This window comes from Staphylococcus sp. HMSC36A10, from assembly GCF_001838845.1.
Taxonomy (GTDB): Bacteria; Bacillota; Bacilli; order Staphylococcales; family Staphylococcaceae; genus Staphylococcus; species Staphylococcus aureus.
The window spans coordinates 34,618-92,288 of the sequence record NZ_KV839130.1 but is presented as its reverse complement, the minus strand read 5'-3'; the positions used below and the strand labels follow the sequence as shown (position 1 = coordinate 92,288).

The window sequence follows — 57,671 nt, the reverse complement described above, 5'->3', positions numbered from 1 at the left end:
TCTCATTTAATTTACTTTGAATCCATTTTTTTATTTCTTCTTCAGACATTTGCTCTATTTTTTTAAGCCTTGCATGCTTTTTTAGAGTTTTAGTTAACTTTTTTCTTTCATCAAGTTTATTTTGATATATCTCAAAGACAATCAAATTTTCGCCATCATATTTTTCAATAAATTCTATTAATTGATTTACATTATGAGCCATATCTTTTGGCGCTTTTTCACCTGTAAATATATATGCATTTTTAACCAAAATTGCTTTTTTATCTGAAAAGAAAGGCAATGTTAATGTTTCTTCAACAATTGGTGCAATCTCTGTTTCGTATAAATTATATTTCACAAAGTTAAAGTCATCTCTATCACTTTTCAAAAATTGTGATATAATTTCTGCACTTTGTTTTTCAACCAATTCAGGCACATCTCCATAAATAGCTACAATATTGTCGCTCATTCATTACACCCTTTCATTCGTTTGACACATCAATAGATTATATCATGTTTCTGTATCTATAAACCACTTGCATTTCCATAAGAGTTTGAATCAACTTTTAAATTATCATCTAAGTCAATTGTAACTTGACCGTTTTGTTGACTATTGTAAATGCGACTGCGAATCCTTTGCAATCGTTTAACAACTTCTATATTAGGAAGATGATACATATTGTTCTTCCCAGAAGAAATCAAACTTATTTTAGGCTTAATCATCTCTATAAATTCTTTAGAACTACTTGTCTTGCTCCCATGATGACCTACTTTTAAAATATCAATCTCCGGCAAGTTATATTTTTTTAGTAGTAAAGATTCATTATTTTTACTAGCATCGCCCATTAATAAAACTTTTTTATTTTGATATGTAATCATAGTAATAATCGAATACTCATTTTTATCTCGGCTATTTGGAATAAAACTATCAAAAAATAGAAAACTACTATCTCCAAGTTTAAAACTACTAACTTGTCTTACATCTATAAGTTTAATGTTGTACTTATGGCTTAATTTCGATAATAACATCAATGTATTACTACTATATCCCTTATTGTATATCTCTATATGTTTAATTTTAATATGACTAATAATATATTCCACTTCACCAATATGGTCATTGTGTGGATGTGTTAAAATTAGATACTCTAATTCATTTATCCCTCTTTCATTTAGCGTTGGTAAAATATGATATTTAGAAATTGAATAACTAGGTTGTTTAGTATCATCAATCACTTTCCCACCTGTATCAATCAAGACATTTTGGTTCTTACCACCTTCATATAAAATACTGTCTCCCTGCCCCACATTTAACATTGTAATTTTGTGATGTGAATTTGTTGGAAACGTTATTAATAATGTCAGAATAATTATAGTCCAAACCGTAACCAATATATATTTACGTTTAGCCAATAACCAAAATATGTAATAAACAGAAATTATAAATATTATAAATATCCAATCATTAAACTTGGTAACAGAAAAATGTGATTGCTTGATTCTTGTGAATAGGTCTAGTAACCAGTCATGAAAATTAAAACTTAGGTCAACCAAGTAATTTAGCGGCGTTAATCCCACAATAAAATGACTTGTAATAAAGAATAAAATAGATAGCGGAAACAATATAATCGAATAGTACGGTACAAAAATCAAATTAGATAAAAATCCCACCCATTGAAGTTGATGAAAGTTTGGAATGGCAACGATAAATGAAGCTAATTGTGCAATAAACGTAATTATGAATAATGATTGTAACTTTGACAATTGCTGTAAAAAAGGAAAAAGTAGCATAATAAAAAATGAAATGATGAATGAAAATTGAAATCCAATATCATAAACAACTAGTGGATTTAAAATAAACATAATTATAAATGCAAATGCTAATAGCTGAATACCCTTTATTTTAATTTGCTTAGTAATAAGCAGTACAAGAGTTGTCATTATTATAGCTCTTACAGCACTAGGTGCATAATTTGTGTATTGAGCAAATAAAGCTAATACAATGATTGTAATTCTTTTAATGACAAATAAAGGTAAATTTAATCGTTTTAAAGGTTTGTAAATTAAGAATACAATTGCAGCTATATGCGAGCCACTAACTGCCAGCAAATGATATATACCTATCTCTTTAACACGTTCCTTAAATTGCTCATTAATTTCTTTTACGTCACCAGTAATCAATGCCATAATACGATCCGGAAACTTAATACCCGAATCATAAATTCGATTCATTATAAACTGTTTATGTTTCTCAATTAAATTAGACCGGTTCGATTCTAGGCAGCTTTGTACAACTATACTTTGTAATTTAAGAGTTACAAACTTATTGTCATTAACTTTGAATTGTCCTTTAACAATACAATTACGACTTTCAATTTTCTTTAAATCAAAATTCTTTTTATTTGTTAAAAAGAAAGGATATATTTCATTTTTTAAACTCAACCTACCTTTATATGTGTCACTACCTTGACGTTGAATTTGGATTACTTGAGCACGCTCATTAAACTGAGAATTACGTTCAATATAATTGATATAATTAAATATTGCTTGTTGTGAATAATGTAAATACCATGAGGAGAAAATGATTAAAAAGAGAGAAATAGGGGCATAAACGATTTTATTTTTACGATAAGTAATATACAAAAGTAAAATGAAAAGAAATGTAGAGAGCACTTTGCTAGAATTCCAAAGCACTCCTACAATCATTGATAACGCGACATACAGCAAAACATTAACCTTTAGTCAGATATTTAGCAACATATTCTGGTGAAAATGGAATTTTTTTAAATTCAATACCAGATTGTTTGAGTAATTTAGTTGCATATTCATGGTTATGATAATCTTCTGCATAGTAGATACGCTTTATACCTGCTTGAATAATTGACTTTGTACAATTTAGGCATGGAAAATGAGTAACATAGATTGTTGCACCTTCAGTAGATACACCTTGTTTTGCACATTGTAATAAAGCATTCATTTCTGCATGTATCGTTCTGATACAATGTCCATCTTCAATTAAACATCCTTCATCTATACAATGCACCTCGCCAGCTACAGAGCCATTATAACCACCAGCAATAATACGATTATCCTTAACAATCGTTGCACCTACAGATAATCTTTGACAAGTTGAACGTAATGCTAGCAAATGACTTTGTGCCATAAAATATTCTTCCCATTTGATTCTTTCCAAGATGTTCACCTTCCATACTTAAAATTTAGTAACATTTTCTATTAATATAAGATTAATCACAAAAAATAAAATTTGCAATTAAAATAATCCATTATATCGTGAAATAAGATTTCAGTTTATCAAAAGTTTTACTTCCAAAACCTTTTACTTTTTTCAAATCGTCAATTTCTTGAAATGCACCTTGTTGGTTGCGATATTCAACAATTGCATTAGCTTTAGCTTGCCCTACTCCAGGAACAGACATCAATTCTGATACAGATGCGGTATTTAAATTTACTTTAGTATTATTTGTGTTCCCATTTTTTACATGCACACTGTTTACTCCAATTTGTGGTTCAACATTCTTTTGTCCTTTATGAGGTATGAAAATCATTTTTTGATCTGTTAATTTTTCAGACAAATTAATTTGACTTACATCTGCATCCTCCAATAATTGTGCTTTATCAAGTAAATCAACTACTCTATCCTTAGATGTCATTTTATAAACATTAGGATGTTTAACAGCACCTTTTACATCGACATATACAGGACCCTTATTTTTGGAATTATCTCCATCTTTGACCTGGACATCTTCTACTTTGGACAAACTACTATTTTCACTAGTGCTTTGTTTCAGAGCATTATCTTTATTTTCAAAATTTCTTGAAGTATAATCATCTTGTCTCCAGAATATAAAACCAATTAATACCATAATTAAAACAACAGCACTTATAATATATAACTTCCATTGAGTTAAAAAATCTTTATAGCGTAATAAAAATTGATACAATAAAACCACTCCTCAACTTTATACACGTCTGAGCGAGTGGTTTTACTTTTATTTTTTCGCAATGAAAAACAATCTTTCTGCATCTTCATTATGTTCATCTATATTAAAATCAGTAAATGTTTCAACATGTTTAAAACCAACTTGAGCTAACCAAGACAAATATGTCTTTTCATCAAATGTTCTCTGAAAATGAGACTCATCAAATCTTGAATATGTTTCATCTTCATGTCGAATGAAAAATGTCATATCATGATAAACACTTAAAGGTAAATCTCCTTGCACAGCATCCCATGCTAAAAAAATGTCCCCTTTATCATCAATATAACTTTGATTATTAAACAAAGTCATCATTTTATAAACAGTATGTACATCAAAAATAAATACACCTGAATCAGTCAGATGATGATAAACATTGATGAATGTTTCAATCACTGCAGTTTCATCTTGCAAATAATTTAGAGAGTCACAAAAAATAGTGATGATATCAAATTGTTGTTGCAAATCAAAAGATGTCATATCTCCTTCAAGCCAATTTACATTTGCTGATTTTTGAGCTGCAACAGTCAACATATCAACACTTAAATCCATACCAGTAACATTACCTAAAGCTTCTAATTGAACTGTTAAACTACCAGTACCGCATCCAATATCTAAAATATTTGATTCATCTTTGCAGTGATTTTTTACAATTTCAAACCATTTTTCATATGGTTGATCTTGAGTCAATTGATCGTACACTAGGCTCATTTCTGCATATTGCGACATAATTAATACGCAACCTGACTATATGATTCTAATGGTGCATCTTGATATAACTTTTCAATATTATAATAATTTCTTTCGTCTTTATGGAAAACATGTACCACAACATCAGCTAAGTCAATTAATATCCAACGCGCTTCATTGTATCCTTCCATACGTTTTACTTCTATATTTTGTTCATTGGCTACTTCTTTCACCGCTCTAGCAATCGCTTGAACTTGTCGTTCATTATTTCCGTGCGTTACAACAAAATAATCTGTCATATCGCTGATACCTTTCATTTCTAAAGAAATCGTATCTTCGCCTTTTTTATTGTCAATTGCATCCACAGCAATTGCTAATAATTCTTGTGAATTCATTTAATCATCCTTTATTCTTTCGTCACTATAGTTATAATAATTTAAACAGTCAATCGTCTTATTATATACCGTAATATCTTTCTGTATTAAAAATAGTACTGTGCGTTTAGAAATTTCATAAATTGTCTTATCTAAACTACCTTGATTGTATGCCATATCTCGAATATCATCAACTCCTGGGATTGTTCTTCCAGGTTCGATGTAATCTGCAATAAAAATCAGTTTTTCAGTTTTTGTCATTTGTTGACGTCCAGTAGTATGGTATTTGATAGCCATTAATACTTCCTCATCATTGATACCATATTCATGTTCCATGATTGCTGCACACACAGGGCCATGCAATATTTCACTACCATAACTCAGTAGATCATTACCTAATTCGTATTGTCGAACAATTTGATACATTTTACCTAAATCATCATATTTACAGAAATCATGTAATACACCTGCTAATTCTACTTTACTAGTGTCTCCATCATAAATTTCTGCCAATTTAATAGCTGTTTCTGCAACTCTTAAAGAATGATTATAACGTTTCTCTGGCAGTTTCTCTTTTGCAAGCCGTTTTGCTTTTTCAATGTTCATATAATCCTTCCCCCTTAATATAGTTTTCAACGGATTTAGGAACAAGAACTTGGATAGATTTCCCTTCACTAACTCTTTGTCGAATCATTGTCGAACTTATATCTACCCTAGGTATCTGAATTGCAATCATAGCATTTTCAACATTTTGACTATTTTTGTCTCGATTTACAACTACAAAAGTAACCATTTCTTTTAAGTATTCAATTTGATACCATTTCTCTAGTTGGTTATACTGATCCGTCCCAATAACAAAGTACAACTCACTGTCTTTGTGTTGCTCCTTGAATGCCTTGATCGTGTCATAGGTATAACTCTGACCACCACGTTTAATTTCATCGTCGCAAATATCTCCAAAACCAAGCTCGTCGATAATCATCTGTATCATTGTTAATCTGTGCTGAACATCTATAAAATTATTGTGCTTTTTCAATGGAGACATAAAACTAGGTAAAAAATAAAATTCATCTGGCTGTAATTCATGAAATACTTCGCTAGCTACTATCATATGTGCAGTATGGATAGGGTTAAACTGACCGCCGTAAAGTACTATCTTTTTCATTATTATGGCAATTCAATTTCTTTATTTTCTTTAGATTCTCTATAAATCACTATCATAGATCCAATCACTTGCACTAATTCACTACGCGTAGCTTCGCTTAATGTTTCAGCTAATTCTTTTTTATCATCAAAGTTATTTTGTAGTACATGTACTTTAATCAATTCTCTGTTTTCTAACGTATCATCTATTTGTTTAATCATATTTTCGTTGATACCGCCTTTTCCAATTTGAAAAATCGGATCAATATTGTGTGCTAAACTTCTTAAGTATCTTTTTTGTTTGCCAGTAAGCATATGTTATTCTCCTTTTAATTGTTGTAAAACTGCTGTTTTCATAGAATTAATATCAGCATCTTTATTAGTCCAAATTTTAAAGCTTTCCGCACCTTGGTAAACAAACATATCTAAGCCATTATAAATATGGTTTCCCTTGCGCTCTGCTTCCTCTAAAATAGGTGTTTTATACGGTATATAAACAATATCACTCATTAAAGTATTGGGAGAAAGATGCTTTAAATTAATAATACTTTCGTTATTTCCAGCCATACCCGCTGGTGTTGTATTAATAACGATATCGAATTCAGCTAAATACTTTTCAGCATCTGCTAATGAAATTTGGTTTATATTTAAATTCCAAGATTCAAAACGAGCCATCGTTCTATTCGCAACAGTTAATTTGGGCTTTACAAATTTTGCTAATTCATAAGCAATACCTTTACTTGCACCACCTGCGCCCAAAATTAAAATGTATGCATTTTCTAAATCTGGATAAACGCTGTGCAATCCTTTAACATAACCAATACCATCTGTATTATACCCTATCCACTTGTCATCTTTTATCAAAACAGTGTTAACTGCACCTGCATTAATCGCTTGTTCATCAACATGATCTAAATACGGTATGATACGTTCTTTATGAGGAATTGTGATATTAAAGCCATCTAATTCTTTTTTCGAAATAATTTCTTTAATTAAATGAAAATCTTCAATTGGAATATTTAAAGCTTCATAAGTATCATCTAATCCTAAAGAATTAAAATTTGCTCTATGCATAACGGGCGACAAGGAATGTGAAATAGGATTTCCGATAACTGCAAATTTCATTTTTTAAATCACCTTATAAAATAGAATTTCTTAATACAACATCAACATTTTTAGGAACACGAACGATTACTTTAGCTCCTGGTCCTATAGTTATAAAGCCTAGACCAGAGATCATAACATCGCGTTTCTCTTTGCCTGTTTCAAGTCTAACAGCCTTTACCTCATTAAGATCAAAATTTTGTGGATTTCCAGGTGGCGTTAATAAATCGCCAAGTTGATTACGCCATAAATCATTGGCCTTCTCCGTTTTAGTACGATGTATATTCAAGTCATTAGAAAAGAAACAAACTAACGGACGTTTACCACCTGATACATAATCTATGCGCGCTAGACCGCCGAAGAATAATGTTTGCGCCTCATTTAATTGATATACGCGTTGTTTTATTTCTTTCTTAGGCATAATAATTTTCAATTCTTTTTCACTAACTAAATGCGTCATTTGGTGATCTTGAATAATACCTGGTGTATCATACATAAATGATGTTTCATCTAAAGGAATATCTATCATATCTAAAGTTGTTCCAGGGAATCTTGAAGTTGTTACTACATCTTTTTCACCAACACTAGCTTCAATCAGTTTATTAATCAATGTAGATTTCCCAACATTCGTTGTCCCTACAATATACACATCTTCATTTTCTCGAATATTCGCAATTGATGATAATAAGTCGTCTATGCCCCAGCCTTTTTCAGCTGAAATTAATACGACATCGTCAGCTTCCAAACCATATTTTCTTGCTGTTCGTTTTAACCATTCTTTAACTCGACGTTTATTAATTTGTTTCGGCAATAAATCCAATTTATTTGCTGCTAAAATGATTTTTTTGTTTCCGACAATACGTTTAACTGCATTAATAAATGATCCTTCAAAGTCAAATACATCCACGACATTGACGACAATACCCTTTTTATCCGCAAGTCCTGATAATAATTTTAAAAAGTCTTCACTTTCTAATCCTACATCTTGAACTTCGTTATAATTTTTCAAGCGGAAACAACGTCTGCAAATCACGTCATCACGAAACATATTATGCTCTGGTACAAAACCAGGTTTATTTTTATCTTCAGATTGAAGTGGCGCACCACAACCGATACATTTTAAAATGTCAGACAATCAATTTTCCTCCCATGTGATATAACCTTTTTTACTGAAATGACGTAATAATCGTCTTTCAATTAATCTATTAAACTTAGTAATAAAGCCATCAGTTCGTTTAACTGGAACAACCATAATTGTATATAGACCTCGACGATTACCACCAAATACATCAGTAAGCATTTGGTCACCTATAACAACAGTTTGATCTGGTCTGATATTCATCTTAGTTATTGCTTTATCAAACGCTTTCCCCATTGGCTTTCTCGCTTTAAAAATAAAATCGATGTCTAAATGCTGACTAAAACTAGCAACACGAGACTCATTATTATTAGACACGATTGTAATAGTGATTCCTTTTTCATTAGCTTCCTTAAACCATGCTTTAACACGTTCTGTAGGTTCTTTAACATCCCAACCTACTAGCGTATTATCTAAATCTGTAATAATACCTTTAACGCCTTTGTCCACTAACTTGTCTAAATCAATTTGAAATATTGATTGAACATATGAATTCGGCATAAAAAACTTGCGAACTAAACCCATTTAACTCACCTTTACCTTTTTATAATTGAGACACTAATGCTTCAACAGTTTGACTTGATGATACAGCTGCTTTTTCTAAAAATGCTTCGAAGCTCATTTCCGCTTCTCCATTTGCTAAGTCTGAAACTGCACGAACTACAACAAATGGTACATTAAATTGATAACATGTTTGTGCAATTGCAGTTGCTTCCATTTCAACCGCCATCGCATTTGGAAATGCTTTTTTAATTTTTTGACGTTGTTCAACACTACCGATAAAGCTATCACCACTTACAATTAAGCCTACTTTAGCTGTTAATTGTTGTTGTTGTACAACTTGAGATACTTTTTCTATTAAAGGTTTACTTGATTGAAATGCTACCGGCATCTGTGGTATTTGTCCATATTCATAACCAAATGCTGTTGCATCCGCATCATGATATTTTACATCATCACTTATAAGAACGTCACCTACATTTAAACTTTCATCTAAAGCTCCAGCAGAACCTGTATTAATAATGACGTCCGGTTTAAACTTATTAATTAATAATGTCGTAGAAATTGCAGCATTAACTTTTCCAATGCCGCTTTGGGTAATCACTACTTCTCTATCTTTTAAAATGCCAGTATAAAATTTAACATGTGCAACTGAAATTTCGCTTAATTGTGTTAATTTATTTTTTAATATTGTTACTTCTTCTTCCATGGCACCAATTATACCAATCATCCTTTGATTCACCTCTTTTAAAAAATCCTAGCATTTGTTATTTTATCACATTTTAATCACTACAACGACAAGTATCATGATTTTCATTACTGTATAAAACTTTTGCTTTATTTTTATAAAAAGCTCTTTCAATAACTTGGTATCATAAATAATTATTTTTGAACTCATAACAGTGAATTCGATGCTTCTAATTTGTCTATTTTTCAAAAACTAATCATATCAATTACATCAACCAATCGTGTCAAGAAACTTTATTAAATAACAGGAAAATGATATGTTTAAAATAATAATGATGAAATAAGAGGATTTTACAATGGCTGAAAATAATCAAAATAGTCTCGTAACAAAGATAGCTACATACGGCAGTTTTATTGCAATTGCGTCGTTTGTCATTTTATTTATAAGTATATTTTTAAAGTTTTCATTTAATATCGAGTTTACAGCAACAATTATGAACATATGTCGCTACACTCTAATTCTAGGATTTATACTTATGTCCTTACCTGATGTTGTTGATAAAAACATCAAGAAAATTATATTCGATGCATTTATTATCATCGTCTTTATCTTCTTTTTACTATAGTAGTTTTATTTTGTAATTACACAGTTAATCATATTTGTTTCGTATCGAATTCCTGTGTGTATTAAAGATAATTCTAATAGAAAACAGCAGTAAGACTTTTCTAAGTGTTATCATCCTTACTGCTGTTTTTATTTGTAACAGTATAATGACAGGTACTTTATATTTCACTGTCAAAGATTATTAATGATTAACTTAATTAAATTATGATTTGAATAAATAGATATCTAAATGCAATTTGTCACTATTGATAGTTTTATTATCAGCATACATTTTTAATACCTCATAACCATACTCACCATTTAAATTATAAAAATTATATTCTATATTTTGTTCATCATCATTATGATATTTAACATACCCTTTAACAATGTCGCCACCTTGTTCGTACAACTTATACTTCTCATTCAAATAATTTCTTAATTGAACATCTAATTCTTGAATGGTAACAATTTTCTTTTTCGTTTTTACTGCTGTTAATTCTATTTCTGCTTGATGTCCGTCAATCCATAAATTACAAGGTATATTCTTATAATCATCGTACTTATTATTGTCACTTAAAGTAACACCACCATAACTACATTGCGTTTTATTGGTTGCTCCCCCATGACATCCATATCCATAATTTCCAGCAAATATATCGATATCCTTATTTATAAATTTCTTTGAAAGTGCCTCATTTTCGAATTCAACTTTAAAATCTTTTTTCCAATCATCATTTACGAACATGTCATGAAATAACAAATCATGCTTCAACAGTCTATCGTTTGTGTTTTTATTTTCAAGCTGAGTTGGATTGATGAATGACATCTTAGCATTACTTAGACGCTTTGAATCAAACTTACTTTTATGATGTAAGTCTGAATATTCGATTGCACTTGCTGAATTTGTCAAAATTTCTTCTAACAATAATATTAAAATAAATCCTGTTAAATATTTAACTTCAAACTCCCCAAAACAATTATTAATTTACATTTGAGAGCGAGACATAAATGATAAACAGGCTGGGAAATAAATCAATGTTCTATGCTCTACGAAGTTATATTGGCAGTAGTTGACTGAACGAAAATGCGCTTGTAACAAGTTTTTTTCAATTCAAGTCAGGGGCCCCAACATAGAAGCTGGCGGAAAGTCAGCTTACGATAATGTGCAAGTTGGGGTGGGACGACGATAAAGAAATACTTTTTCTATAGAAATTAGTATTTCTTATGCATGAGTTTTACTCATGTATTCCTATTTTTAAGTACACATTAGCTGTGGCTAATGTGTAAGAACCACTACATAATAAATCATTAGTGGCTCTTTATCATTTCTGTCCCACTCCCTTGAGCCTACAATTTTGATTATGTATCACGTTCATAATACTTTCCAATTTGAAATACCCTGTTCGCAATTATTAGTTGAGTTATATCAACCAATACAGTGTAAACATAAAAATTCCAAACCGTTTAACAGTATATCAGAAAAAATGATAATCATTTCTTTTATTTTTATTAAATTTCATAATGATTCATATAATATTCGCATTAAAACATCACAATACTGATACACAACAAAAAGAGCAGTACATTTGTCATGCACCACTCTCAACAAATATATTTTTCAATGAAGCAATTACGCGATCTTACAAATACTATAAGTATAGCTGAATCACATATTATATTTATTTTATAATCGAATTTAGAAATTCATCACTTATCTCATAAATTATTGGTCTACTTTTAATTTTAACTAAGTAGTTATCATATTTTTTAATTGTATTATTAATTTTTACTCTTCCTACTCCCAATATGTTTTCTAAATCAATTAATGTTAATCTATTTCTTTTATTTCCAAACAATTTATCCATTGAAAGGAGATACAAAAATTCATAATCTATCTGTTTATAATGACTGGTTAAATAAAGCGTTAATTTTTCAGTCGCATCCATTTTTGGTATTAACTCATCAAGTATTCTTTCTTGTCCTGCTATCAATAGCTCAAGCATTGTGTCAATAAATTCCGTCAAATCACCACAATTCAAATGATTTGAAGCAGTCATAAACGCCTTGTAATATTTCGATTTATTTCTATTTATAACATATGAAAATGTCAAAGCAGTATAATTATCATAATAATCACTCAAGAGCTTGGCAATTATAAATCTTCCAACTCTACCATTGCCATCATAAAAAGGATGTATATATTCAAACAGATAATGACTAGCCATGATTTTGAACGGCTGAGGCGCATCAAAATATTTTAAAAATGTTAGCATTTCACCTATATATTCAACAATTTTGGTTTCAGGTTGTAACCCAACATGTATATATTTATTCGTTGACCCATCATGCACACCGACAAAATTTTTACGAAATAGCTCTCCATCTAACTTATCTTGTTCGTTAATTTCATTTGAAACTAATTTATCATAAATCGCTCTAATGTCTCTTACATTATCAACTTTAATTTTTTTATTAAGTTCTATCTCTTTATATTGATCCACGAGGCCTCTGAACTTAAGAAATTCTGATGCTTGGTTATTTAACGCATGTGCAATCTCTTGTTTAGTACTAAATACATTTTCAATTTCATTAGTACTTTGTAATTCATCGATTAATAAATCATTAAAATATTGTTCTCTAGCTGCATATGGTAAAGAATTAAGTGCTCTATCAATTTTTCTACTATTAATTGATATTAATTCTTGTTTTTTTGATAGATTTTTAGTCACCATAAAGAATAGAGGATATTCCAAATCATTAACTTTTTTTCAATTTCCATAGGTATGATATTAATATTAGTATTGAAAGAAGCTAAAGAATTAAATCTTTTAGTATACTCTTCCTTCATTTTACTTTCATTGTGTTCATGAAAAATACTTTTTAAAGTTCTGTAACCCATTTGCAGCCTCCTCTACTCATTTAAAATGTATTTTTTGTCCAATAAATCCATTTTCATTAGATTAGCTAAATATTATCACTTTTTTTCTTTAAAAACTATATAAATATCTATTTATCCAAACAACTGAAACAGAAGTTTCATCACAACAAAAAGAGCAGTACATTTGTCATGCACCACTCTCAACAAATATATCTAATTATGCTTTATAAATGAATCACCGGAAATCAAAATACATCTTGCCTAATACTAACAACATTTACAGTGATGCTATTAGTCAAAATGTCTTTTAAAATAACTGAAGTACTTCTTTGAATGAGAATATACCTGTCAATATTGTAACAAGTACTGCAACGATACCAAAGATGAACATCCAATTTGGGTGTTTATAATCACCAACAATTGATTTCTTTTTACTTGCAATCAAAATTGCACCTAACGTAATAGGTAAAATCCATCCATTTATCGCGCCTGCTATAATTAAAAGGCTGATTGGTTTTCCAATAAATAAGAAAATCATTGTTGAAATAACGATAAACACAATCACAATTAAATTACTTCTTTCGTTAAGTGATTTATGAAGTGTTTTTAAAAATGTTGCGCTTGTGTATGCTGAGCCAATTACTGATGACATAGCTGCAGCAAATAACACAATACCAAAAATATTCTTTCCAATTGGTCCAATTGCGTGTTCAAAAACTGACGCTGGTGGATTTTCAGAACTTAGTGTCACACCTGTTACAACAACACCTAATACCGCTAGGAATAGTAACGTTCTCATAATACCTGTAGTTAAAATACCAGCAATTGCTGATTGATTTACAAATGGTAAATATTGCTTACCTTTAATGCCAGAGTCTAATATACGATGTGCACCTGCAAAGGTAATATAACCACCTACAGTTCCACCAACTAACGTAATGATTGGCAAGACTAATTTCATTGGATGTTCTGGCGCAAATGTATGCACAAAAGCATCACCATAAGGTGGATTAGAAACAAACATCACATATGCCACAACTAAAATCATCACAATACCAAGAATCATTGAAACAACGTCCATAATTTTTTGGCCACTTTTACTTACAAAGATTAATATTGCAAAGATTGCAGTAATAGCTGCGCCCCATTTTACATCTAATCCAAAAATTGCATTTAAACCTAAACCGGCACCAGCAATATTACCAATATTAAAAGCTAGACCACCAAATGCAATCAATATTGAGATAACAGTACCAAGCCCAGGAACAACTTTATTTGATATTTCTTGACCTCTTAAACCAGTTACAACTAATATGCGCCATATATTAATTTGTGCACCAATGTCAATGATGATAGACAGTAATATGGCAAATGCGAAACTTGCAAAAAATTGTGATGTAAATACTGCTGTTTGCGTTAAAAATGCTGGCCCAATTGCAGAAGTTGCCATCAAAAATACAGAACCTAATAATAACCTTTTATGATTTTTTGTGAATTCAAAGTCACTTTCTTTTTTAAGCTTTAAATTTCTTCCCATTTTTTAGCCCCCTATAAGGATTGAATATCAATGCCTTCTTTCATTAAAATTTCTCTAATTTTCGAAACAAATAATAATGCATGTTCTCCATCACCATGCACACAAATTGTATCTGCTTGTAACGTTACTTCCTTATTGTTTTTTGAAATAACTTTATTTTCCTTCACCATCTTTAAAACCTGCTTAAGTGCTTCGTCAGTATCAGTAATCACAGCATCACTTTCTTTTCTACTAACGAGCTGCCCATCATCTTCGTATCGTCTATCAGCAAACACTTCAGAAGCTGTAATTAATCCGACATTCTTTGCTTCTGAAATTAGATATGAATTTGCTAATCCTACTAACACTAGTGATGGATCAAAGTCATAAACAGCTTGTGCTATAACGCTTGCTATTTCTCTGTCTTTTGCACCCATCTGATACAACGCACCATGCGGTTTAACATGATTAATTTTAACTTGATGAATGCGACAAAACCCTTGTAATGCACCTAATTGATAAATCATCAAATTATAAATCTCGTCGTTAGAGATATCTATATTTCGTCTGCCAAAGCCTTTCAAATCAGGTAAACCAGGATGTGCACCTACTGCAACATTATGTGCTTTGGCAAGTTTTACCGTTTCATTCATTACATTTTCATCACCAGCGTGAAAACCACAAGCAACATTCGCACTTGTAATTAACGGAATAATTTGATGATCACCACCAAAGGAATAATTTCCAAATGCTTCGCCTAAATCACAATTCAAATCAACTCGCATTATAATTCCACCCCTTTAACAATTTGATGTTTTTCTAAAAATTTAATATCAACATCTTTTGCATCTCCATCACGATATAGTGGATAATTTAAAACTGCATATAAAAAATCGGCAGTTGTAGAAAATCCATCTATCACCATTTCATCTAAGGTGGCTTTCAACTTATCAATTGCTGAAGCTCTATCATGAGATTTTACAATTACTTTAGCTACTAAAGAATCATAATATGGTGAAACTTGATAACCGTGATATAGTAAAGAATCGACTCGCACATTAAAGCCTTGAGGTAAATGTAACGCTGTCACTTTACCTGGTGTTGGTTGAAATTTCTTTTCAGGATTTTCGGCATTTATTCTCGCTTCTATCACATGACCATTAAATTGAATATCGCTTTGTGAAAAAGGTAAATGATTATGTTCCAATAAATACAATTGTGCTGCAACCAAATCACGTTCTGCTCGCATCTCTGTAACAGTATGTTCAACTTGTATTCGAGCATTCATTTCAATAAAGTAATGTGCGGTATCAGTTACTAAAAATTCAATCGTACCTGCACTTCTATAATTTGCTGCACGTGCAACTTTAACAGCATCGTTACATATTTGTTGTCGTCTTTCTTCAGTTAATGCTGCACAAGGAGATTCTTCGATTAATTTTTGATTTTTACGTTGTACAGAACAATCACGTTCCCCTAAATGTACAAAATTATCCTGCCCATCTCCCATAACTTGAACTTCAACATGTTTTGCAACAGGTATAAAAGCCTCAACATAAACACGATCATCATCAAAGTATTTTTTTCCTTCACTTTTAGCTTCTTTAAATGCCTTTTCTAAATCTTCAGCTTTCTTTACAATACGTATACCTTTACCACCACCGCCACTGGCAGCTTTGATAACAACTGGATAACCGATGTCTTTGGCAAGCTTCTCAATTTCAGACACATGGTTCACAGCACCATTTGATCCTGGAATCACAGGAACACCTGCATGATGAACTGTTTGTCTTGCTGTTATTTTATCCCCCATCATTTCCATCGTTTTTTTAGTAGGCCCTATAAACGCTATGCCTTGTTCCTCAACGGTTTGAGCAAATTTTGTTGATTCTGATAAAAAGCCATATCCTGGGTGAATTGCATTAGCACCAGTGATTTGTGCAGCAGATATGATGCGGTCAATATTTAAATAACTACCTAAAGCATTAGCTTCCCCAATACATATAGCTTGATCTGCTAAATGTACATGCAAGCTTTGCTCGTCCCCTTTTGCATAAACTGCTACAGTTTCAATCCCATATTCTCTGCAAGCTCTTATAATCCTTACAGCAATTTCACCTCTATTCGCAATTAAACAACGAAGCATTTACTTACCCCCTTTACTTAATACGTACCAAAACTTGGTCGTATTCAACATTTGTTCCATGATCAGCTACTATTTCAGTAATTTCTCCAGCAACATCTGTTGTTACCTCGTTTAATACTTTCATCGCTTCAACATATCCTATAATATCTCCCTTGTTAACTTTGTCACCGACATTCACAATTGGTTCAGTTAATTCTTTACTATCTTGTAAAAAGAATGTACCTACCATTGGTGATTTAATGTCATGATAATCATTTGTCGAAACATCGGAGTTATCATTCGCTTTTGAAGCTGTCAAATCATTATTGTTCATACTTTGATTTGATTGATTACTGTGTGCAGCCAAATGATTCGAGTCAGTGAAGTCAATTTCTATTTCATCTTCAAAATTTTTATATTTAAATTTCTTAACATCATTTTCCTTCACTAATTTGATTATTTGTTCGATTTTTTCAATATTCATTTTACAAATCCCCTTTTAAAATTGTTGCTAATTTTTTCGAAGTATGTCGCAAGCTAGATGTATCAAAAATTGGAGTCTTTTGATGACTCTTAAGAATTTCATTAAACAGAGACATTTGTTCCCGATTCTTATCTACAGCTTCTTGGAATGATATCCATTTAAATTGAATTGTATCTTGTGGTTTCATCTGTGCTAACTTTGGCAGATCAAATTTGCATACAGTTGCAATTTTGGTATAACCACCTATCGTTTGTTTATCATTAAGCAGAATAATAGGTTGACCATCATTTGGTACTTGAACACTACCAAGAGCAACCGGTTCAGAAATGATATCTGCTTGATTAATTGGTGCAACGCTGTCACCTTCCAAACGATAGCCCATACGGTCTGATTGTTCAGTAATTAAATATGGATGATTTACAATTTTCGCTCTAGCCTCTTCAGAAAATGCCTCGAATTGAGGTCCTTGAAGAATGTGTATAATATTATTTTCTGGCAATAAATCGTCCTGTAAATGAATCGTCTTTCCAATGTTTTCTTTAAAGTCATTATTTATTTTCACTGTTATTACATCATTAGCTAATAACTTTCTACCTTTGAATCCTCCTATACTGCTTCGGGTATGTGTTGCATAACTTTCAGCAATAGGAGGTACGTTGATAGAATGACCAAAAGTAAGATAACCGCGTGCACCTTTGGTTATAGCACCTATTTTTAAAATGTCACCTTTCTCAGCTAATATGACAGAATTCATTGATATAGTTTTATTATTTAGCGAGGCATTAACACTACCACCGGTTATAACAAATGTATTTTGCGTATTAAATTGAATGGTAGGACCAATCAAAGTATATTCAATCGCTGGACCATCATTGTTAATTAATAACTGCGCAACCTTAAAACTAAATTGATCCATGGCACCTGCGCCTGAAAATCCAATATGTTCATAACCTTTTCTTCCTAGATCTTGTACCGTTGAAAAGAGACCTGGTTGTAAAATCTTAATTGACATTTTCAATCACCACCCAGTCATCAACATTAAAGTTGCCATCTGATATATCTCTTTCGATTTGTATAAATTCTTGTTCATCTATTGCATAAAATTGTATCCATTCTCCTGCTTCGTACATTGACATTGGTTCACGCTCGCTGCTAAATACTTTTAACGGTGTGCGTCCAATAATTTGCCATCCGCCAGGAGAATCTGATGGATATAGTCCTGTTTGATTATTCGCAATACCTACAGAACCTGCATGAATTTTTAACCTTGGCTGATTACGTCTAGGTGTATGTAGTTGTTCATCAAGTCCGCCTAAGTATGGAAATCCTGGCATAAATCCTAGCATATATATTAAATAAGGTTTACTTGTATGTTTTTCAATAACTTGCTCAACAGTTATTCGATTATGCTTTGCTACTTCTTCAATATCTGGTCCATATGTACCACCATATTGAACAGGTATTTTAATAATACGATTGGTTTGATTCACAGCATGAACATTTTTTTCATTAAATTTGTTAAGTTCTAAATTTTCAATTAATTTAGAAGATGTTATAGCTTGTTCATCAAAATATATTAGAACTGCTCGATACGAAGGGACAATATCTTGAATTTCTAATATTTCTTTTTCTCGTATCCACCGTACCATTGCTGTGACATTACGATATGTCTCTTCGGATATTTTATTTTCAAAATAAATCATAATTGTCTGCTCGTTAATAAATCTTACATCCACTTTAAATCCCCCTTTGTATTGCAATAAACCAGTATTGAATACCTTTTCATTGTATCATTGAGAAGCACAAGTTGTTTAATAAGTAATTCAAATCGCATACAATAACAAATGATAATCAATTTGTTTTCTCGGAAATATTTTGCTTTTTTAAAATGGAGTAGTTAATATTGTAACTCTTACACTAATTTAGGTTCTGCTATCATTCGGTCTGATGGAAAATTTTTACTTTTCATCTGTCCGATTTTTTGATTTTGAATATAAAAAAGCACGACCGAAGTATCATTAACACACTTCAATCGCGCAATTAAACAATCTATTTGATCATTTATTGGATATTAACAATTTTTACGTTCATTTCGCCACCATTAGGTAGTGGAACACGAACTTCATCATCTAAACCTTTACCAATTAACGCTTTAGCCATTGGTGATTCATTTGAAATCTTACCATTAAATGCATCTGATTCAGCTGAACCAACGATTTGATAACTTTCCTCTTCATCACCTGGTAATTCTACAAACGTTACTGTTTTACCAATTTTAACAACGTTGTTATCTCCAGTATCTTCAATGATTAATGCATTTCTTAACATATGCTCAATTCTTTGAATATCTTGTTCGATGAATCCTTGTTCATCTTTTGCTGCATCATACTCAGAGTTCTCTGATAAGTCACCAAATGAACGTGCAACTTTAATTTTCTCTACAACTTCAGGACGCTTAACTGTTTTTAATTCTTCAAGTTCACGCTCTAATTTTTCAAAACCTTCTTGAGTCATTGGATATTGCTTTTGATTTTCCATATTGTCATCTTCCTTTACTGAATTATACTATTGCTTGCTAACTAAAGACTGAATTTTTGTTGTCATAATATCTATTGCAACTTTATTGCTCCCACCTTCAGGAATAATTATATCAGCATATTTCTTAGTCGGTTCAATAAATTGGTCATGCATAGGTCTAACAACACTTAAATATTGATTGATAACAGAGTCCATTGAACGCCCACGCTCTTTAGTATCTCGTGTTAAACGGCGTAATATTCTCAAGTCTGCATCTGTATCAACATATATTTTAACATCCATCATATCACGTAATACCTTATTTTCTAAAGCGAAAATACCTTCTACGATAATAACATCTTTAGGTTTAAAATCAATGGTAATGTCACTTCTTGTATGACTAGCATAATCATATGTCGGTACTTCTACTGCTTTACCATTTTTCAAGTCTTTAAGATTTTCAATTAATAAATCATTATCGAATGCAAATGGATGGTCATAATTGGTTTCTAGGCGCTCGTCGAAAGTCAAGTGCTTTTGATCTTTATAATAGTAATCTTGAGCAAGTAAAGCGACACTATGACCTTCTAAGTTTTTCATAATTTCGTTAGTTACAGTTGTTTTTCCTGAGCCAGATCCACCAGCTATGCCAATGATTGTAGTAGCTTTCATTAGCCAATTTCCTTTCTCATCATGTTGTTTGGATATATCGGGCGATCCACTTTAATTTGAACGATTTGTAATGGATGGCGCGCCGCGTCTAAGCTGTTACCTTCTTCATCATAAATTGCTTCTACTACTTGTGTAAATGTTTCAATTTCTGGACCAAAGAATTCTATTTCTTGACCTGGTTTAAAGTTATTTCGTTGTTGAATAGTCGCAATTTTTGTATCTTCATTATAGTCTAATACCAAACCACAAAAATCAAATGGTGATTTTTTAGATTGTTGTTGACCAAACATCTGTTCTTCATAACCAGGTGTTCCCTCAAAGAATGCTGGTGCAGTGTCTCTATTTGCACATTTATCTAACTCTATTAACCATTCCGGATTAATCTTAAAGTTGTCAGGATCTGCCGCATACGCATCAATGACTTTACGATATACTGAGACAACTGTTGCAATATAATGAATTGACTTCATACGTCCTTCAATTTTTAATGAGTCCACACCAATATCCATCATTTGAGGAATTGATTCGATTAATTTTAAATCTTTAGGACTCATCGCAAACGGTGTAACTTCACCTTGATTATAAAAAACATCAAGTTCACCATTATCATCAACTTCTAATAATTCATAATCCCAACGGCAACTTTGACAGCAACCGCCTCTGTTGGAATCCCTTGCAGTCATATGATTACTTAATGTACATCTACCTGAATAGGCGATACACATAGCACCATGAATAAATGCTTCGATTTCAATATCTACTTTTTCCTTCATTTCACGCATTTCCATCGCGCCGGTCTCACGTGCTAATACAACACGATCCAATCCTTCTTCTTTCCAATATTCTACAGCTTTGTAATTAGAAAGTGATTGTTGAGTAGATAAATGAATTTCAAGTTTTGGCGCAACTTCTTTACATGTTTCGATAATTAAAGGATCTGCAACAATGATACCTGTCGCACCAGTCTTTTCCAAATTACGCAAATATGATTCTAGACCTTCAATATTCTCATCATGTGCAATAATATTTGTCGTAACATAAATTTTGGCACCGTAACGGTTCGCAAATTCAACACCTTCAGCTATTTCTTCCATCGTGAAATTATCAGCATTTGAACGTAATCCATATTCTTGACCACCTAAAAATACGGCATCAGCGCCATAATGTACTGCTATTTTTAACTTTTCTAAGTTTCCAGCAGGTGCTAATAATTCTGGTTTCTTCATAACTGTTTTAGGAGTTGATTTAATCTCTTCTATTGTCTTCATGATTAACCTCCTTAATATACTGTTTGTTTATATAAGAAACCTTCGTCAAATGGTCGATGATCAGGTTGAATTTCTTCAATTGGATCCATCAACATAAATTTCTCATCTTCATAGATTTCAGGATCTTCATTGTACAAATCTATCGCTTGACGATACTGTTCCGTTACCACATTAATATATTCTTCCGTTTGTAGAATACCATCGATTTTAAATGAATCTATACCCGCCTCAAAAAATGGTGCTAATTCTTCAATTAAACAAATGTCGTTTGGTGACATAATGTGCGTACCATTGTAATCTTCGTAAACTGGGTAATTATTTTGTCTTTCTTCATCATAAAGTAATAAAGATTGTTCATCATTGCGACGTTCAATTTTCATTTGGCGATCTTGGAACGTATAATAATTGCCTAGTAGCATACGCTTTGATTGGAACATACAAGTCATTCCTTGAACTTGCACCTCAATTTCCACATTTGAATTTTCTTTTATATTAATAATTTCATCCAAATTCAGCTCACGTGCTAAGACAGCTCTTGATGCGCCTCTTTTACCCCAGTAATTACATTGAAAATGATTAGTTACTAACGTCTCTGCATTCCAATGAAGTGGTATTGGATTTTCTTGCGCCTTCACATACATTACTACTGCTGGATCCCCGAAAATAATTCTGTCAACTCGTATTTCATGTAAAAAATTAATATAATCTTCTACAGCATCTAAATGATAATTATGAAATAATCCATTCACTGCCGCATATACTTTTTTATCGTTTTTGTGAGCTAATGCGACAGCCTCTGTCATTTGTTGTCTATTGAATTCCCCTGGAAGTCTTAAACCAAACTTTTGCTCGCCAATTACAAAAGCATCTGCACCTAAATCAATAAGTGTTTCCATATGGCTTAATGACTTGGGTGTGACAAGTAATTCTGTCATAGTCATTCTCCTTTAATTGAAATCGCTAATCCATCGTCTATATTTAAAAAATTCGTTGTATATCCTGGTTGCTTTATTAACCACTCATTATAATCTTGAACCTTTTTAACCATTTGTCTTACATTTCTCGATCTAACAATCCCAATATCCGATACAAAACCGTGATATAAAACATTATCTGTAATTACGAGACCTTGGTGCTTTAAAAGTGGTGTATATATTTCAAAAAATTTCTTTGATTGCGCTTTTGCTGCATCAATAAATATCATATCATAAACTTTGTCATTTACATTTTCAAATTGCTCTAAAGCATTACCTTCAATAATTCGAACCTGGTTTTCAAAATGATAAGTAGCTAAATTTTGTTTAGCATATTGAATCATCGTTTCATTACGCTCTATCGTTGTGACATGAATGTCATCAGATATAGAAGCGAATTGCATAGAACTATAGCCGATTGCTGTACCAATTTCTAAAATATTTTTAACATTATTCATACGAATTAATTGCTTAATTAAATCTAATGTTAAACGATCTACGATTGGCACTTCATTTACCTCGGCAAATTCACGCAAAACTTCGATTGAACTATTTTGATGTTGATGTAAATCTATTAAATATTTTTTATTTAGGTCATCCATGTTTTAAACTTCCTTTATGTAAAATAAGTCAATATGATTATGACAATAAAATAAATCAGCCTTCACAATTGATTATAATTTTGCCAACCAATTAAATGACTGATTTCGTGTTAGACGCAAAGCTATTTTATTTATAGAAGCGAATCATTCATATAAAATTTAACTTTAGATATTTTACCATATTTTCAATAAAATTATAAGCGTTAATTATTTATACATTGCTTGACTTAAAAAAATACTCTTGCCTCCCCATCTTAAGGTTAGCAAGAGTAAAATCTTTTTAATTATTCTTCCATTTCAGTATTTACAACTTCTTCAATCATGTCCCATTCTTCATCAGTTTCGATTGGTACTAACTTACCACCGTCACCTAACTCATCTGGTTCATTGATCATTGGTACAAGCTCAATCATATCGTCTTCATCTGATTGAGCACCTTCTTCAGCTAAGATAACATACTCTTTTTTGAATTCAGGATGATAAAATTCTAAAACTTTTCGGTATAAAACTTCATTTCCCTCTTCATCGAATAAAGTTAATAATTCTTCTTCGTTATTAATTTCTAGTTGTGAATCATGATTATGTTCAGTCATAGTAAAATCTCCTTTTAATGTAGTGAATCTAAATAGCCTTGTAAAATAAATACCGCTGCCATTTTATCAATCACTTGTTTTCTTTTTTGTCTTGAAACATCTGCTTCTAATAATGATCGTTCAGCAGCCATTGTGCTTAATCTTTCATCCCACATCACAATCTCAATAGAAGGATAAGCTTCTAATAATTTTTCTTTGTATGTTAACGAAGCTTCGCCTCGAAATCCTATTGAATTATTCATGTTTTTAGGTAGTCCTATTACGACTGTACCCACATTATGTTTTTTAATAATGTCTACTAATTGGTCAATACCTAATTCATTATTTTCTTCATTGATTCGGAGTGTGTCTAATCCTTGTGCCGTCCAACCCATTATATCACTAATTGCAATTCCTACCGTTCTACTACCGACATCGAGTCCTAAAATTTTATGTTGTAACATAAATTATTTATTTTGCTCTTTTAAATAGTAAGAAACAAGCTCTTCCATAATAACATCTCTATCAATGTGACGAATTTGATTTCTTGCTTCATTTTGGCGTGGAATATACGCAGGGTCACCTGATAATAAATAACCTACAATTTGGTTTACGGCATTATATCCTCGTTCATCTAATGTTCGATAAACATTATTTAAAACATCTCTTACATCTTGCGTTGGAAGTTCTTCATAGTCGAATTTCATTGTTTTATCAAAGTTTTCCATTTGCGACACTCCTTTAATTACAAATATAACTCACTATCATCATACAATATTATGGCTTTAAATTATAGATTTTTAATGTAATCTTTAATAAAGCTTAATGATTTTGAGATATTTTCAGGTTGTGTACCGCCACCTTGAGCCATATCTGGACGACCGCCACCTTTACCACCAACGATTGGTGCCATTTGTTTGATAAGATCACCGGCTTTAACGTTATTTGTTAAAGATTTAGGGACAGTTGCAACCATCGATACTTTATCATCAACATTACTTGCAAGAATGATAATTGTATCTTGTAGTTTAGATTTAAAATCGTCCATTGTCGAGCGAATTGCTTTCGCATTTGGTACATCCACTTCAGTAACCAATACTTTATAGCCATTGATTTCTTCAACTTGATCTTCAATATTACCCATTTTAAGTGATGTGATTTCTTTGTCACGTTGCTCTAATTGTTTTAATAATGCTTTTTCTTCATCTTGTAATTGTGTTAACTTATCGACTACTTGATCATCAGATTTCACTTTCAGCTGTGATTTCATCGTATTAAATTTCTCTTGAATATCTTCTAAATATAAGAAAGCTGCTTTACCTGTTAATGCTTCAATACGACGCACACCAGCTCCTGTACCTGACTCACTTACTATTTTGAATAAGCCAATTTCAGAAGTATTGCGGACATGAATACCACCACATAATTCAATTGAAAATGGTGCCATATTTACTACACGCACAACATCACCATATTTTTCACCGAATAATGCCATTGCGCCCATTTCTTTAGCTGAAGCAATATCCATTTCTTGAATGTTAACGTCAATACCTTTCCAAATTTCTTCATTTACTAAGCGTTCAACTTGATCAATTTCATCATTAGTCATTGGACCAAAATGAGAGAAATCAAAACGTAAACGATCTGCTTCTACTAGTGAACCAGCTTGGTTAACATGATCACCCAGTACTGATTTCAACGCTGCATGTAATAAATGTGTTGCACTATGGTTCTTTTGAATGTCACGTCGATCATTTTGGTTCACTTCAGCAGACACTGTAGCGCCAACATTTACTTGGCCAAATTGTACTACTCCTTTATGCAAGTTTTGACCATTTGGTGCTTTGGTTACTTCACTAACAGCAATTTCAAAATTGTCATTATAAACAATACCTGTATCCGCAACTTGTCCACCACTGACTGCATAAAATGGTGTTTCCGTTAACATGAAGTATACTGTTTCACCCGCTTCAACTTGTGAAACTTCTTCACCATTGTATATCAAGTGTGTTAGTGTTGTTTGAGCTGTCGCAGTATCATAACCAACAAAAGTACTTGCAGATGTAATATTTTTCAATACTTCACTTTGAACTTGCATTGATTGAGAATTTTGACGTGCTTGACGTGCACGATCACGTTGTTGTTGCATTTCTGACTCGAATGTTGTCATATCAACTTTCAATCCTGCTTGCACTGCTATTTCTTCAGTTAATTCAATTGGGAACCCATACGTATCATACAATTTAAATGCATCTTTCCCATTAATTTCATTTGTTGTCGCTTTAGCTTTTTTAATTAATTCATTTAAAATCGCTAAACCATCTTCTAATGTTTCATGGAATCGTTCTTCTTCAGACTTTATAACACGCTTAATGAAATCTGCTTTTTCCTTAACATTTGGATAATATGGTTCCATAATGTCTGCAACAATATCAACAAGTTTGTACATAAATGGCTCATTGATTCCTAACGTTTGACTAAAACGAACGGCACGACGTAACAATCGACGTAATACATACCCTCTACCTTCATTGGCAGGTAATGCACCATCAGAAATTGCAAATGCAATCGTACGAATGTGGTCAGCAATTACTTTAAATGCCACATCTTGTTCGTTGTTTACTAAATATTGTTTACCTGATACTTTTTCGATTTCATTCATTATAGGCATAAATAAATCTGTTTCATAGTTAGTACGTACATTTTGAGAAACTGAGGCCATACGCTCAAGCCCCATGCCGGTATCAATGTTTTTATTAGGTAATGGTGTGTAACTATGATCTTTATTATGATTGAATTCACTAAATACTAAGTTCCATACTTCAAGATAGCGTTCATTTTCTCCACCTGGATACATTTCTTCTGCCGGATCGTCTTGTCCATATGCTTCTCCGCGATCATAGAAAATCTCAGTGTTTGGTCCTGAAGGCCCTTCACCAATATCCCAGAAGTTACCTTCAATGCGAATAATACGACTTTCTTCAAGCCCAATATCTTTATGCCAAATGTTGTATGCTTCCATATCTTCCGGATGAATCGTAACGTACAATTTATCTGGCTCCATACCCATCCATTTATCACTCGTTAAAAATTCCCAAGCAAATTCAATCGCTTCTTGTTTAAAATAATCACCAATTGAGAAGTTACCTAACATTTCAAAGAATGTATGGTGACGCGCTGTGAAACCAACATTTTCAATATCATTTGTACGAATAGCTTTTTGAGAGTTTACAATTCTTGGCTTTTTAGGTGTTTCACGTCCATCAAAATATTTCTTTAATGTTGCTACACCTGAATTAATCCATAATAATGTATCATCATCAATTGGCACTAATGGTGCAGAAGGTTCAACCATATGTCCTTTTTCAACAAAGAAATCTAGATATTTTTGTCTAATTTCACTCGCTTTTAACTTTTTCATCTTTTACACATCCTATTTACTGTTTTTAAATTACCATTCCATAAAAATTGATGACACAGATAGTCGATTTGAAAAACTAGTATAAATCAATATCATTTTTTATTATTAAAAAATAAAAAACGCCCATCCTCAAAAGGGACGAACGTTATCGCGGTACCACCCTAGTTATAAATGCAATTCAACACATTTATCACTTTAAATCGACTATACAGTTGTGCATAAAGTAGCGTTCACTAATGTTTGTTGTACTTTTCACCAACCAGTACATCTCTGATAAACAAATCATTAACTACTCATCTTTATACGAATTTAATTCTATTTTAGTTACATTTACTCTTGTTGTCAACGTTCTATAAAGTCATACGGCGTGATTTCTCCCATATTAATCATTGGGTCAATTTTAAACATTGTAGCTTCCGTTAATACATTTATATCTGTTTTTGTTGAATCAGACGTAACTTCTCCACTATCATTCGATGACATTGGCGCTTCTACTTGATCATCTATTGTCGTTTGTGAAGCTCCTGTATCATTAGTTGCTGTGTTTTCCAGCATTTCTTCATCTTCTGAATTAAAATAATTTTTCAACAATGTACATAATTGTGTTAAACGCGCTTGACCATTTGTTTTTAATCCAATATCAAATGCTTCTGGATCACCAAGTAGAACTAAACTCGTTTTCGCTCTAGTTAAACCAGTATATAATATCGGTCTTTGTAACATTCTAAAATACTGTTTAACAATAGGCATGATAACAATAGGAAATTCTGAACCTTGTGATTTATGGATTGATGTACAATAAGCATGTGTTAATTCCATCATATCTTGTTTCGTAAATGTAATTTCATTACCTTCAAAATCCACAACAAGTACATCTTTATTAAGGGCATTTTCTTTCGCCCAAAAAATACCAACAATAACTCCTATGTCACCATTGAATATGTTATCATTTGGCCTATTAACAAGTTGTAATACTTTGTCACCTTTTCTAAAGACTACATCACCAAACTCAATTTCTCGTGTATCTTTCTTTTTAGGGTTTAAAATATCTTGTAAAACTTGATTTAAACGTTTAATACCGGCATTTCCTTTATACATTGGTGCAAGCACTTGAATATCAGCCATAGTATACCCTTTATTAACAGCACTAGTAACTACCTTCTCTACAACTGTTGGTATTTGGTTTGCCTGACAGTTAATAAAACTTCTATCATGAAAACGCTGTGTAATATCAATTTTCTGACCCAACTTCATTCGATGTGCTAATTCTATAATGCTTGAACCATCTTGTTGACGATATACTTCAGTCAGATTAACTCGTGGTATAGCTTTCGATTCAATTAAATCTTTAAATACTTGACCAGGACCTACAGAAGGCAATTGGTCCTCATCACCTACAAATATCAATTGTGCATCTAAAGGAACTGCACTTAAAAATTGGTGGAACAACCAAGTATCTACCATAGACATCTCATCAATGATTATGAGTCGTGCGTTTATTTCATTTTCTAATATATCCTCTGGCTTTGTGTCTTGATTCCAACCTATTAAACGATGAATCGTCATAGCTTCTAATCCAGTTGACTCTTGTAGTCTCTTGGACGCTCTTCCTGTTGGCGCTGCTAATACAACTGGATAATCATCATTGACATAATCATCATAATCTAATGATAAGCCATGAATCTCAGCATATAATTCAACAATACCTTTAATTACTGTCGTTTTTCCTGTTCCCGGTCCACCGGTTAATAGCATCACCTTAGAATTGATAGCCGTTTGCAAAGCTTCTTTTTGTGAAGCTGCATAGTTCACTTGATTCGCATCTTCTATTTCACCAATATGCATTTGTAAATCTGACTGTTCAATTTCTGTAAGTTTATTTGTATGCGTCTTTATTCTGAATAAGTTTTGAACACTTTTGATTTCAGAATAATACAAACTTGGAATTGCAACTTGTTCATTGTCAATAATTAGTCGTTTTTCCTCATTTAAGTATTGCAACATTTCGTCTAATTTTTCAGGTTCGATGACCTCTTCATCTTGATAATTTAATACATCAACCGTTAAATCTATAACAACATTGATAGGCAAATATGTATGTCCCTGTTTAATACATTCTTCTTCTAACGTATAGAGCAACGCAGCTTTTAATCGTTCATTATCGTTATAAGCGATACCAATATTTCTAGCAAGTTGATCTGCTTTATTAAAACCAATACCTTTAATATCATAAATCAATTGATATGGATTTCGATCTAAAATAGTCAGTGTATCGCCGAGATAAAACTGATAAATTGCCATTGAAAGTTTAGGACCAAACCCTAAATCATGTAAACGAATCATTATTTTTTCAGATTCTTGATTTGCTGAAATTTGTTCTGCAATTTGTTTCTGTTTCTTTTTAGATAATCCCGAAACTTTTTCTAGCACTGAATGGTCATCTAATATATCATTTATCGCATTGTCACCTAATGTATTAACAATATTTTGAGCTGTCTTTTTACCTACACCTTTAAACAAATCACTAGATAAATAACTTATAATTGCTTCTTTCGTTTGTGGCATTTCTTTTTCAAAAGTCTCTGCTTTTAATTGTTTACCATAACGTGGATGATCAACAACTTGCCCTTTAAATGTGTAGACATCGCCTTCAACAATATTCGGAAGAAACCCTACAACAGTTGGCATTGTATCAAAGTCTTCATTTGTTTCAATAGTATCTACTTTAAGCACTGTATAAAAATTATCACTGTTTTGAAACAATATCGCTTCAACAGTACCTTTGATCATTGAATAATCAAATAGTGTAGGGTCTGACATGTTACTCCTCCTCTTTCATTTTAGTGAATGTTTTCAGCGCATGCTGACTTAATAAGTGTTTAGGGTCGATAGTCACAGCTTCTTTAAAATGAGTTATTGCTTCATCAATATCTTCATTTTTCATAAATAACGCTAAGCCCAAATTGTATCTTGCATCAACATGATTTTTATCAATCGTTAATACATGTTTAAGTTGAGTTATGGCTTCATTAAACATTTCTAATTGACATAATACAAGACCATATTGAAATTGAACTTCTGCATCTTTGTCTTTATCTAGTTCCGCAGCAGTCATTAAATACGGCAATGCCAGCTTAAATGATTCTAACTGATTAAACGCCATACCGATCATATAATTACAATCAACTTGTTCAATCTCTGTTTGTAATGCTTGTTGATATAATTTAATAGCTTCTTGATAACGTTGCTGATTATAATATACATTTGCTAGATTATAAAATACGACGCCATTCTTCGGATCTATTGTTAAAGCTTTTTGGAAAAAGCGCTCTGCCTTTTCAATCTCATTCGCATCAGCAAGTACGATACCAGCATTAATATAATTTTCAATAATTGTAGGATTTTCTTCGATATTTCCGAACAATGCTTGTAACGCTTCTTCTATTTTTCCATTTTGTATGTATTGATAAATTGTTTGTTGATCTATCATTTACGAACCTCATTTCTCATCAATTATAACATCTTGATAAATTGTATGTCTCGAATCACTTAACAACGAATAAAATATAATCTAATATCATCTTCATTCATGAAAAAGCGGGAATGGAATAGAAATGATTAAGAACCATTAACGGTTTATTATGTAATGGTTCTTCCACATTAGCCACTACTATTATGTACTTAAAAATAGGAATACATAATTAGACTTATGCATAGGGAGTGGGACAGAAATGATATTTTAACAAAATTAAATTCGTTTATCCCCAACTCGCATTGCCTGTAGAATTTCTTTACGAAATTCTCTGTGTTGGGGCCCCGCCAATATAACATTGTAGAGCCTAGGACATTGTGATGTCCCAGACTCTATCATCATGAATTATTCTCATCAAAAACTGTCTTTCGTCATTTTCGACGTTGAAACTTCAAATAAGTAATTTATTGTTGCCATTGTTTATACAACATAATTTAATTGACCTTCATTTTTGAACACATCGTCAATTGTTGCTCCACCAAGACACACATCACCTTGATAAAAAACAACTGCTTGTCCAGGTGTGATTGCTCTTACTGGCTCAGCAAAAGTAACACGTAGTGCATGGTCGTTTTCACGTTTCACAAAAACTTTCGTATCTTTTTGGCGATATCTAAATTTAGCTGTACATTCAAAACCTTGATCTAAGTCATTATCTTCTGGATTTACAAATGAATAGTCTGAAGCAATTAAGTAATCACTGTATAATGCATCGTGATGGAATCCTTGTTCTACATATAAAACATTATCTTTTAGATTTTTACCGACAACAAACCAAGGATCGCCATCTCCACCTATACCTAAACCATGTCTTTGTCCTATTGTGTAATACATCAACCCACTATGTTTACCCATTTTCTTACCATCAAGTGTTATCATATCACCCGGTTGCGCAGGTAGATATTGAGATAAAAATGTTTTAAAGTTTTTTTCGCCGATAAAACAAATACCTGTAGAATCTTTTTTCTTAGCAGTAACTAGTCCTTGTTCTTCAGCAATTCGACGCACTTCAATCTTTTCGATGTCGCCAATTGGGAACATCACTTTTGAAAGTTGTTGTTGGGATAATTGATTCAAGAAGTATGTTTGATCTTTATTATTATCTACACCACGTAACATTTCAACATGACCATCTTCATGACGATGTATGCATGCGTAATGCCCTGTTGCTACATAATCTGCACCTAAATTCATCGCATGATCTAAAAAGGCTTTAAACTTAATTTCTTTATTACACATAACGTCTGGGTTTGGAGTACGACCTTTTTTATATTCATCTAAGAAATACGTAAAGACTTTATCCCAATATTCTTTTTCAAAATTAACAGCGTAATATGGAATGCCAATTTGATTACACACTTCAATAACATCGTTGTAATCTTCAGTTGCAGTACATACGCCATTTTCGTCAGTGTCATCCCAGTTTTTCATAAATATGCCAATGACATCATAACCTTGTTCTTTTAAGACGTGGGCTGTTACAGAACTATCTACACCGCCTGACATACCAACGACAACACGTATATCTTTATTTGACAATTATGACTCCTCCTTAAATTTAAAATATATTTTATGAATTTCAGCTACAATTGCATTAATTTCATTTTCAGTAGTCAATTCGTTAAAACTAAATCGAATCGAATGATTTGATCGCTCTTCATCTTCGAACATTGCATCTAAAACATGCGACGGTTGTGTAGAGCCTGCTGTACATGCAGATCCAGACGACACATAGATTTGTGCCATATCCAACAATGTTAACATCGTTTCAACTTCAACAAACGGAAAATATAGATTTACAATATGGCCTGTAGCATCCGTCATTGAACCATTTAATTCAAATGGAATCGCTCTTTCTTGTAATTTAACTAAAAATTGTTCTTTTAAATTCATTAAATGAATATTGTTATCGTCTCGATTCTTTTCTGCTAATTGTAATGCTTTAGCCATCCCGACAATTTGTGCAAGATTTTCAGTACCTGCACGGCGTTTCAATTCTTGTTCACCGCCAAGTTGAGGATAATCTAATGTGACATGGTCTTTAACTAATAATGCACCGACACCTTTTGGTCCTCCAAACTTATGAGCAGTAATACTCATTGCGTCGATCTCAAATTCGTCAAACTTAACATCAAGATGTCCAATTGCTTGAACCGCATCAACATGGAAATATGCATTTGTCTCAGCAATAATATCTTGAATATCATAAATTTGTTGCACTGTGCCAACTTCATTATTTACAAACATAATAGATACTAAAATCGTCTTATCTGTAATTGTTTCTTCAAGTTGGTCTAAATCAATAGCACCTGTATCATCAACATCTAGATATGTTACATCAAAACCTTCTCGCTCTAATTGTTCAAAAACATGTAACACAGAATGATGTTCAATCTTCGATGTGATAATGTGATTACCCAATTGTTCATTTGCTTTTACTATGCCTTTAATTGCCGTATTATTCGATTCTGTTGCACCACTCGTAAATATAATTTCATGTGTATCTGCACCAAGTAATTGTGCAATTTGACGTCTTGACTCATCTAAATATTTACGCGCATCTCTTCCCTTAGCATGTATTGATGATGGATTACCATAATGCGAATTGTAAATCATCATCATCGCATCTACTACTTCAGGTTTTACTGGTGTGGTCGCAGCATAATCTGCATAAATTTCCATGTTTGGACACTCCTCACAATTTTATCAATGTTCCAATAATAGCACCTTACATACTATTTTTCTACTTTTCTGTTTAACTTTATTTATAATGTTTTTAATTATATTTTACCATTTTCTACACATGCTTTTCGATAGGCTTTTTTAAGTTTATCGCTTTATTCTTGTCTTTTTTATAAATTTTAGTATTTGCAGATATTTTTTCATTCGTAAAATGTAACGTACTATTATTTTGGTTATGAGCAATTTAATATTTATCTGGTTATTCGATTGGTATACTTCTTATATCATACAAAAGGAAGGACGATACAAAAATGGCGATCAAATATTCAGCATTAAACCTTGTCCCTATTCGAGAAGGTGAAGATGAACGAACAGCAATTAATGATATGGTTAAGCTCGCACAACATTTAGACGAATTATCATATGAAAGATATTGGATTGCTGAACACCATAACGCTCCCAACCTAGTAAGTTCAGCGACTGCTTTATTGATTCAACATACGTTAGAACATACGAAACACATACGTGTAGGTTCTGGAGGAATCATGTTACCTAACCATGCTCCATTAATCGTTGCGGAACAATTTGGCACGATGGCAACATTATTTCCAAATCGTGTCGATTTAGGATTAGGACGTGCACCTGGAACAGATATGATGACCGCAAGTGCATTAAGACGAGATCAACATGATGGTGTTTATAAATTTCCGGAAGAAGTTTCATTATTACAACAATATTTCGGTCCCGCTCACCAACAAGCATATGTTCGTGCTTATCCAGCAGTAGGTAAAAATGTGCCTTTATATATTCTTGGTTCTTCAACAGATTCTGCACATTTAGCTGCTCGTAAAGGGCTTCCATATGTGTTCGCTGGACATTTTGCACCTCAACAAATGAAAGAAGCTATCGAAATTTACAAAACGTTATTTGAACCTTCTGATGTATTAGACGAACCTTATGTTATTGTATGTTTAAATACAATCGTTGCTGAAAATGATGACGAAGCACAATATTTAGCTTCATCTATGGCACAAGTAATGGTTAGTATCACTCGTGGCAGAATGCAGCCCGTTCAACCGCCAACACATGAACTACAAAATATATTAACGCCGAGAGAATATGCGATGGCTATGGAAAGACAGAAAATATCATTAATAGGTTCAGAAAATACTGTTCAACAAAAAATTCAAGATTTTATGGAAACTTATGGTGAAGTCAACGAAATTATGGCAATAAGTTATATTTATGATAAAGATATGCAATTAGACTCTTATCGTCGGTTCAAGAATGTTATAAATCAGATAAATGAAAAAAACACTTTATAATGTGATAAATAAACTAAGTGAAAGTATGTATCCATAATATTAATAAAAATAAACAGTAACAGCATTTTGAATAAAAGATGTCTTTATTGTTCAATCATTTATTTTAGTAATGATTCAAATTCACTTAAAATTCTAAAGCAAATATGAAAGCGCCCCTTCAACTTTACACTGTGTTAGTGTTTATTTGATGGGGCGCTTTCAAAATATTGAAAAGCATATCCAAAATTTAAAGAAATTTATTTCTCTTTATCTTCATTTTCTTTTTTCTCTTCGTTATTCGATCCTGTATATTCATTTATCTTATCTTTTACATTTTTAACTTGTTCATTATCGCTATTTTTAAATTTTTCTACTGCGTCTTTAGCTTTATCCATAAAACTCATATTAATCGCTCCTCTTATATTTAATTAGTTTAATTGAACTTATTTTTTAAGTTTATCAATTGCATCAGTTATTTTGTTTTTAGCATTTTCAACAACTTCTTTTGCTTTACCAGTCGCTTTATCTTGCTGACCTTCTTTTTCTAATTCTTTGTTATCAGTAACGTTACCTACTGTTTCTTTAACATTTCCTTTAAATTGATCGAACTTACTTTCGTCTGCCATAGTGAAACCTCCTTGGATGTATATATTTATATACCACTAAGGAGGTTCGCTAAACATTATAATATGAAGTTTTTATGTTATAGTATAGTATTTATACGATTAAATATAAAACATGTATCCGTCTAAATCTTCGCTTGTATCTACATATTCCGCTAAATATTTCAATGTTGTATTATCTAAAACATCTCTCACTGCATCTCTCATGCGAATCCATAGTTGTTTTTGCGCAGGTGGTTCTGATTCAATACTTTCAACAAATGTAATTGGACCTTCCAACAGTCTTATAATATCCCCTGCTGAGATTTCTTCCGCTGGCACTCTTAATTGGTATCCACCTTTAGCACCGCGTACACTTCGAATTAACCCCGCATTTCTTAAAGGACCTACAAGCTGTTCTAAATATAAATCACTCAAATTATTTTCTTCAGCAATTGACTTTAATGATATACATCCTTGCCCCTCTTTTTTAGCAAGAGAAATCATCAATGTAAGTCCATATCTCCCTTTAGTAGAAATTTTCATTGTATAACCTCACTTAATTCGAATATTGATATTCCCATTTTAGCATTTTTTGAGTTAAGATAGTATAAGAAAGGTGTGACAAATGTGAGTACAGAACCATTAGCATCGAGAATGCGCCCAAAAAATATAGATGAAATCATTTCCCAACAACATTTAGTTGGACCAAGAGGCATTATCAGAAGAATGGTTGATACAAAAAAATTAACTTCAATGATTTTTTATGGTCCACCTGGTATAGGCAAAACAAGTATTGCCAAAGCAATTTCGGGCAGTACGCAATATAAATTCAGACAATTGAATGCTGTAACTAACACTAAAAAAGATATGCAACTTGTTGTTGAAGAAGCTAAAATGTCTGGTCAAGTTATCTTGTTATTAGATGAAATACATCGACTAGATAAAGCTAAACAAGACTTTTTATTACCTCATTTAGAAAATGGCAAAATCGTCTTGATCGGTGCTACAACTTCAAATCCTTATCATGCTATCAATCCAGCGATTCGTTCAAGAGCGCAAATTTTTGAGTTATATCCTTTAAATGATGAAGATGTGCGCCAAGCGTTAACTCGTGCAATAGAAGATGAAGAGAATGGTTTGAAAACATATCAACCCAAAATTGATGAAGATGCCATGACCTACTTTTCTACACAAAGTCAAGGTGATGTTCGTAGTGCGTTAAATGCATTGGAATTAGCTGTATTAAGCGCAGATAATGACAAAGACGGTTATCGACATGTTACATTGCAAGATGCTAAAGACTGTTTACAAAAAGGTGCATTTGTAAGTGATAAGGATGGTGACATGCATTACGATGTTATGAGCGCTTTCCAAAAATCTATCCGTGGTAGCGACGTCAATGCCGCTTTACATTATTTAGCACGATTAATTGAAGCTGGAGATTTACCTACAATAGTTCGACGATTACTTGTAATTAGCTATGAGGATATAGGCTTAGCCTCACCTAATGCTGGTCAGAGAACACTTGCTGCTATTGAATCAGCAGAACGTCTAGGTTTACCAGAAGCTAGAATTCCACTAAGCCAAGCAGTAATCGAACTATGCTTATCACCTAAGTCAAATTCAGCAATGAGTGCCATTGATAGTGCATTGTCCGATATTAGAAACGGTCATGTGGGCCAAATTCCAAACCATTTAAAAGATGGACATTATCAAGGTGCTAAAGATCTAGGCCGATCTATTGGTTACAAATATCCACACCAATATGTTAATGGCTATGTTTCACAGCAATATTTACCTGATAAACTTAAAAACAAAATTTATTATGAACCAAAAACGACATCTAAAAGTGAACAACAACTCAAAGAAATATATAACAACTTACTTAAACAAAGGCCGTAAAAATAAGATTAAATCGATTACCTTTGATATTTTAGCTATAATCAAATCAAAACTGACTAGTATACGAGGCATATTCTACTATGCTTGCGAACTAGTCAGTTTTAGTTTTATGGTGTGGTTACACTTGCCTTACGTTGAAAATTATGACTTTCAAAATGAATTATTGCCCTTTGTCTTTAATGCGACGAACTGGAATATCTTTTAATACGTCATTCACCACATAACTAGCACAAATTAATCCAACAACACTTGGCACAAAGGCATTTGAAGAAGGTGGCATTTGTCCTTTTCGATTGATAGCATTTTTATCTCCAACTATATCTTTTACATCTTCTCTTATGACAATTGGACTTTCATCTGAAAATACAACTGGAATCCCTTTACGAATTCCTAGTTTTTTCAATTTTTGACGAATAATTTTGGCCATTGGATCGGTATGTGTTTTAGAGATATCTGAAATTGTAAAACGTGTTGGATCTGTTTTATTTGCAGCACCCATACTGGAAATCACTTTAATCCCTCGGTCAAGACACTCTTTCATTAAGTGTACTTTGTACATTATTGTATCACTTGCATCTACAAAATAATCTATATCGTAGTTATCGAAAATTTCTTCATATGTCTCTTCTGTATAAAACATATGTAAGGGCGTGACTTTACAATCTGGATTAATTAATTTAATACGTTCTTCCATCAAAGAAACTTTACTTTGTCCTACCGTTGTAGTTAAAGCGTGTAATTGTCTGTTTACATTTGTAATATCAACATCATCTTTATCTATTAATATAATATGACCAATATTCGTTCTTGCTAATGCTTCAGCAGCAAATGAACCAACACCTCCAACGCCAAGTATGACAACAGTTTGTTGCTTCAATAAATCTAAACCTTGTTGTCCAATCGCTAGTTCATTTCTTGAAAATTGATGTTTCATTATTTTACCTCTTTCACTGATTTATACATAAGTACATAGTAACTTAAAATTTTATATTTAGCATTATCGCTTTGATTATTTTCCCAAAATTCAACGAGGAAACATTTATTAAACGCTATAAAACCCAACTAATTCTTTATTAAAAACTTAAAGAAACGCATAAAAATACGCAAGACAAAGTCTTGCGTATCGATAGAGTCCGTATTGCCGTAGTTATAATAGCTTGATCATTCGGCCTGTTATATACAGGTGGGTGCCCTGTTTCTTGTTTTGTACGTCCTTCATATAAGGCGTGTACGCTGCAAGAAAACCCATTGGGCTCCCTTGATCAAAGAGTGTTAGGCCCAAATTAAAAAGCAAACTTACGAACAACTCAGATGACTATCTTATGATGTTATATTACCACATAATTAAAATTAATGAAATTATAACAAACCAAAGTTTATTGATTTTTTAAAATTTAGTGACGAATTCGCAAAGAAAGTTCTTCTAATTGTTTATCAGAAACTTCACCAGGCGCATTCGTTAATAAACATGTAGCAGATGCTGTTTTAGGGAATGCGATTGTATCTCTCAAGTTTGTTCTATTAGTCAATAACATGACTAATCGGTCTAATCCTAATGCAATACCGCCATGTGGTGGTGCACCATATTTAAATGCATCTAGTAAGAAGCCGAACTGTTCTTGTGCTTGTTCTTTAGTAAATCCAAGAACTTCGAACATTTTTTCTTGTAACTCACCATCATGAATTCTGATTGAACCGCCACCTAATTCATAACCATTTAATACTATGTCATAAGCATTTGCCTCAGCTTCTTCTGGCGCAGTGCCAAGCTTAGCAATATCAGCTTCTTTTGGAGATGTAAATGGATGATGTGCTGCAACGTAACGTTTCGCATCTTCATCATATTCCAATAATGGCCAATCTGTCACCCATAAGAAGTTTAATTTTGTTTCATCGATTAAACCTAATTCTTTAGCTAATTTGACACGTAATGCACCTAAACTTTGTGCAACGACATTTGGTTTGTCTGCAACAAACATTACTAAGTCACCAGCTTCAGCACCAGTTAATGTAAGTAATGTTTCAACATTTTCTGTTTCAAAGAAACGTCCAATTGGACCTGTCAAACCATCTTCCACAACTTTAACCCACGCTAATCCTTTAGCACCATAGATGTTTACAAATTCTGTTAAAGCATCCATATCTTTACGAGTATATTGTTCAGCTGCACCTTTAGCGACAATTGCTTTAATTTCACCATCATTTTCAACAGTATCTTTAAATACTTTAAAGTCCATATCACGTCCTAATTGAGAAACGTCAATTAATTCCATTTCAAAACGCGTATCTGGTTTATCAGAACCATAGCGACGCATCGCTTCTTTATATGTCATGCGTGGGAAAGCGCCATTAATTTCAACGCCTTTAACTTCTTTAACAACTTTTTTAAGCATTTCTTCACCCATTTGCATCACATCTTCTTGGTCTACAAAACTCATTTCAATATCGACTTGTGTAAATTCAGGTTGACGATCTGCACGTAAATCTTCGTCACGGAAGCATTTTACGATTTGGTAGTATTTGTCAAATCCACTAATCATCAATAATTGCTTAAATAATTGTGGTGATTGTGGTAATGCATAAAATTCACCATCATGAACACGAGATGGTACTAAATAGTCACGTGCACCCTCAGGTGTTGACTTCGTTAGTACTGGTGTTTCGATGTCAAAGAACCCTTCATCATCCAAATATTGACGAATAGAACGTGTAATTTGATGTCTCATTTTAAATGTTTGCGCTAACTCTTGACGACGTAAATCTAAATAACGGTATTTTAATCGAATATTTTCATCAACGTTAACATTTTCTTCATTTATAGAAAATGGTGGTGTCTCAGATTTATTAATCACTTTAATATTTGTAACTTGTACTTCAACTTGGCCAGTTTTAATTTTAGGATTAACTGTTTCAGGGTCACGCTTCGTAACTGTACCTTGAACTTCTACAACATATTCAGAACGTACTGTTTCAGCAATTTTCAATGCCTCTTCTGAAAATGCAGGATTAAACACGACTTGTACAATTCCTTCTCTATCTCTTAAATCAACGAAAATCAATCCACCTAGGTCACGACGATTGTTAACCCATCCTTTTAATGTAATTTCTTGTCCTAAAAATGCTTCAGTAACTAATCCACAATAAGTTGTTCTCTTACTCATATTTTAACGCCCTCTCTACTTCTTAAAATATTCGACTAATGCGTCTAATTCAATTGTTTCAGATTCACCAGTTGTCATATTTTTAACATCGATTTTATTATTTTCTAATTCTTGATCACCAATAACGATTGTAAACTTGGCACCTAAACGGTCTGCTTGTTTCATTTGTCCTTTAATTTTACGCTGTAAGTAGTCTTTATCTGCTTTAATACCATTATGTCTCAAATGATTTAATAACTTCACAGCATATCGATCTGCTTGATCACCCATTGTAACAATGAATAAATCTAAGTTTTCTTCAATATCTAATTCGATACCTTCTTCTTCAAGTGCAAGCAATAATCGTTCTATACTTAGCGCAAAACCAATACCTGTTTCACTTGGACCATCTAGCAATTCTAATAAACCATTATAACGGCCACCACCACAAAGCGTTGTAATGGCACCATCATAGTTAGGGTTATCCATCATTAATTCAAATGCTGTATGTGTATAATAATCCAATCCACGAACTAAGTTAGGATCTTCAATATATGGAATACCTAAATCATCTAAATAAGCTTTTACTTGTTCATAATATGCCTTAGATTCCTCATTTAAGAAATCAGTGATTCTAGGTGCAGTCTTAATCGCTTCTTTATCACGGTCAACTTTACAATCCAAAATTCGCATCGGATTTGTATGCAAACGTGATTGACAATCTGAACAAAATTCATGAATTACTGGTTCAAAGTGTTTCACTAACGCTTCGTTATATTCTTTTCGAGACGCCATATCCCCTACACTATTAATAACAAGCTTTAAATGTTTTAATCCAAATGATTGATAAATATGCATAACCATAGCTAATACTTCTGCATCTACGCTAGGATTTTCAGCACCAATAGCTTCTACACCAAATTGATTAAATTGACGATAGCGCCCTTTTTGCTTACGTTCATATCTAAACATCGGTCCATTGTAATAAAGTTTAATTGGTTGGTTTGGATTACCTTGCATTTTATGTTCAATATATGAACGCACAACTGCAGCTGTTCCCTCAGGTCTTAATGTAATACTTCTATCGCCTTTATCTTTAAATGTATACATTTCTTTTTGTACGACATCGGTTGAATCACCAACACCTCTTGCAAAAAGATCTGTACTTTCAAAAATTGGTGTTCTTATTTCTTTATAATTATAAAATGTCATTAATTCATCTAATTGATTTTCAATGTAACGCCATTTCTTTGAATCTTCAGGTAAAATATCCTGCGTCCCTCTAGGTATTTTAATCATTTTGACATCTCCCTCGGCAAACTATTTTATTTAATTACCTTTTTAAAACTAAAACTATATACGATCACTTAACTTTGCATGATAAATCATAATTTTAAAAGCAAAAGAAAAAGCCCTTGCACAGCCTGAAACTGCACAAGGGACGAATATCCGTGTTGCCACCCTCATTGGTTTAAAAAACATGCCTAATTGTAATCATCATTACTTTTTATAAGCGTGCATTAAATAAACCCACTCAAAACGTTTAACGTACGTTTAACGGCTTTACTTTTCATAAAGCACCTCTTCTTGTGTTCAATGTATATAAACTACTCAGCATAATCTTTCAGTCTATGGATTATATTCCTACACAATCTTAGTTAGATTGCTACCTATTTCATTTACCATTTCAAGAATACTAACGGTTTTAGTTATAAAATTCAATATCAATGATAACTACTTTCACATATTTTTGCAAGCCCTACGCAGAAAAATAAATTTTAAGGCCATCAACAATTGCTTGTTCTAAAATTTGTCTATGTAATTGATCTTTAATCATCGTTTCATCAGTTGGGTTACTAATATAACCTAATTCTAATAAAACAGCAGGAACTTTTGTTTGTCTTAACACTTGATAATTTTCTTGTCTTGAACCGCGATTAGAAAGTAGACCTTTCTTCTGAATCGTAGCGTCTAACGTATCTGCTAAAGCTCTTTGATTATCATGATACCAATAAACTGTCATTCCATTTGCATTAGATGATTCTAATGCATCATTATGTATACTCAAATAGGCATCGCCTTTGATATCACGATTTTCTAGTGAAACATATGTATCGTCTGTTCTTGTCATCTTAACAGTTGCGCCTTCTTTTTCTAAAGTACGCTGCAATTCTTTTGCTGTTTTCAACGTATAGTCTTTTTCTAAACTTTTATATTTAGTATTGCTTGAAGCACCCTGGTCACTACCTCCATGACCAGGATCAAGCACTATTGTTTTACCTTGCAAAGGATTTTTCTCCTTCGTATTATCCGCGACAATATCTAAATTTGTGTGCCATCCAGCTATCCAACCTTTTTCATTACTGGATGTATCTTCAACTTCAATCCATTTACCTACTTTACCAATCTTTTTAAAATGGTCACCTTTCTCAACTTTATATATGACTGGATACGCAGCGTTTGGACCTGTACGTAATTCAGCATTTTCAGTTATCGTGATGTTCCCACTATCTTCACTATTGCTATTCAGCAATAAAAATAAAAAGATGATAAATAAGACAAAGGCAATCACTACTATTAGAGTACGTTTTTTTTTTAAGACCCTTTTTAGATAACCATGCCTCTATTTTTTTCATTGAATTTTGCCGTCCTGACTTTCATAAATAATAGTGACTGGACCATCATTATTTATGCTAACATTCATGTGTGTTCCAAATTCACCTGTTTTCACAGTAAGACCATACGCTCGTAGCGCATCATTAAAATACTCATAAATTTTTACCGCTTGATCAGGATTTTTAGAATTTGAGAAACCTGGACGGTTACCTTTTTTTACATCTGCATAGAGAGTAAATTGTGAAACTGATAGTATTTCACCATTCATTTGTTGGATATTAAAGTTTAATTTATTATTGTCATCTTCAAATAATCTTGCATTAGCAATTTTCTTTGCAATTACATCTGCATCTTGCTCTGTAGAGTTCTGACCGATACCGACTAATAAACAATATCCTTTTTTGATTTGATTATTTAATGTATCATTCGTCACCGATGCTTCTTTAACTCTTTGTACAACTACTTTCATATTTTGCACCTCTAGTTCCAAACTCTTGTTACTGTATAAACATCACCAAGTTGTTTGATCTTTTCTACCACACGATAAACATCATTCACGTTTTTCACCATGACACTAATATTTATTATTGCATTTTTATCAATATCTGAACGTCCTGAAACTTTAATTAAATTGCCGGCTGTCGAGCTAACAGCTTGTAGTACTTCATTCAACAAGCCATTTCGGTCATACGCAGTTACCTCTAAATCAACCTGATATTTTTGAGTTGCGTCTTTTGATTTTACCCATTCAACATTAATTAGTCGTTCAGTTTCGTTCTTAATATTTGGGCAATCAGTGCGATGTACTTTAATACCGTGACCTTTGGTGATATAACCTACAATATCATCACCTGGTATAGGATTACAACATTTTGACAACTTGATAAGTACATTTTCTAAACCTTCTACATAGACACCACTATCAGTAATGATGTTGTCTTTAATAGGCAATGATTTCGTAACTTCTTGTGCTTCATTTAAAGCACGTTGTTTATCTAAAATACGTTGTCTTTCAGTTAATTTATTAACAATCTGTAAGGATGTCACGCCGCCAAATCCTACAGCTGCGAATAAATCATCTTCATTTGCAAAGTTATATTTTTCATTAACAACCTGAATATTTTTCTCTGTCAAAATATCTTCGACTCTAAATCCTTGCTCTTTTATTTCAACTTCAACCATCATTCGGCCTTTTTCAATATTAGATGAACGATCTTGTTTTTTGAAGAAACTTTTAATTTTACCTTTGGCACTAGACGATTTAACAATTTTCAACCAATCACGACTTGGTCCATATGAATGTTTACTAGTACGTATTTCAACAATATCGCCTGTTTGTAAAATATAGTCAATTGGTACAATTTTGCCATTCACCTTGGCACCAATCATCTTATTACCTACTTCACTGTGAATCGCATAAGCAAAATCAATCGGCACAGCACCATATGGCAACTCAATAACATCACTCGCTGGGGTAAATGCGTATACTTTGTCACTCTGTAAGTCATATTTTAAGGTTTCCATAAATTCTTGAGCGTCAGACGATGTATGATCCGCTTCAGCTAATTCTTTTAACCAATTTAACTTATTTTGATAAGTTTGATCTTTTTCACTTACTTTTTTACCTTCTTTGTAAGCCCAGTGTGCTGCAACACCATGCTCAGCAATTTCGTGCATATCAAACGTTCGTATTTGGATTTCGAGCGGGTCTCCATTTGGACCTACTACTGTAGTATGCAATGACTGATACAAATTTTGTTTAGGCATTGCAATATAATCTTTAAAACGTCCTGGCATCGGTTTCCATAACGTATGCACCAACCCAAGTATCGCATAACAATCATTAATAGAATTGACAATAACACGTATCGCCAACAAATCAAAAATTTGATCAAATTGTTTTTTCTGCTTCATCATTTTCCGATAAATACTGTAAATATGTTTAGGTCTACCATTTATATCGCCTTCGATATTCATTCGGTCCATTTCAGTACGTATTCTATCAATAGCCGTTTCGATATACGCTTCACGTTCACTACGTTTCTTCTTCATTAAATTGACTATTCTAAAATATTGCACATTATCAATATAACGAAGAGCCGTATCTTCTAGTTCCCATTTAATTGTATTAATACCAAGACGATGTGCTAAAGGTGCATAAATTTCTAATGTTTCTCGAGAAATTCTAATTTGTTTTTCACGCGGCATGGCTTTCAAGGTACGCATATTATGTAATCTGTCTGCTAATTTCACCAAAATTACGCGTACATCTTTGGCAATCGCAATAAATAACTTGCGATGATTTTCAGCTTGTTGTTCTTCTTTTGAGCGGTATTTTACTTTTTTAAGCTTCGTCACACCATCAACAATTCGAGCAACTTCTTCATTGAACATTTCTTTTACATCTTCAAATGTATACGGTGTATCTTCAATTACATCATGCAAAAAACCTGCGACAATCGTCGGTCCGTCTAATCGCATTTCTGTTAAAATACCTGCAACTTGTATAGGATGCATAATGTATGGTAATCCGTTTTTTCGGAACTGACCTTTATGTGCTTCATAAGCAATATGATAGCTTTTTAAAACATACTCATATTCATCTGCTGACAAATATGATTTTGCTTTGTGAAGAACTTCATCTGCACTATATGGATATTCGTTGTTCATTATATGATACACCCCATTCATATTTATAACTTCGCCTTAAACAATGATTTAGGTACTCTTGTTGAATAGTATTTGTCCCACACCAATCATACGTCCGTCGACGATAAATATTTATCCTGTCGTCATTAATCGTAATATTAATTTTACTTGAGCGAGTTTAATTTGTATACTATTCCTACTTTTAAAACTTTTACAAAAATTCGACCTAAATCTACTGTTTCATTTTTTAAATATTAGTTCTATGATACTACAATTTATGAAATAAATAAACGATGTTATTAAGGTATAATGCTCAATCATCTAACATTTTCAGTAAATAAAAAATCCTAACATCTCATGTTAAGAAAACTTAAACAACTTTTTTAATTAAGTCATTGGTTCTTATACATTTGATGAAGGATTTCATTTGATAAAATTATATTATTTATTATTCGTCGTATGAGATTAAACTCATAACATCGTAATCTTTAATTTTTTCAATACCATTTAAATATTTCAATTCAATTATAAATGCAATACCTACTACGATACCGCCTAATTTTTCAACTAATTTTATTGCTGCTTCAATCGTACCACCAGTAGCTAATAAATCATCTGTAATTAACACACGTTGACCTGGTTTAATTGCATCTTTGTGCATTGTTAAAACATTTGTACCATATTCTAGGTCATACTCATAACGAATGACTTCACGAGGTAATTTCCCTTCTTTTCTAACAGGTGCAAAGCCAATCCCCATTGAATAAGCTACAGGACAGCCAATGATAAAGCCACGCGCTTCAGGTCCTACAACGATATCAACATCTCTGTCTTTTGCGTATTCTACAATTTTATCTGTTGCATAGCCATATGCTTCACCATTATCCATAATTGTAGTAATATCCTTGAAACTAACACCTGGTTTCGGCCAACCTTGAACTTCTGATACGTATTGCTTTAAATCCATTAATATTTCCTCCTAAATTGCTCACGACAATTGTGACTTTATCCAATTTTTTATTTCTGAAAAATCTTGATATAATAATTGCTTTTCAACATCCATACGTTGTTGTCTTAATTGATATACTTTGCTGGAATCAATCGATCTTTTATCAGGTTGTTGATTGATTCGAATTAAACCATCTTCTTGTGTTACAAATTTTAAGTCTAAGAAAACTTTCAACATGAATTTAAGTGTATCTGGTTTCACACTTAAATGTTGACACAATAACATACCCTCTTTCTGGATATTTGTTTCTTGTTTAGTTATTAATGCTTTATAACACTTTTTAAAAATATCCATATTAGGTATACCATCGAAGTAAATCGAATGATTATGTTGCAAAACTATATAAAGTTGAGAAAATTGCAGTTGTTGCAAGGAATTAGACAAGTCTTCCATTGACGTTGGTAAATCTCTTAATACTACTTTATCAGTTTGTTGTTTAATTTCTTCACCATAATAATATTCATTCGCATTTACTTTATCACTTTTAGGATGAATAAGCACGACAATATTTTCATCATTTTCTGTAAAAGGTAAACTTTTTCGCTTACTTCTATAATCTAATATTTGCTGTTCATTCATCGCAATATCTTGAATAATTATTTGCGGTGATTGATTACCATTCCATTCGTTGATTTGAACAGATCCTAATATATTAATTGGCTGTTCATCTTGTAACTCAGGTTCTAAGTGTCCATTTTGCCAAAATAGCGCGGCGATATTACTTTCACCAAGTGTCAATTTTAGATGATTTTTTTGTTGACCTATCGCCTTAACTGAAGAAACTGATAAATCATCCATTTCAAAAATAGGTCTAGAAAAATCTGTTCCGAAGGGTCTTAAACGATTCATATCACGAATATTTTTAATCGTTATATCATTTTCTGTTAATAATACATCTACTTGCTTTACGGGATCTAACGAAGTTGTTTTAGATAATTCTTTCATCCATTTATTTAAACCTTCAGCTAACGATTCTATATTTTCAATATCCATCGTCATACCTGCAGCCATATGATGGCCGCCAAATTTAGCGATTAACTCTTGATGTGCTGATAGTATTTCAAACATCGACACTTGATCAATTGATCTGGCGGAACCTTTTGCATGATTTTGCTCCCTATCAATATTTAAAATTAATGTTGGCAAAGCAAATGTTTCGACAATTTTCGAAGCAACAATACCTAAGACACCTTCATGCCAATTTTCTTTTGCTAAAAGTAAAAATAAATCTCCCTTTTTAACTTTCGTTTCTGCCATAGCCATTGCTTCTTCTGTGATAGTTGCTACAATATCTTTTCTTTCACGGTTAAAATGTTCAACTTGTTCTGCTAAAAATGCAGCTTCTTCTTCGTCGTCAGTCATCAACAATTCGCAAGCTAATGATGCGTCATCTAAACGACCTACAGCATTAAGTCTAGGTCCAATAATAAAACCAATTGTTTCTTCATCAATATTGTCATTGTATCCCGCTTCTTTTAGCAATGCTTTAACAGAGGTCGGACATTGATCATTTAAGACTTTTAATCCTTGTTTCACTAATGATCGATTTTCATCAGTTAAGGATACTAAATCCGCAATGGTACCTATCGCAACTAATGCTTTAAAATAATCAGGTACATTTTCAATCAATGCTTGTGCTAATTTGTATGCAACACCTGCACCACACAATTGTTGGAACGGATAATTAAACGATGGATGCATTGGATGTACGATTGCATATGCTTCTGGTAATGTACTACCAATTTCATGATGATCAGTTACAATGACATCAACTCCTAAATCTTGAACCATTTTAATTTCATTATGACCTTGTATGCCATTATCAACAGTTATGATTAATGTTATGCCTTCATCATGAGCATTTCTAAATGCTAGTTCGTTTGGTCCATATCCTTCGGTAAAGCGGTTAGGAATATGCCATCCTACTTGTGCACCTAAAAGTTGTAATGTTGTCACTAAAATTGTAGTTGCGGTAACACCGTCGGCATCGTAATCACCATAAACTAGGATTTTCTCATCATTCGCTATCGCTCTTTTAATTCTTTCAATAGTCTTAGTCATATCGCTCAATTGCAGTGCATCATGATTGATATCTGTATCTGAAATGATGGATTCTATTGCTTGTTCATCAATAATCGATTTACTTTCTAATATTTTTTTTACGATTGGCGTTAACTTTAATTTTGATGTTAATTCATCACTTATGTATTCAGCTGGTTTAGTTAATTTCCACTTATACTTCGGTTTAATCATATATATTTACGCCTCATTTCCAAAAGACATTATATCTAAAATTACTTTAAATAAAAAGCACTTATCTAAATAATCAAGACTTTAATTATACCATTTTTTAAAAATGAATGCGGGAACTTATTTATATATATTTTGTTAAATTTAAATAAAGTAAAAAGCGGTATGTGAACTCTTTAATGTTTCACATACCGCTTAATTCATTTTAAACTAAAATCTTTTCATCGTTCGATTTCTTTTCTTTATATACAACTAATTTGTGTTTCGGCGATTTTTTCAACTGACGTTTTTTCATTATTCCCCATAGCGGAACGGCAATGAAGATTGAAGAGAATACACCAGAAATCAATCCGATAAATAATGCTAAAGTAAAGTTGAATATCGTAGGAGCACCGAAGAATAGTATAGCAACTACTACTACAATAACTGTTAATACTGTATTAATTGAACGTGTCATCGTCTGTCTAATTGATCTATTAACGATATCATCAATTTGTTCTGTTGTCGTAATCACTTTAACCTTTTGTAAGTTTTCACGTACACGGTCAAACGTTACGATTGTATCATTAATTGAATAACCGACAATTGTTAATACAGCGGCGATAAATGTTAAATCTACTTCAATTCTAAATAAACTGAAAATCGCTACTATTATGAATACATCATGTAATAATGCCAATACAGATGAAAGACCCATGCGCCATTCAAATCGTAATGATACATAGATGATGATACCTATCGATGCATAGATTAATGCAAGCATTGCATTTTTTGCTAATTCCTGTCCAATAATTGGTGATACAGTATTAATTTGAGGTGTGTCACCGAATTTCGATTTAATATTATCACTCAATTTATTATCTTGAGCACGCGTTAAATCGTCTTTAAATTGAACAGTTGCTACTTTATTATCTTTACCATTGATTTGAATTTGATCCGCTTTAAGTCCACTATCTTTTACAACTTGCTCAACCTTTTGTTGAGTAATTGCTTGTTTAGATTGGAAATCTACACGTGTACCACTTGAGAAATCAATTCCTAAGTTTAACTTGAAGATATAAAGAATAACTAAACCGACGACTACAATTAAAATACTTACTCCAATTAATGGCTTAGCTAATTTAACAAAATTCCATTTCTCGAATGAAGTTTTAAGGTCATGAACATCTACACCTTCATTAATATCATGTCGTTTATTCTTTTTAACACCAAATAACCAAAATTGATTTTTGAATATATTTGATGAAACAAGTAATGATAATAAGAATCTTGATAAGAACACGGCTGTAACAAAGATCATTAGAATACCTAATAATAACATTGTCGCGAAACCTTTAACTGAACTTTCACCGAAGAAGAATAATACTGCTGCGGCGATAACTGTTGTTAAGTTAGAATCAAAAATTGTTAGGAATGAACTTTTGTTTGCTTTAGAAAAGGCTTGCTTTATCGTTCTACCTATTCGAAGTTCATCCTTAATACGCTCATACATGATAATATTGGCATCTACAGCCATACCTACACCTAATACCAACGCCGCTAATCCTGGTAAAGTTAGAACCCCGGAAATGAAATTAAATGCTACTAACGTTAGATAGATATAAGTTGTCAATGCAATAATCGCTACTAAACCAGGTAATCGGTAGAATCCAAGCATGAATAAATAAATTAATGCTACACCAATAAACGATGCAAACACAGTTTTATCTAATGCATCTTGACCAAATTGGGCACCTACTGAGTTTGAATAAATTTCTTTCAAGTCAACTGGTAAAGAACCTGCATTTAACAATTCGGCGATTTGTTTTGCTTTTTTAACGCCTTCTTGTCCTTTAAATCCACCCGAGATTTCTACGCTATCAGAATTGATTGGTTGATCAACACTTGCTGCAGAAATAAATTTAGGGTTTTTCTTTTGTGCTTCTTTTTTATAGCTGTCACCTTTTTTGAAATCTAACCAAACAACCATGACATTATCACGTTTCTTAGAGATTTCTTCCGTTACTTTTTTAAATTTGTTTTTGTCTTTTACTTTAAAAGTAACTGTAGGCTGGTTTGTTTCCTGTTTAAATTCTTGTTTGGCAGATCCCTGTTTAATATCAGAACCGCTTAATTTTACTTTATCTTCTGCATCGCGAATTGTTAAATTAGCTTGAGAAGATAAAATTTTACGTGCTTCATTCTGGTCTGTTACACCAGCAAGTTGAACTCTAATTCTATTAGGTTCTTCAACTTGAATTTTAGGTTCCGAAACACCTAAAACGTTAACACGATTTTCTAATGTTTGCGCTGTTGATTGTAAGGCTTTTTTATCTATTTTGTCGCCTTTATTTAAAGGATCGACTTGATAAAGCACCTCAAATCCACCTTGCAAATCAAGTCCTAAATTGACATTCTTTATAACACTTTTATAAGTTGCAGCCATTCCGGCAAACAACAATACGACTAAAAGCAAGAACGCAATTATTCTACTACTTTTCTTCACATGAACACCTCATTATTTACGTATGTATTTAGAATACTTGAATACTATTTTATAACGCAAGTTAAATCTTTCTTACAAAATTTATTAGCCTTATACATATTAACATACTAGAGCAGGGAGTAAAAATAGTCATAGATATATTTAATTTAAATTTAACAATTATTATGTATCACAATTTCTTTTTTTGGAATAAAAATAAGCTATTCTACATACTACTTATAACTTAAAAAGGATGAAACGCTATTCGTTTCATCCTTTTTAATACCACTTCTCGTTATGAAGGGTCAACTTGTTTAATAGCAGGTTTTTCGAAAGTTAATTCAGTACCATGACCATTAACTGTAATAACAACAGTTGTTTCATCTACTGCTTTAACAGTACCTTTAATACCACCAATAGTTGTAATTCTTTGACCAGATTGAATGTTATTAATCAACTCACGATGCTGTTTCGCACGTTTTTGTTGTGGTCTGATCATCAAGAAATACATAACCGCAAAAATTACGACTATATATATTAGTAATGAAAATTGCATTTTATACGCTCCTCTTGCTTAAAAGTTTTTTGGGTTCTCAACATTTAATCCATATTGCTCGAAGAATTCTTCTTTGAAATCTAAAAGACGATCTTCTCGAATGGCTTGTCTTATATCTTCCATTAATTTTAGCAGAAAATGTAAATTATGAATAGTAGTAAGACGAATACCAAAAGTTTCCTCTGCCTTGATTAAATGACGTATATACGCTCTTGAATAGTTTTGACATGTATAACAGTCACAATTCTCATCTAACGGTCTTAAATCATCTGCAAATTTTGCATTTTTAATAACTAAACGACCTTGCGATGTCATACAAGTACCATTTCTGGCAATACGTGTCGGTAAGACACAATCAAACATATCCATGCCGCGAATACTACATTCGATTAACGCATCTGGAGATCCTACACCCATTAAATATCTTGGTTTATCTTTAGGCATAAACTGCTCTGTATGTTCAACCATTTTATACATAACCGGTTTAGGTTCACCAACTGACAAACCGCCGATTGCATAACCAGGAAAATCTAATTCTACTAAATCCTTTGCACTTTGTTCTCTTAAATCTTCATATTCGCCACCTTGTATAATGCCGAACAATGCTTGATCTTCAGGTCTTTGGTGTGCATCTAGACATCGTTTCGCCCAACGTGTTGTACGTTCAATAGATTTTTTTACATAATCATATTCAGCCGGCATCGGTGGACATTCATCAAATGCCATCATAATATCAGAACCTAAATCATTTTGAATTTGCATTGATTTCTCAGGACTCAAAAATAATTTAGACCCATTAGTATGATGTCTAAATTCCACGCCTTCTTCTGTAATTTTACGTAAATTACTTAAACTAAACACTTGGAAACCGCCTGAATCTGTAAGAATCGGACCATCCCAATTCATGAATTTATGTAATCCCCCAGCGTGTTTGATAATATCATTTCCGGGTTGTAACCACAAATGATATGTGTTGCCCAAAATGATTTTTGCTTCAATTTGTCTTAACTCTTCTGGACTCATTGTTTTAACGGTTGCTTTAGTACCAACTGGCATAAACATAGGTGTTTCAAATGAACCGTGTGGTGTGTGCACGATACCTAAACGCGCACCTGATTGTTTACAAGTTTTAATGTGTTCGTATGTTACTGCAGGCATATTCAAAATCCTCACATTCTTTTTATATAATTAACATTGCATCGCCAAAACTAAAGAATCTATATTCTAAATTTACTGCCGTTTTATAAGCATTCAGAACATTTTCACGAGTACTAAACGCTGATACTAGCATAACTAATGTTGATTTTGGTAAATGAAAATTAGTAATCTGGCCATCAATTGCTTTAAAATCAAATCCTGGATAAATAAATATATTAGTCCAGCCACTCGTTTCAACAAATTTATCATGATCGCGTCGAATTGTTTCAAGTGTACGTGTTGAAGTTGTACCAACTGATATAATGCGATGTCCTTTGGACTTAGTATCATTTAATAAATCAGCTGTTTCTTGTGTCATTTGATAATATTCACTATGCATTTCGTGGTCATTCACAACATCGACGCTCACCGGTCTAAACGTACCTAACCCAACATGTAATGTAACAAATGCGATATTTACACCTTTATTTTTAATTTCAGTTAATAACTCATCAGTAAAATGTAATCCTGCTGTTGGTGCTGCCGCTGAACCACTTTCTTTAGCGTAAACTGTTTGATAACGATCTGGATCATCTAAACGTTCTTTGATGTATGGTGGCAGTGGCATTTCCCCTAATTCATCTAATCTTTCTTGTAAAATACCTTCATAATGTAAACGCATGATGCGTCCACCTTGATCCATTTCTTTTATGCATTCAGCTATAATTTTGCCATTACCAAAATTCAATTTATTACCAACTTTAATACGCTTAGCTGGTTTCAGTAAGACTTCCCAATCATCACCTTCAATTTGAGTTAACATTAACATTTCAACTTTTGCACCAGTTTCTTCTTTTAAACCAAAAAGTCTAGCTGGCATTACTCGCGTATCGTTAAGCACTAATGTATCACCAGGTCTAAAATACTCAATGATATCTTTGAAATGTAAATGTTTCATTTCACCAGTTTCTCTATCCATGACTAATAAACGACTATGATCACGATCTTTTAAAGGCGTTTGAGCAATTAATGATTCTGGTAAGTCATAGTCAAATTCTTCAATATTCACGTTATCCTCTCTCCTCATTCGACTTTGCAAAATGTTCATAAGCTAATGGTGTTGCTTTTCTGCCACGTGGCGTACGTTCTAAAAAGCCTTTCTGAATAAGAAATGGCTCATAAACGTCCTCAATTGTAATACGTTCTTCACCAATTGTTACGGCAATCGTATCTAAACCAACAGGTCCACCATTATACTGCTTAATAATACAGTTCATCATTTTATGATCAATGTAATCTAGTCCGTGTTGATCAACTTGAAGTAAACCTAATGCGTGCTTCGTTGTTTCAATGTATATTTGTTCATCTTCATTCACTTGCTGGAAGTCTCTTACCCGCTTCAATAGTCGATTTGCTACTCTTGGAGTCCCTCTAGAACGTTTAGCAAGTTCAATGGCACTTTCTTCATCAATACCTGTGCCTAAAACCTCAGCTGTTCTAATAATGATTTCTTTTAAATCTGATTCATTATAATATTCTAATCTTAAGTGCACACCAAATCGATCCCTTAGTGGACCTGTTAAGCTGCCAGCTCGCGTTGTTGCACCTACCAAAGTGAATGGAGGTAAGTCGATACGGATACTTCTAGCCTCATCGCCTTTACCAATGATAATATCTAAAAAGAAATCTTCCATTGCAGGGTATAACACTTCTTCAACAACACTACTCAGTCTGTGTATTTCATCAATAAACAAAACATCTCCAGGTTGAAGTCCTGATAAAATTGCAGCCAAATCACCAGGTCTTTCTAATGAAGGCCCTGATACTGTACGTATATTAACTTCCATTTCATTGGCAATGATATTAGATAATGTTGTCTTACCTAATCCAGGGGGGCCAAAAAGCAATACATGATCTAATGGTTCATGACGAAGTTTAGCCGCTTTAATAAATACTTCTAAATTACTTTTTATTGAATTTTGACCAATATATTGTCGTAATCTCGTAGGTCTAAGCGACAATTCGAAATCAGTTTCTTCACTATGCATTGATTGATCAACCATACGCTCATTCATGACAACACTTCCCCTATTAATCTATTTAAAATTAAGATACAACTAATTGAAGACCTGCCTTAACAGCTTCATCAACTGAGTCATATTTATTTTTATTTAACGTTTTCTCAACTTTTGCAAGCTCTCGTTTAGAATAACCTAATGCTTCTAACGCTAACATTGCTTCTTGCACGAATTGATCTTGCACCGTCGAAGTAGCGTCTACTTGTAATAATGAATCGCTATCTTCTTCAGTGATTTTCACTTTACCTTTTAAATCTAAGACAATCTGTCTTGCCGTTTTCTTACCAATTCCTGGGAATTTAGTTAAATACGTATCATTTTCATTTTCAATGGCACGTTTTACTTCATTAGGCGTACTTGTCGCTAAAATAGCTAAAGCTGATTTCGGACCAATACCAGTAACTTTAATTAAACTCAAGAACATATCTTTCTCTTCTTCACTACTAAATCCATACAATAATTGTGCATCTTCACGAACAATTAAAGATGTATGAATTAAAACTTCATGATCTAGATGCTTTTGAAAACGATAAGAATTTGGTGTTTGAATTTCATAACCAACACCAGCAGTTTCAACAACTACGTGTGTAGGATATAAATGTGTTAACTTACCTTTGACATACGCGTACATTATAGGCACATCCTTACATACTCATACTAATTAATTCTACTTTTGATACATAATCTAAATTTCTCAAAGCACCAATAACATCTTCTACTGAAGTTTCTTTAGATTTAGCATTCAGTGATAATGTTATTGTTGCTTTTTCTTCCATTGGAATACTTTGATGAATCGTTAATACAGATAGTTCTAACTTTGATATAACATCTAGTACACGTGCCAACATACCCACAATATCAGTTACATATAAAATTAATGTAAATTCTCGATGGTCAAGCATTTTATCGTCTACTGGAAATATCGTTTCTCTATATTTATAAAAAGCACTTCTAGATAGATCAAACTGTTTAACGGCATCATAAATGGACAATGTCGGATCACTTTTTAAGGCATCTTTAATCTTCAATGTTTTAACCACGGATTCAGGCAAGACATCTTCTCTAATTAAATAAAACTTTTTATAATCTTTATTGTCCATCATGTTACGCTCCTATTCAACGAATTCAAATTCTCCGCCAAGAATTCTAACGATATCACCATTTTTACAACCACGTTCTCTAAGTGCATCATCAATACCCATCGAACGCATTTGACGAGCAAATCGACGTACTGCTGGATCACTGTTAAAGTCAGTCATTTTAAACATTCTTTCAATAGCATTACCACTTACCACATAAGCACCATCATCATCTCTTGAAATTGTAAATTTATCTTGTGACGGTGTATGTTTATATAATACTCGGTTAATGCCAACTGACTCCTCTTCTTCAACTGTGAAGTCAACATCTTTATATTCTTCTAATTTATCTGCTATTGCATATAATAATTGATCAATATTATCACGCGTTATTGTTGAAACTGGAATAACTGGCACATCTTCGCCAATTTCTTCTTTAAACAAGTTTAAATTATCTTGTGATTCAGGTAAATCCATCTTGTTAGCTACTACGATTTGAGGTCTATCTTCTAAACGTTGCTCGTACGCGGCTAATTCTTGATTAATGACTTTATAATCTTCAATAGGTTCTCTACCTTCAGAACCGCTCATATCAATCATGTGAACAATAACTTTTGTTCTCTCTACATGTCTTAAAAATTGATGTCCTAATCCAACGCCATCAGATGCACCTTCAATTAAACCTGGTAAATCTGCCATAACAAAACTACGTTGATCAGGCGTTGAAACAACACCTAGATTTGGTTTAATCGTTGTAAAATGATATGCCCCAATTTTAGGCTTAGCTTTTGAAACGATAGATAATAAAGTCGATTTACCCACACTAGGGCAACCTACTAATCCTACATCAGCTAATAATTTCAATTCTAAAGATACATCTAATTCCTCACCTGGTTCACCTTTTTCACTGAAGTCAGGTGCAGGGTTTCTAGGTGTTGCAAAACGTGAATTACCTCGGCCACCTCGACCGCCCTTCGCTACTACAGCTCTTTGACCATCTTCAACAAGATCTGCTAACACTTCGTCTGTTTCAACATTTTTAATAATTGTACCAGGTGGAACTTTTAATACTAAATCTTCCGCATTTTTACCATGCATATTACTACTTTGGCCATTTTCACCTTTGCTTGCTTTAAAATGACGTTGATATCTAAAATCTAATAACGTTCTTAAACCTTCATCCACTTCAAATACGACTGAAGCACCTTTACCACCGTCACCGCCAGCTGGTCCACCAAATGGTACATATTTTTCTCTTCTGTATGCGGTAATACCATTACCACCATCACCGGCTTTAAGAGATATTTTGACTTGATCGACAAACATATATCTCACCTCTTTTACATATAATTTTCATTTTCCCAATAATTATAGCATATTAGAGCCCCTTATAGTTTAGCGATTAGGGGCTCTTATGC

General features: G+C 32.6%; 55 protein-coding genes, 1 other RNA gene and 2 pseudogenes (1 of these 58 running past the window's edge). 3 read left to right on the top strand and 55 right to left on the bottom strand.

Translation table 11 applies throughout. The features are described 5' to 3' along the window. The 13 genes from holA to mtnN all read right to left on the bottom strand — a co-directional run. Positions 1-448 carry the beginning of a DNA polymerase III subunit delta gene (gene holA, locus HMPREF3247_RS12490; protein ID WP_001282568.1) on the bottom strand. Its footprint begins 527 nt before the window's first position, so the window shows 448 of its 975 coding nt (coding positions 1-448); it begins with the start codon at positions 446-448; the stop codon falls past the left edge of the window. Positions 449-504: 56 nt separating this feature from the next. After that, positions 505-2,706, bottom strand: coding sequence for a DNA internalization-related competence protein ComEC/Rec2 (locus HMPREF3247_RS12485; protein WP_064130030.1), 2,202 nt, complete (start codon positions 2,704-2,706; stop codon positions 505-507). Positions 2,707-2,710: 4 nt separating this feature from the next. Further along, on the bottom strand, positions 2,711-3,172 hold the full coding sequence (locus HMPREF3247_RS12480; RefSeq protein WP_000439693.1) for a ComE operon protein 2: 462 nt from the start codon (positions 3,170-3,172) through the stop codon (positions 2,711-2,713). 91 nt (positions 3,173-3,263) lie between these two features. Then, complete coding sequence (locus HMPREF3247_RS12475; protein WP_001793467.1) at positions 3,264-3,950, bottom strand: ComEA family DNA-binding protein; 687 nt, start codon at positions 3,948-3,950, stop codon at positions 3,264-3,266. Between the two features lie 39 nt (positions 3,951-3,989). Next, positions 3,990-4,706: a class I SAM-dependent DNA methyltransferase gene (locus HMPREF3247_RS12470; RefSeq protein ID WP_000084829.1), complete on the bottom strand. Its 717-nt coding sequence runs from the start codon at positions 4,704-4,706 to the stop codon at positions 3,990-3,992. Positions 4,707-4,708: 2 nt separating this feature from the next. After that, positions 4,709-5,062, bottom strand: a complete 354-nt coding sequence (gene rsfS, locus HMPREF3247_RS12465) for a ribosome silencing factor (RefSeq protein ID WP_001088022.1) — start codon at positions 5,060-5,062, stop codon at positions 4,709-4,711. Then, positions 5,063-5,647 (bottom strand): bis(5'-nucleosyl)-tetraphosphatase (symmetrical) YqeK, encoded by a 585-nt coding sequence (gene yqeK, locus HMPREF3247_RS12460; RefSeq protein ID WP_001019324.1) that lies wholly within the window; start codon positions 5,645-5,647, stop codon positions 5,063-5,065. After that, on the bottom strand, positions 5,637-6,206 hold the full coding sequence (gene nadD, locus HMPREF3247_RS12455) for a nicotinate (nicotinamide) nucleotide adenylyltransferase (RefSeq protein ID WP_000725167.1): 570 nt from the start codon (positions 6,204-6,206) through the stop codon (positions 5,637-5,639). The genes yqeK and nadD overlap by 11 nt, the downstream gene beginning before the upstream one ends. 2 nt (positions 6,207-6,208) lie before the next feature. Further along, on the bottom strand, positions 6,209-6,499 hold the full coding sequence (gene yhbY / locus HMPREF3247_RS12450; RefSeq protein ID WP_000955235.1) for a ribosome assembly RNA-binding protein YhbY: 291 nt from the start codon (positions 6,497-6,499) through the stop codon (positions 6,209-6,211). Positions 6,500-6,502: 3 nt separating this feature from the next. Further along, positions 6,503-7,309, bottom strand: a complete 807-nt coding sequence (aroE, locus tag HMPREF3247_RS12445; protein ID WP_000666748.1) for a shikimate dehydrogenase — start codon at positions 7,307-7,309, stop codon at positions 6,503-6,505. Positions 7,310-7,322: 13 nt separating this feature from the next. Further along, entirely contained in the window at positions 7,323-8,423 is a 1,101-nt protein-coding gene (yqeH, locus tag HMPREF3247_RS12440; protein ID WP_001280141.1) for a ribosome biogenesis GTPase YqeH, read from the bottom strand. Next, complete coding sequence (locus tag HMPREF3247_RS12435; protein WP_000524902.1) at positions 8,424-8,951, bottom strand: YqeG family HAD IIIA-type phosphatase; 528 nt, start codon at positions 8,949-8,951, stop codon at positions 8,424-8,426. A 19-nt stretch (positions 8,952-8,970) separates the two neighbouring features. After that, the gene (gene mtnN / locus HMPREF3247_RS12430; RefSeq protein WP_000579275.1) at positions 8,971-9,657 is read right to left on the bottom strand and encodes a 5'-methylthioadenosine/S-adenosylhomocysteine nucleosidase; all 687 of its coding nucleotides are present in this window, start codon (positions 9,655-9,657) and stop codon (positions 8,971-8,973) included. A 313-nt stretch (positions 9,658-9,970) separates the two neighbouring features. On the opposite strand from mtnN, the gene HMPREF3247_RS12420 reads away from it, so the two are divergent. After that, positions 9,971-10,240 (top strand): hypothetical protein, encoded by a 270-nt coding sequence (locus HMPREF3247_RS12420; protein ID WP_000829750.1) that lies wholly within the window; start codon positions 9,971-9,973, stop codon positions 10,238-10,240. 201 nt (positions 10,241-10,441) lie between these two features. Here HMPREF3247_RS12420 and HMPREF3247_RS12415 read toward each other — a convergent pair whose 3' ends face one another. From HMPREF3247_RS12415 to HMPREF3247_RS12315, 21 genes and pseudogenes are all read right to left on the bottom strand, one after another. Then, positions 10,442-11,206: an exotoxin gene (locus HMPREF3247_RS12415; RefSeq protein WP_029644402.1), complete on the bottom strand. Its 765-nt coding sequence runs from the start codon at positions 11,204-11,206 to the stop codon at positions 10,442-10,444. Positions 11,207-11,900: 694 nt separating this feature from the next. Then, positions 11,901-13,120: pseudogene (locus HMPREF3247_RS12410) on the bottom strand (Fic family protein). Between the two features lie 286 nt (positions 13,121-13,406). Then, entirely contained in the window at positions 13,407-14,636 is a 1,230-nt protein-coding gene (locus HMPREF3247_RS12405) for an NRAMP family divalent metal transporter (RefSeq protein ID WP_000533238.1), read from the bottom strand. Positions 14,637-14,647: 11 nt separating this feature from the next. Next, complete coding sequence (gene pxpA / locus HMPREF3247_RS12400) at positions 14,648-15,400, bottom strand: 5-oxoprolinase subunit PxpA (protein WP_001261797.1); 753 nt, start codon at positions 15,398-15,400, stop codon at positions 14,648-14,650. Then, complete coding sequence (locus tag HMPREF3247_RS12395; protein ID WP_000942750.1) at positions 15,400-16,761, bottom strand: acetyl-CoA carboxylase biotin carboxylase subunit; 1,362 nt, start codon at positions 16,759-16,761, stop codon at positions 15,400-15,402. Before HMPREF3247_RS12395 ends, pxpA begins: the two co-directional genes overlap by 1 nt. A gap of 13 nt (positions 16,762-16,774) precedes the next feature. Next, complete coding sequence (locus tag HMPREF3247_RS12390; RefSeq protein WP_001019340.1) at positions 16,775-17,224, bottom strand: acetyl-CoA carboxylase biotin carboxyl carrier protein; 450 nt, start codon at positions 17,222-17,224, stop codon at positions 16,775-16,777. A gap of 1 nt (position 17,225) precedes the next feature. Continuing rightward, the gene (locus HMPREF3247_RS12385) at positions 17,226-18,236 is read right to left on the bottom strand and encodes a 5-oxoprolinase subunit C family protein (protein ID WP_000023324.1); all 1,011 of its coding nucleotides are present in this window, start codon (positions 18,234-18,236) and stop codon (positions 17,226-17,228) included. Beyond that, positions 18,226-18,960, bottom strand: coding sequence for a 5-oxoprolinase subunit PxpB (gene pxpB, locus HMPREF3247_RS12380; RefSeq protein ID WP_000383179.1), 735 nt, complete (start codon positions 18,958-18,960; stop codon positions 18,226-18,228). Before pxpB ends, HMPREF3247_RS12385 begins: the two co-directional genes overlap by 11 nt. A 325-nt stretch (positions 18,961-19,285) precedes the next feature. Next, positions 19,286-19,762, bottom strand: a complete 477-nt coding sequence (gene greA, locus HMPREF3247_RS12375) for a transcription elongation factor GreA (RefSeq protein ID WP_000431312.1) — start codon at positions 19,760-19,762, stop codon at positions 19,286-19,288. A gap of 27 nt (positions 19,763-19,789) precedes the next feature. Continuing rightward, positions 19,790-20,413 (bottom strand): uridine kinase, encoded by a 624-nt coding sequence (gene udk, locus HMPREF3247_RS12370; RefSeq protein WP_000648617.1) that lies wholly within the window; start codon positions 20,411-20,413, stop codon positions 19,790-19,792. After that, positions 20,413-21,681, bottom strand: coding sequence for a peptidase U32 family protein (locus HMPREF3247_RS12365; protein WP_000848304.1), 1,269 nt, complete (start codon positions 21,679-21,681; stop codon positions 20,413-20,415). The genes udk and HMPREF3247_RS12365 overlap by 1 nt, the downstream gene beginning before the upstream one ends. An 11-nt stretch (positions 21,682-21,692) precedes the next feature. Further along, positions 21,693-22,616 carry a peptidase U32 family protein gene (locus tag HMPREF3247_RS12360; protein WP_000137775.1) on the bottom strand — a complete coding sequence of 308 codons (924 nt, stop codon included), beginning with the start codon at positions 22,614-22,616 and terminating at the stop codon, positions 21,693-21,695. A gap of 2 nt (positions 22,617-22,618) precedes the next feature. Further along, positions 22,619-23,257, bottom strand: coding sequence for an O-methyltransferase (locus HMPREF3247_RS12355; protein ID WP_000342266.1), 639 nt, complete (start codon positions 23,255-23,257; stop codon positions 22,619-22,621). 284 nt (positions 23,258-23,541) lie between these two features. Then, entirely contained in the window at positions 23,542-23,850 is a 309-nt protein-coding gene (locus HMPREF3247_RS12350; protein ID WP_000134776.1) for a DUF1292 domain-containing protein, read from the bottom strand. A 14-nt stretch (positions 23,851-23,864) separates the two neighbouring features. Beyond that, entirely contained in the window at positions 23,865-24,293 is a 429-nt protein-coding gene (gene ruvX / locus HMPREF3247_RS12345; protein ID WP_000939059.1) for a Holliday junction resolvase RuvX, read from the bottom strand. A gap of 3 nt (positions 24,294-24,296) precedes the next feature. Then, on the bottom strand, positions 24,297-24,557 hold the full coding sequence (locus HMPREF3247_RS12340) for an IreB family regulatory phosphoprotein (protein WP_000426912.1): 261 nt from the start codon (positions 24,555-24,557) through the stop codon (positions 24,297-24,299). Positions 24,558-24,619: 62 nt separating this feature from the next. Then, positions 24,620-27,250, bottom strand: a complete 2,631-nt coding sequence (gene alaS / locus HMPREF3247_RS12335) for an alanine--tRNA ligase (protein WP_000734071.1) — start codon at positions 27,248-27,250, stop codon at positions 24,620-24,622. A gap of 342 nt (positions 27,251-27,592) precedes the next feature. Then, entirely contained in the window at positions 27,593-30,070 is a 2,478-nt protein-coding gene (locus tag HMPREF3247_RS12330; RefSeq protein WP_001283312.1) for an SF1B family DNA helicase RecD2, read from the bottom strand. Between the two features lies 1 nt (position 30,071). Next, positions 30,072-30,740, bottom strand: coding sequence for a tetratricopeptide repeat protein (locus HMPREF3247_RS12325; RefSeq protein WP_000567030.1), 669 nt, complete (start codon positions 30,738-30,740; stop codon positions 30,072-30,074). A 462-nt stretch (positions 30,741-31,202) separates the two neighbouring features. Continuing rightward, positions 31,203-32,321, bottom strand: coding sequence for a tRNA 2-thiouridine(34) synthase MnmA (gene mnmA / locus HMPREF3247_RS12320; protein WP_000066092.1), 1,119 nt, complete (start codon positions 32,319-32,321; stop codon positions 31,203-31,205). Next, a complete protein-coding gene (locus tag HMPREF3247_RS12315) occupies positions 32,322-33,464 on the bottom strand; it encodes a cysteine desulfurase family protein (protein ID WP_000409158.1) in 1,143 nt (380 codons plus the stop codon). It lies immediately after the preceding gene. Positions 33,465-33,775: 311 nt separating this feature from the next. Between HMPREF3247_RS12315 and HMPREF3247_RS12310 the strand changes: the two genes are divergently transcribed. Further along, on the top strand, positions 33,776-34,789 hold the full coding sequence (locus HMPREF3247_RS12310; protein WP_000985895.1) for an LLM class flavin-dependent oxidoreductase: 1,014 nt from the start codon (positions 33,776-33,778) through the stop codon (positions 34,787-34,789). Positions 34,790-35,025: 236 nt separating this feature from the next. Here the strand turns inward: HMPREF3247_RS12310 and HMPREF3247_RS12305 are convergent, their stop codons facing one another. The 3 genes from HMPREF3247_RS12305 to cymR all read right to left on the bottom strand — a co-directional run bounded on the left by HMPREF3247_RS12305 (position 35,026) and on the right by cymR (position 35,916). Continuing rightward, a complete protein-coding gene (locus HMPREF3247_RS12305) occupies positions 35,026-35,172 on the bottom strand; it encodes an SAS049 family protein (RefSeq protein ID WP_000009238.1) in 147 nt (48 codons plus the stop codon). Between the two features lie 39 nt (positions 35,173-35,211). Next, the gene (locus HMPREF3247_RS12300) at positions 35,212-35,394 is read right to left on the bottom strand and encodes a CsbD family protein (RefSeq protein WP_000752909.1); all 183 of its coding nucleotides are present in this window, start codon (positions 35,392-35,394) and stop codon (positions 35,212-35,214) included. Between the two features lie 99 nt (positions 35,395-35,493). After that, positions 35,494-35,916 carry a cysteine metabolism transcriptional regulator CymR gene (cymR, locus tag HMPREF3247_RS12295; RefSeq protein WP_000704122.1) on the bottom strand — a complete coding sequence of 141 codons (423 nt, stop codon included), beginning with the start codon at positions 35,914-35,916 and terminating at the stop codon, positions 35,494-35,496. 84 nt (positions 35,917-36,000) lie between these two features. Here cymR and HMPREF3247_RS12290 point away from each other — a divergent pair, with 84 nt between their 5' ends. Next, positions 36,001-37,275, top strand: a complete 1,275-nt coding sequence (locus HMPREF3247_RS12290) for a replication-associated recombination protein A (RefSeq protein WP_000102740.1) — start codon at positions 36,001-36,003, stop codon at positions 37,273-37,275. Between the two features lie 160 nt (positions 37,276-37,435). Here HMPREF3247_RS12290 and HMPREF3247_RS12285 read toward each other — a convergent pair whose 3' ends face one another. The 18 genes and pseudogenes from HMPREF3247_RS12285 to obgE all read right to left on the bottom strand — a co-directional run bounded on the left by HMPREF3247_RS12285 (position 37,436) and on the right by obgE (position 57,579). Next, entirely contained in the window at positions 37,436-38,209 is a 774-nt protein-coding gene (locus HMPREF3247_RS12285) for a tRNA threonylcarbamoyladenosine dehydratase (protein WP_000682646.1), read from the bottom strand. Beyond that, positions 38,209-38,337 (bottom strand): hypothetical protein, encoded by a 129-nt coding sequence (locus HMPREF3247_RS12280; RefSeq protein WP_001790559.1) that lies wholly within the window; start codon positions 38,335-38,337, stop codon positions 38,209-38,211. The genes HMPREF3247_RS12285 and HMPREF3247_RS12280 overlap by 1 nt, the downstream gene beginning before the upstream one ends. A 64-nt stretch (positions 38,338-38,401) precedes the next feature. Beyond that, a non-coding RNA gene (ssrS, locus tag HMPREF3247_RS12275) (6S RNA) lies at positions 38,402-38,592 on the bottom strand. Positions 38,593-38,669: 77 nt separating this feature from the next. Continuing rightward, positions 38,670-40,436 (bottom strand): aspartate--tRNA ligase, encoded by a 1,767-nt coding sequence (aspS, locus tag HMPREF3247_RS12270; RefSeq protein ID WP_000044799.1) that lies wholly within the window; start codon positions 40,434-40,436, stop codon positions 38,670-38,672. 15 nt (positions 40,437-40,451) lie between these two features. Then, on the bottom strand, positions 40,452-41,714 hold the full coding sequence (gene hisS, locus HMPREF3247_RS12265; protein ID WP_000590826.1) for a histidine--tRNA ligase: 1,263 nt from the start codon (positions 41,712-41,714) through the stop codon (positions 40,452-40,454). A 460-nt stretch (positions 41,715-42,174) separates the two neighbouring features. After that, positions 42,175-43,051: pseudogene (locus HMPREF3247_RS12260) on the bottom strand (N-acetylmuramoyl-L-alanine amidase). Continuing rightward, positions 43,048-43,500, bottom strand: coding sequence for a D-aminoacyl-tRNA deacylase (gene dtd, locus HMPREF3247_RS12255; RefSeq protein WP_000869983.1), 453 nt, complete (start codon positions 43,498-43,500; stop codon positions 43,048-43,050). The pseudogene HMPREF3247_RS12260 and the gene dtd overlap by 4 nt, the downstream one beginning before the upstream one ends. A gap of 11 nt (positions 43,501-43,511) precedes the next feature. Continuing rightward, positions 43,512-45,701 carry a RelA/SpoT family protein gene (locus HMPREF3247_RS12250; protein WP_001058587.1) on the bottom strand — a complete coding sequence of 730 codons (2,190 nt, stop codon included), beginning with the start codon at positions 45,699-45,701 and terminating at the stop codon, positions 43,512-43,514. Positions 45,702-46,128: 427 nt separating this feature from the next. Then, on the bottom strand, positions 46,129-46,647 hold the full coding sequence (locus HMPREF3247_RS12245; protein ID WP_064130031.1) for an adenine phosphoribosyltransferase: 519 nt from the start codon (positions 46,645-46,647) through the stop codon (positions 46,129-46,131). A 21-nt stretch (positions 46,648-46,668) separates the two neighbouring features. Next, positions 46,669-48,942: a single-stranded-DNA-specific exonuclease RecJ gene (gene recJ, locus HMPREF3247_RS12240; RefSeq protein WP_000594995.1), complete on the bottom strand. Its 2,274-nt coding sequence runs from the start codon at positions 48,940-48,942 to the stop codon at positions 46,669-46,671. 202 nt (positions 48,943-49,144) lie between these two features. After that, complete coding sequence (gene secDF / locus HMPREF3247_RS12235) at positions 49,145-51,424, bottom strand: protein translocase subunit SecDF (protein ID WP_000749795.1); 2,280 nt, start codon at positions 51,422-51,424, stop codon at positions 49,145-49,147. A gap of 274 nt (positions 51,425-51,698) precedes the next feature. Next, a complete protein-coding gene (gene yajC / locus HMPREF3247_RS12230; RefSeq protein ID WP_001160682.1) occupies positions 51,699-51,959 on the bottom strand; it encodes a preprotein translocase subunit YajC in 261 nt (86 codons plus the stop codon). Positions 51,960-51,977: 18 nt separating this feature from the next. Then, entirely contained in the window at positions 51,978-53,117 is a 1,140-nt protein-coding gene (gene tgt / locus HMPREF3247_RS12225) for a tRNA guanosine(34) transglycosylase Tgt (RefSeq protein ID WP_001112045.1), read from the bottom strand. Between the two features lie 22 nt (positions 53,118-53,139). Further along, positions 53,140-54,165, bottom strand: coding sequence for a tRNA preQ1(34) S-adenosylmethionine ribosyltransferase-isomerase QueA (gene queA / locus HMPREF3247_RS12220; protein WP_001019167.1), 1,026 nt, complete (start codon positions 54,163-54,165; stop codon positions 53,140-53,142). A gap of 1 nt (position 54,166) precedes the next feature. Next, positions 54,167-55,171, bottom strand: coding sequence for a Holliday junction branch migration DNA helicase RuvB (gene ruvB, locus HMPREF3247_RS12215; RefSeq protein WP_001005768.1), 1,005 nt, complete (start codon positions 55,169-55,171; stop codon positions 54,167-54,169). Positions 55,172-55,202: 31 nt separating this feature from the next. Next, the gene (ruvA, locus tag HMPREF3247_RS12210) at positions 55,203-55,805 is read right to left on the bottom strand and encodes a Holliday junction branch migration protein RuvA (protein WP_000271547.1); all 603 of its coding nucleotides are present in this window, start codon (positions 55,803-55,805) and stop codon (positions 55,203-55,205) included. Positions 55,806-55,818: 13 nt separating this feature from the next. Next, complete coding sequence (locus HMPREF3247_RS12205) at positions 55,819-56,274, bottom strand: ACT domain-containing protein (protein ID WP_000368902.1); 456 nt, start codon at positions 56,272-56,274, stop codon at positions 55,819-55,821. A gap of 12 nt (positions 56,275-56,286) precedes the next feature. After that, positions 56,287-57,579: a GTPase ObgE gene (gene obgE / locus HMPREF3247_RS12200; protein ID WP_070866247.1), complete on the bottom strand. Its 1,293-nt coding sequence runs from the start codon at positions 57,577-57,579 to the stop codon at positions 56,287-56,289. Between the last annotated feature and the right edge of the window lie 92 nt (positions 57,580-57,671).

Coding starts and splice junctions, on each gene's coding strand:
- HMPREF3247_RS12470 (WP_000084829.1), bottom strand. CDS start 4,706: ATGTCGCAATATGCAGAAATGAGCCTAGTGTACGATCAATTGACTCAA.
- rsfS (WP_001088022.1), bottom strand. CDS start 5,062: ATGAATTCACAAGAATTATTAGCAATTGCTGTGGATGCAATTGACAAT.
- yqeK (WP_001019324.1), bottom strand. CDS start 5,647: ATGAACATTGAAAAAGCAAAACGGCTTGCAAAAGAGAAACTGCCAGAG.
- nadD (WP_000725167.1), bottom strand. CDS start 6,206: ATGAAAAAGATAGTACTTTACGGCGGTCAGTTTAACCCTATCCATACT.
- yhbY (WP_000955235.1), bottom strand. CDS start 6,499: ATGCTTACTGGCAAACAAAAAAGATACTTAAGAAGTTTAGCACACAAT.
- aroE (WP_000666748.1), bottom strand. CDS start 7,309: ATGAAATTTGCAGTTATCGGAAATCCTATTTCACATTCCTTGTCGCCC.
- HMPREF3247_RS12435 (WP_000524902.1), bottom strand. CDS start 8,951: ATGGGTTTAGTTCGCAAGTTTTTTATGCCGAATTCATATGTTCAATCA.
- mtnN (WP_000579275.1), bottom strand. CDS start 9,657: ATGATTGGTATAATTGGTGCCATGGAAGAAGAAGTAACAATATTAAAA.
- HMPREF3247_RS12420 (WP_000829750.1), top strand. CDS start 9,971: ATGGCTGAAAATAATCAAAATAGTCTCGTAACAAAGATAGCTACATAC.
- HMPREF3247_RS12405 (WP_000533238.1), bottom strand. CDS start 14,636: ATGGGAAGAAATTTAAAGCTTAAAAAAGAAAGTGACTTTGAATTCACA.
- pxpA (WP_001261797.1), bottom strand. CDS start 15,400: ATGCGAGTTGATTTGAATTGTGATTTAGGCGAAGCATTTGGAAATTAT.
- HMPREF3247_RS12395 (WP_000942750.1), bottom strand. CDS start 16,761: ATGCTTCGTTGTTTAATTGCGAATAGAGGTGAAATTGCTGTAAGGATT.
- HMPREF3247_RS12390 (WP_001019340.1), bottom strand. CDS start 17,224: ATGAATATTGAAAAAATCGAACAAATAATCAAATTAGTGAAGGAAAAT.
- HMPREF3247_RS12385 (WP_000023324.1), bottom strand. CDS start 18,236: ATGTCAATTAAGATTTTACAACCAGGTCTCTTTTCAACGGTACAAGAT.
- greA (WP_000431312.1), bottom strand. CDS start 19,762: ATGGAAAATCAAAAGCAATATCCAATGACTCAAGAAGGTTTTGAAAAA.
- udk (WP_000648617.1), bottom strand. CDS start 20,413: ATGAAAGCTACTACAATCATTGGCATAGCTGGTGGATCTGGCTCAGGA.
- HMPREF3247_RS12365 (WP_000848304.1), bottom strand. CDS start 21,681: ATGAAGACAATAGAAGAGATTAAATCAACTCCTAAAACAGTTATGAAG.
- HMPREF3247_RS12360 (WP_000137775.1), bottom strand. CDS start 22,616: ATGACAGAATTACTTGTCACACCCAAGTCATTAAGCCATATGGAAACA.
- HMPREF3247_RS12355 (WP_000342266.1), bottom strand. CDS start 23,257: ATGGATGACCTAAATAAAAAATATTTAATAGATTTACATCAACATCAA.
- HMPREF3247_RS12350 (WP_000134776.1), bottom strand. CDS start 23,850: ATGACTGAACATAATCATGATTCACAACTAGAAATTAATAACGAAGAA.
- ruvX (WP_000939059.1), bottom strand. CDS start 24,293: ATGTTACAACATAAAATTTTAGGACTCGATGTCGGTAGTAGAACGGTA.
- HMPREF3247_RS12340 (WP_000426912.1), bottom strand. CDS start 24,557: ATGGAAAACTTTGATAAAACAATGAAATTCGACTATGAAGAACTTCCA.
- alaS (WP_000734071.1), bottom strand. CDS start 27,250: ATGAAAAAGTTAAAAGCGAGTGAAATTAGACAAAAATATCTAGATTTC.
- HMPREF3247_RS12330 (WP_001283312.1), bottom strand. CDS start 30,070: ATGTCAGACCCTACACTATTTGATTATTCAATGATCAAAGGTACTGTT.
- HMPREF3247_RS12325 (WP_000567030.1), bottom strand. CDS start 30,740: ATGATAGATCAACAAACAATTTATCAATACATACAAAATGGAAAAATA.
- HMPREF3247_RS12315 (WP_000409158.1), bottom strand. CDS start 33,464: ATGGAAATTTATGCAGATTATGCTGCGACCACACCAGTAAAACCTGAA.
- HMPREF3247_RS12310 (WP_000985895.1), top strand. CDS start 33,776: ATGGCGATCAAATATTCAGCATTAAACCTTGTCCCTATTCGAGAAGGT.
- HMPREF3247_RS12305 (WP_000009238.1), bottom strand. CDS start 35,172: ATGAGTTTTATGGATAAAGCTAAAGACGCAGTAGAAAAATTTAAAAAT.
- HMPREF3247_RS12300 (WP_000752909.1), bottom strand. CDS start 35,394: ATGGCAGACGAAAGTAAGTTCGATCAATTTAAAGGAAATGTTAAAGAA.
- cymR (WP_000704122.1), bottom strand. CDS start 35,916: ATGAAAATTTCTACTAAAGGGAGATATGGACTTACATTGATGATTTCT.
- HMPREF3247_RS12285 (WP_000682646.1), bottom strand. CDS start 38,209: ATGAAACATCAATTTTCAAGAAATGAACTAGCGATTGGACAACAAGGT.
- aspS (WP_000044799.1), bottom strand. CDS start 40,436: ATGAGTAAGAGAACAACTTATTGTGGATTAGTTACTGAAGCATTTTTA.
- hisS (WP_000590826.1), bottom strand. CDS start 41,714: ATGATTAAAATACCTAGAGGGACGCAGGATATTTTACCTGAAGATTCA.
- dtd (WP_000869983.1), bottom strand. CDS start 43,500: ATGAAAGTAGTTGTACAAAGAGTTAAAGAAGCATCGGTGACGAATGAT.
- HMPREF3247_RS12250 (WP_001058587.1), bottom strand. CDS start 45,701: ATGAACAACGAATATCCATATAGTGCAGATGAAGTTCTTCACAAAGCA.
- HMPREF3247_RS12245 (WP_064130031.1), bottom strand. CDS start 46,647: ATGGATTTAAAGCAATACGTATCAGAAGTTCAAGGTTGGCCGAAACCA.
- recJ (WP_000594995.1), bottom strand. CDS start 48,942: ATGATTAAACCGAAGTATAAGTGGAAATTAACTAAACCAGCTGAATAC.
- yajC (WP_001160682.1), bottom strand. CDS start 51,959: ATGCAATTTTCATTACTAATATATATAGTCGTAATTTTTGCGGTTATG.
- tgt (WP_001112045.1), bottom strand. CDS start 53,117: ATGCCTGCAGTAACATACGAACACATTAAAACTTGTAAACAATCAGGT.
- ruvB (WP_001005768.1), bottom strand. CDS start 55,171: ATGAATGAGCGTATGGTTGATCAATCAATGCATAGTGAAGAAACTGAT.
- ruvA (WP_000271547.1), bottom strand. CDS start 55,805: ATGTACGCGTATGTCAAAGGTAAGTTAACACATTTATATCCTACACAC.
- HMPREF3247_RS12205 (WP_000368902.1), bottom strand. CDS start 56,274: ATGGACAATAAAGATTATAAAAAGTTTTATTTAATTAGAGAAGATGTC.
- obgE (WP_070866247.1), bottom strand. CDS start 57,579: ATGTTTGTCGATCAAGTCAAAATATCTCTTAAAGCCGGTGATGGTGGT.